Genomic DNA, 52,903 nt, shown 5'->3' on the forward strand with positions numbered 1-52,903 from the left:
CCGGTCCACGCGGTCGAGGCGTCGTTCATGGCCCCGGCGTCCGTCGTTCGCGTCCAGAACGCGTGCGCGCCCGGTCGACCGCCCGCCGCAACGCGTCCCGGGTCGCGTCGTCCCGGACCCCGCCGTCCGAATCCTTCAGCAAGGCGTCGGCCCGGTCCGCCTTCGCCCTGAGCGACGCCGCCGCGTCCGCCAACGTCTTCGCGTCACGCGACGCCAGCACCGCCGACGCGGCATCCTTCAGCTCCTTCGCGTAACGTCCGTACGCCTCGGTCTGGGAGTCCGCGCGCTCACCATGGGCGGCGAGCAGTTCCGCGGCGGCGTCGGCCGGGCACGCGTCCGCGGCCGGCTCCTCCGGCGTCGAATCCAGAAGCCGGGCGAGTTCCGAGACGCTCGAGGCGTCCTGGACCTGCGAGGCGTCGATCCCCTCCGCGTCCCCGGCCGCCGCGACCGCCTCGGACACCGATTCCCACGCAGCCGATTGGGACGAGACGGCCTCAAGACAGGACGACCTCATCTCCCGCGCGCGTGACGTCTCGACGGCGCGCCAGGCGAACAAGCCGCCCGCCACAAGCGGGATCACGGCAAGCGAGCAGACCCCGGCGACGAGCGCCATCCTGCGCGCCCCTCCCCCGGCGACCGCGTCGCGCGGACCGTCGTCGGGCTCCACGTCAGCGACCGCCTCAAGGGATTCCCCGGCGGGAGACGAGCCGTCCACACGACCGCAGTCGACGGCATCGCGGGCCGGAACGTCCGTCCGGCCCCCATCCGACCCGTAACGGGACGGCATGCCGTCCGGCACGGGAACCGACGACGGATCGTCCCCGTCGCCATCCCACCACCGTTGGGTGGGCTGCAGCATCGGACCGGTCATGCCGCCGTCCCTTCGCCACGCACGACGCCACCCCGGATCACCGCGACGGGGACACGCCATCGGGACGCCCGGCCAGCACGCCGGCGGCACCCGCATTCACCGCGCCCAGCCGCTCCCGCTCGTCGAGATCGGCCCGCAGCCACGCCGGATACTCATGCGCCGCGTACGCGTTCCCGAGCTGGACCGCCCACCCGTCCGACGGGTTCGCGGCACGCAGGGAATCCAGATACCCCTTGAACACGGGCATGTCATCGCCCTGAAGCCAGCTCGCGTACGCCGTCACGGCCCGCAGCCCCGACTGCTCCGCCAACGGGGATATCCGCGCCGCGAGACGATCCAGGAGCTTCGGGACGTCCTGACGGTACGCGGTCTGCATCACCCGGCGCACGTCATACCCCGGGTTCTCCCACGCCTTCGTCACCACACCGTCGACCACCGCGACCGCGTCAGCCACCCGACGGTCACGACCCGGCCCCGCCTCGGACCGGGACGCGACCAGACGGAACGCCGCCCGGTCCATGCCCGGATCGACGACCTTCACCAGCACCGCGTCACGCATGTCCGCACGCCGCGACAACCCCACCAACGCGGGCAGCAACGCCGCGTCCGCGGAAGAGTCCACGCCCGGCACCCACGCGCGCGAACGCAACCCATCCAGAAACGAGAACAACTGATCGACCCGATCGACCATAACGACCTCCGAACCCTCGACGACTTGGACACGGCACCATCATCCGATCCCGACACGCCCGCCGCGGAGGACACCCAACCCGGACCACGACGTGCGCATCGAAGAGGAATAAAAAAACCCGCCCCGTTGAAGGGGCGGGCCTTTTCCGCCGTCCGACCGGAAGGCCGGACGGACACCACCGGCCGGTCGGACGGACGCTTCTCACCGGTCAGGCGCGACCGGCCGTCTTCGCGGTGTGCGCGGCATGGGAGCCGGCGCCGCGACGACGCACGACGACCAGACCGCCGCCGAGCGCGAACAGCACCAGGGCGCCTCCCGCGATCCACATGACCGAGCTACCGGTCGTGGCCAGCAACTTAGAGGTCGCGTTCCAATCATCCGTGTTGGATTCCACGACGGTGTCCTCGCACAGGACCGTGCCGTCGATCTCGACGGTGTTCGGACCGTCCTGACCGCCGGAACCGTCACCCGGGTTGGTGCCGAACGGGTCATCGTCCGACACGGGGCAGGTGACGAGCGGGATGCCGGTGACCTGGGCGCGGTCCGTGTGCCTGTCGGCCGTGAAGCCGGTCAGCGTGCCCCTGACATCCACCGAGTCGCCCGGCCTGAGGACCAGCGTGCCCCAATCCACGGGGTAGACGAGATCGGTGACCTCGCCGTCGCCGACGATCGTCTCGTCCTCCAGCTTCAGGTCGCTGGCCTTGAACCACGCGCCGTTGCCCTCGTCGTCGGTCTTGGACGTGTTGGTGATGGTGAACACGATCACGTCGCCGTCCTTCGCGCCCTCAAGCGCCTCCTGCGGGGTGTCGCGGTCGCCGTCCGGCCAGCCGCTCGTCTCGTCCCACTTCTCGATGGACAGCGACGGGGTCATGTCCGGGGTCTTCGTCCACACGACGTTGGATTCGAGGTCCTTGTCGTTGAAGTGCTCGGTGAACCGGTTCTCGTGCCGGTCCACGACCTTGACGCGCCTGCACTGGATGTACGCGCGCCACGCCTGCTCGTGCGCGGTGTCCGCGCCCGCCAGGGACCGGTACAGGTCGGTGGACTCGATGGTCACCTTGCCGGTCGACTGGTCGATGTTCGCGGTGAACATGTCACCACCCAGCTTCGAGCTGTCGAAGCCGCCGCCGGCGATCATCGCGCCCCTGGCCGCGATCACCTGACCGTCACGGTACAGGTCGCGGGCCGCGTACACGGCCCACTGGCCCGTCAACGCGTCGACCTGCGGATCCAGCTGATCGACGATGCCCCATTCGATGACCTCGGGGTAGGCGCGGTCGGCGGGGATCACGCTGGAGTCGAGCTGGTAGAGGAACGTCGAGTTCAGGTACACGCTCTGGCCGTTCGCGCTGTCGCCGCCGACCTCGACGGTCACGTCCTTGACGGGGTTGATCGGCTTCAACGGGTTCGACACCGTGTTGGTCTGCTTGGACAGGTCGTTGACGATCTGCGTCGCCGTGTTCTCGACCACATACCCATCGGCCGCCTTCACGACCGTATAGGGCAGGACCACGCGGTAGGTCTGGCCGAGCAGCGACTGGTCGATGCTCGGATCCTTCAGCGGATCGTAATCCTCATCGGTCAATTCGGAGTAGGCCTTGAGATCCGAGGGCTGCGGGTCGCCCTTGACGGTCTCGCCCGTCGCAGGGATCCCGGTGTCCACGGTCTTGGCGAACACATAGGCGACGCCGTCCCGGATGGCGACGTTGAACCGGTCGGTCACGTCCTGGCCGGCGGCGTCCAGCACCTCGACGTCCTGCGGGTCGATCTTCAGGTACCCGTCGTCGAAGTCGTCCACGATGCCGGCGCGCCACACCTTGTACGCCTGGTCCCTCTGGGTCAGATCAAGCGAGACGACGTAGTTGCCGGTGTCGCCCATCAGCAGGGTCCTCCCGTCGATGCTGACCGTCGGATCGCCCTGCGCCTCGCTCTGGTTGTCCTCCTTGCCCGGGTTGAAGTCCGGCGGCACGTTGAACACCTCGTTCGACGGGGTCAGCGAGTTGTTCAGGGTCAGCATCCACTGGTTGTTCACCTGGTGGTCGACGGGCGCGTCCTCGCTCACGGTGCCCTCAAAACGAACCTGGATGCGCGGGCTCGAACCGGCACGCCACCGGGCGATCAGCTCCTGGTCGGTCACCGTCAATTGGAACAGATGCTGCTCGTCGTCCCACTCGGTCGAATACTTCGACTTCGCGATGACCTTGCCGTCGCTCAGGTCCATCATCTCGACCGTCTGCTTGTCCGGCTCAAGGCGCTGGTCAAAGCTGTCGGTGAACACGACCTTGCTGACGCCGTAGGCGAGATCCGCGGGCAGGTTCGGCGTGGTCAGCAGCTGGTACTCGACCTTCTGGCCCGGGAACACGGCCTTGCCGTCCACCGACTCCTGCTCGCCGCCCTCGGACGCCTCGGAGAGCACGTCCTTCTCCACCGGCGGGATGTAGCCGCAGATGTACGGCGTGTTCGTCGGCACGCTCTGGCCGTTCACGGTCTCGGAGCCGCTGTTCGTCAGGGTCGTGTCCGACGGGTCCCCGGAGGCGTCCGGGGCCGCGCAGAACGTCAGCTCGCTACCGGGCTCCTTGCTGAAGTCCTCGCGCACCTGCTCGGCGCCCCCGCCGTTGGCGAAGTTGATCCTGCCGGGGATCAGGAGCGTGACCTGCTTCGGGTTCTTCATCCCCTTCAATCCCTTGAGGTAGGAGGCCTTGGCGGTGGCGGTGGCCTTGGTGCCCTGGACGGCGATGTCGAACTGGTCGGTCACGTCCCCGCCGTTGTTGACGATGTCCGCGACGCTGGACTCCGAATCGGACGTGGCGTCGGCCGCGAACACGCGGATCTGATCGGCGCCGGTCGGACCGTCCCAGATGTAGTCCGCGGCGGTCCAGTCGTCGGTCAGGGTCAGCGACTCGGGCACATCGATCAGGCCGGCGTCCACGGTGCCGTTGACCACGCTGGCGACCTCGTCGCCGTCCAGGAACTTATGCGCGTCGCCGCCGGTCGCGTTGGTCTCCTGCGGGTCGATCACCGCGGCCCACCCGCCGTCACCGTCCCTGACGATCCACGACTTGTCCGGATTCGGCTTCCAGGTCGGGAACTCGTGCCGGTCGGTGGTCTGCTCGGGCTCGTCGTTCCACCTGACATAGCCCTGGTCGCCGACCTTGCTGATCTCCGGGTCGGAGACCGTCACCTGGAAGGACAGCTCGAACGTGTGGCTGTCGGGCAGGTCGCCGCCGTTCCACGTCGCGGTCAGGTGATCCCCCGCGGGAGTCTGGCCGTTCTGCGTGCTGAACGTGAAGCTGCCGGTGATGTCCTCGCCGGCGGTCTTGTCGGTCACCTTCAGATCGGAGACCGTGTAGGTCTGTCCGTCGGGGGTGAAACGGTCGCCGATCGTCATCTTCGTGCCGCCCTTGCCGGTGCCCGTCGAGATCACGGTCCTGTTGGTCATCGAATCGGCGCTCACGCCCTCCTCGATGCCCTTGGCCGGAGGCTCCGGCGGAACCACGGTCGGCGGCTCGTTCTCACCCAAGACGATCACGATCACGCTCTTGTTGGCCGGATCGTTCGCGGTCTCACGCGCGACCAGAGAATCGATGCTGGTCACGCCATCATTGAACAGGGCTGCGGTGTTGTACGCCACACCGTTGCGGTAATAGGTACCGGGCTGAACGTACTGGGTATAGGGTTGCAACCACTGCGCCTGCGTCGCGCCCATGGCGGCGCCGGTGAAGCTGCTGGACGGCGTGATGCTGTGAACATACCCCACGCCGACCAGACGGCACTCCTGGTTGCCGCGCGCCTGGCACTCGGACACGGCGCTGGTCAGGGCCTGCCGGATAGGAGTATCGGGATTGTTGGCGCCGATGGGGCCGATCCAGATGCCCGGCGTCGCCTCGTTCATCGCGGCCTTGACGTTATCGACCGTGGGGGCGCCGTAGTCTTCCTTATAGGTCCAGGCGAGCTCGGCGTCACCGCCCATACCCACGGAGCCCGAACCGGAACCCGCGCCACCCGACTGGGCCATCGCGGGAGCCGCGAGCATCCCCATGGCGGCCACGGCCACGACGGCCGCACGCACGCACGACTTCAACAATCGCGCCACACCGCCGGACCCGCGTCCGGCGCCATTGTGACGCATGGAAGGATCATCAAAACTCATATGATCTTTCTCCTCATCATCATTCTTGCCATGACCCCGTCCCGATTCACATGGCCGCCGGGACCCCGAAGGGCCCCGGCGTTGCGCTGTCTCGGAGAAAGAGGTCAATCGCCCGGCCGGCCCGGACGACGGAACCATTGAAAAACACGACACGCCGATAACGCGGAGGACAAAAGACAAGGAGAATCACACCGAAAAACCGAAACACCGAAAAGAACGACGGAAAAGCGAGGAGGCCGTCGATTCAAGATCAACGGCCTCCTTAAGCGATCAACGCACCGAATCATCCGATCGGGGCAATACTGGCCAGGAACACAGGAACCAATAGGTTTCTGACCGACGCCAAGTTCCAGATCGCCACCGCTGGAGCTATTGACGGAGCTACCGCCTGAAGACCCGCCTGATGAACCGGAGTAGCTGGGCGTGTAGGACTGCTGCGGGACGTAGGACCCGCCACCTGAATACGACGGCGTGTACGACTGCTGGGCGGCCTGCGCCTCGGCGGCCGCATCCGCGTCCTGCTTCGCCTTGATCGAGTCGTTCACCGCTGTGGTGGCCTGATCGATCGCCTGGCCGGCGGCGCGCAAATCATCCACGGTGACCTCATCGCCGCCCAGAAGCGTGTTCGCCTGGTCGATGGCCTTCCGCAGGGCATCGCGGACCGCATTGTCCTGGACCCTGCCGTCCGAATCCGCCAGCAATGCGTCCGCTTGGTCCGTCTTCGTTTGGAGAGAGGTTTTCGCGTCCGCCAGAATCTTCGCGTCACGCGACCGAAGCACCGCCGACACCGCGGCGTCCAAGGCGGAGGAGCGTGCGCGGACCATGTCCATGGCCGCCTCGATGCCGTCCGAGGCACGGTCGGGATGCAGGTCGAACCAGGAGACCTCGCAGGCCGGGACCCCCACCTCCAGTCGCGCGTCATCAGCCGCGGCGGCGAGGGCGGTCACGGCATCGGGGTCCTCGACCTGATCCGCGGTGACCGACAACGCCTCCCTCACGTCGCCGCCATCCACCGCCGACGCCAGACCGTCGGCCAGTTCCAGCACGCCGGAACGCGAGGCCCCACACGATTCCATCGCACCACGCACACGGACGGCCTGCCAGACGGCAAGGCCCGCCGACACGACGGCGAGCACGCAGACGACCGCCACGACGACCATCCACATGCGCACTCGACGCGGCCTGCGCGATCCCGACCCCTCCGGGCCTGCCGGGACGTCGGTCCGGTCCGCCCATCCCGACACGGCGTTCACGGCCCATCCGGGCGCCTGGATCGGCCGGCCGCGATGGTTGCCGGCGTCGCGGTCCGTGTTGTTCGCGGGATCGAACACCCAAACCCGCTTCCCGTTCTCGTTCCTGCCCATAGTCCACACTCTCCTTGATCCACTACCAAAATACCGATATACCGAAACACCGACACCGCCCGCCAGACGGCATGTTTCCGCCATGGAATACCCCTTCACCGATTTACCGGAATACCGAAACACCGTTTCCGTTTTCTTACCGAAGGCCGTCCACGTACGCCCGGAGTGCCGCGTCCACGACCTCCTGCAGGCTCATGTCATGGTCGAGCGCGTACCGTTTCGCCCGCCGCCTGGTCTCGCGTCGCATGCTCACGCTCGTCTTGACCCACTCCGACGCCGGCTCCCCGCGGAACACGTCATCCAACGACCCGGCCGAGCCCATCCTCGCGGCCGGCTTGTACGCCTGCATGTTCCTCATCGCGCGACCTCCAGGATCTCCCCGGTACGCCCGCGCGTACTCCCACAGCTTCACCGGACGCGCCCCCATGCACCGCTTGATGTCCTGGCGTTTGCGCACCACCGCGTCGAACCGGGGCGTGCCCTCGCCGTCCAGGGCGGCGATCGTCTCCATGCACGCCGTGGTCCTCGGCTCGGCCCTGACGACCAGCACGGCCTTCGGCACGCCCTGCGGGATCGCGGCCATCGTCGCCCACGCCTGCTGCAGGTCCAGGGGACTGTCCGACGCGGGCACGACCACGAAATCAGCGCACCGGACCGCCGCCTCCAACACCGGGCCCTGCGGGGGCGCGTCCACCACGGCCAGCCCATGCAAGCGCGCGGCCGACGAACCACGCAGACGACGCAGCGTGCTCAGGTTCGCCGGACACACGTCGAAGCCCAACGGGTCGCCGTGCTCGTCGGCCATATCCCTCCACAGGCTCGCGCTGGCCTGCACGTCCGCGTCCAGCAGCAGCGCGCCATCCATGTCGTCCACGGCCAGCCCATGCGCCGCGCACAAATACACGGCCGTCGTGGTCTTGGCCACACCGCCCTTCGCGTTCGCCACGGTCACGATCATGATTCACTCCTTTACCTATCTACCTAAATACCGAAAGAACGAAATACCGAAAAGGAACGGGACGGGACCCGCCCCGGACCGCGATCAACGGCCCTCTCCCGTCCGCCGGCGGCGGACGGCGAATAAGCCGGCCGGAGCCAGGGCGAACGCCGCCCACACGGGCAGACGCTTCCGCGACCAGCCACGACAGGCCGCCCGCCACCAGGCACGGCAGAGCGCACACCGCGAGCAGGCACGGCATGAACTCCGAAGCGGGGACGAGACGACGAAGAAGACGACGCATCACACCCTCCCCTCAGATGTCCAGCTCGCCCTGACGGTCCAAGGGAGGCTTCGTCGGACGGAACCCCTCACGCACGCAGCGTTCCATGCCGGCGCGCTCCTTGCGCCGCTGACGACGGCGCTTGGCCTGACGGTCGGCGGTCTCCGCGTCCCTCGCGGCCTCGATCAGCTCCTGATGGGACTTCAGCCAACGAGTCAGCCCATGCAACGCCTTCGTCCCGCCGTCCGACATGTCCACGCCGCCGTCGGACGCCATGCAACGCAGCCGGCGACGGGCCCGCAGCGGCAGACCGCCACGGATCCCGACCTGCTCCCGACGCACGATCGCGTCCGCAAGACACTCCGCACGCACCGGACACTTCTCGCAGATCCTGATGCCCGCGGACACCAGCACCTTCCGATCGCCCGCCGACGCCGACGACCCATTGTCCAGCCCCCACATCAGATCCGCCCACTCCACGGGGAACCGTTCGCACAAGGCACGCTCGTCGATCATCTCGTCACCTCGATCCCGGAATCCATCGCACCGGCGAACATGCGTCCGCCGCGCGAGGCCCTGATCCTTTCCAAGCGTTCCCGATTCCGCCGCCTGTCCTCCGCGGAGTCCTTCAGGATCGAGCACAGGCGTTTCAGCGCCTCGCCCCCGCCCATCCCGTCATTGAGCCACCCGGCGACCGTGTCTCCCGCTTCTCTCCGGTGCACGTAGCTCGGCTCCACGGCCACCGCGTCCGACGAATCCACGATCGCGGCCACATGCGAGCACGACGCCGAATGCGCGTGCGCTTCTGCCGGAAGGCCGGCGGCGGGCCGCACCGGCCCGGTCCCGGCGTCCCGCCGGGCGGAGAGCGTCGCGTCGTCGGCGAGCTTGTCCCAATTCGACTCCACGAGTGCGACCGGTACGGATCAGCCTGGGCCACCAGGAGCCCTCGAACGCCGATCCCAGCACCATGAGGACCGCACCGGACGGGTCCCGGGAACCCCGGTCACGGAGACGCTTCAGCAGACGCGCGACGGCCCTCCCGTCCGTCTTCGACGGTTCCCGGACCGACAGCCCGAGACCGCGGCGGAGACGCACGAGCCCGTCCAGCACCCGACCAGCCTCGCACGCCATCCCGTCGTCCGCCGTCCCCTCGCCGGGGGTCGCCCCGCCGGCGGCGGGGAGATGCCCCGAAGGGGCAGAGGGGTTATTGGTTAATCCTGATGGTTCCTCTGATGGTTGTTCCTTATATGAGGGGTGCATCTCGTGCACCCCTGGACGTGCATTTAATGCACCTCTGGACGTGCATCTCGTGCACCCCTGGCCCTCGTTTTCCAGACGTGCATTTAATGCACCTCTGGATTCCGCGGGATCGGGCACGTCCTCGGAACCGTCCGTTTCGCCGCCCTTGTCGTCCGTTCCGGCGGGCACGTCGGCCTCATCGGCCAGGTCCGTCCGGTCGTCCACCGGATCCGTGTCCCGTTCGCCGACGCGGTCGACATACGACAGCACCTCGGGATCCTCGTCCACGGCCAGATCCCATACGACCTGCGCGTACTGCTCCGGCCGGACCCTGCCGTTCGGCAGCAGACGCGCGAGCCGCTGGTCGCCGCGACGGATGAACCGCGGGATTCGAGCAGCCGCAACGCGTTGATGACCGCGCGCCGCTTGAACTCCACGACCGAGCAGATCGTGTCGATCTTCGGACGCGCGCCCGTCCCGTCCGGCTGCGCCTTGTCCGCCAGATACAGCAGCACCGCCTTCGCGGTCCCGTTGCCCACATGGCACCGCTGCGCCCACGCCGAAGCCTGCCAGCTCATGACGCACCCCCACGGACCATGCGGAAAAGAAACCCGACCAGCCGCGCCACCAGGCCCGCGAGAACGACCAGCAGCCGCAACGCCACGCAGACCAGCGGCCACAGCACGCCAATCACGGCGCACGTCATCAGCAAGGCGACCAACACCACCGCATCACCAGCCATCACACGCCTCCCTCCAACACGGGACGCGACGCGTCCCTCCCGGTCTCACGCAACCCCAACGGGGTCATGTCCGCGTCACGGCGACCATAGTCGCGCGCCGCGTTGCTGACGGTCACCGCACGGAAACGCACCGGCCTGTCGTCCAACGTCAGCGTCGCCTCGAACGCGTCGAGCTGACGGTCGCGCGCCAGGACCAGCTCACGGCCCGCCTCATGCGTCGCCTCCCCGCCGTCCCCGATGGCGTCGAAACGTTCGCCGATACGCCGTTGGAACGACAGGTAGTAGCCGTTCCTCCAGGACGCGGGCGAGGGACGCCAGCCGGACTGGCGCGCGTACTCGTTCAACGCCCTGCGCCAGCCGGAGGCTCGCCGCAACTCCATCGACGTCCACAACGCCTCGCACAAACGAACGTCCGTCTCGACGCCGTAGAACGTGACCGACACGGGCACCGTCACGTTGTTACGCGCCCGATACCCCGACCAATACGTGCGGCAACGGTTCGCCCTGGCGACGATCTCCGCGAGGCCCACACGGAACCGGTTCACCGGCTCACGCCGCTCGAACCGGACGGTCCGTTCGACCACCGGCTCACATCCGCGCGTATCCTCATGCAGCATCCACTCGTTCACCGCGTACCTGTCCATCAGACGCTTCGCACGCTCGAACGCCAGCATCGCCTCGTTCTCCGCCGCCGCCGGATCCTCCGCCAACGCCAACAGCCTACGGACCTGCTCCAGCACGCGTTCCAGATCCTTGTCGGCCATCACAAGCCTCCCCTCCGCGGACCGGTACCGGCCGGACGCCGGTCGGCCCCCATCAGCATCACCCTCACACGCGCCACGAGACGCTGCGGCATCCCGACCATCGCCGACACATACAGGTCCTGAGACCCGTCCATGGGAGCGGACAAGATCAGCCGCCGCTGCGAAACAGTCAACCGAGACAGATTCATTCCGCACCACTTTCCGCCGCAGGAGCGACCGACAGGCCGAGAAGGCTCTCCACGTCACGCATCTCGCTGGACGGCGCTTCCAGCTCCCGCTCGAAAGCGGTGGGTCTGTTCGACAACGCAACCATGATCCTCGAAAACTCATCCGCCGAATCGGCGGAACCATCCGCCGGAACGCCGACGGAGACATGATCCGGATGCGTTCGCATCCACGTGTCGCCGAACCGTTCCAACCGGGAACGCGTCTCGAAAGAGTTCCGCACGCGATACGCGGTACGTTCGATCCGCTTGTAGCCGATCAGGCTGGACGGCAGACCCGCGTACCTGAACACCTTCGCGGGTCCATCGCCCGCATCTAGGCACGCAAGCAGGTGAACAAGGAAATCAGGCTCATAGCAAAGACGGAAATTGCCGCGAGAGCACCGCGTCACCTCGCTGACCGCGGGAGAGGCGGCAATCAGACGCATACGCTCGGTATCAAGCCTCACCATCACGCATCCCCCTGGTTCTGGCATCGTCCCGAAGGATGCATCAGCACAGCCGCAACATCCGGGCGGTGAAGCATCCGGACCGCATCCTCAAGACGGTCGACGCACTCCGCCGCCCCCAGGGCGCGTTCACTCCTGTCCCTCACAAAACGGGCCGCGTCAGTCACCCCACGCTCGTAGGCGGCGGCGACGATCTCGCCGACCGTCAACGACGCCGGTATCAAACACGCGATACCCTCGATACGGGAAACCATAATTCCCGCAAGGGCCTTCGACTCCTTCATCGCATATCACCTTCCATGAAAGACTTCTGACCCACCGACGGAGCCAAAGCGGCATCAGCGGCGGAAGCCCCGCACAAGGAGATCCGCACGCCGACAGCCCGGACCGACTTCTCCAACACGTCAATCGCGCGCAGAGCCGCGGTGTCCACGGCCACCAAAGCGGTCACACACCGGAGGATCCCCGCATACGCTTCACGAAGCCCACTCATCGAACCCCCCATCCGAAAGACTCCACTCCGAAAAATCCATGGCCGCTCGATAATTCATCACGCACCACGCCGTCATGACCACGGAAACCACGACGCAGCAGGAAAAGACGATCACCGTCGCCAGCAAGGGCAGCGGGAACAGGAAAGCAATCATCAAAACCATCAAGGCCGCGACCACGACCACCATCGCCATGTCGAGATACCTCGACGCACGCGAACGCCAATACTCGGACTCGGAATGGCAACCTGTCCTCCGCGCCTCCGGCGTGTCGCGTTTTATGGTTAAATCATGAACCTCACAGGTTCGTCGCGCTAATGCGTTTACACTGGACAATGTGAACCTCCAAACTCTGGACAGTGCACGCGATCCAAGGGGACGGCAATCCCGGACCGCGAACGGTGGTTTGCAAGCCCGGCCCCGACGGCAATCAGGGCCGGGCACTTTTTTCACCCGCCGGCAACCTCCTCTCCCGCGAAACGGACATGTTCGCGATATCGTTCATCGCGACAGGAAGCATAGAATGATTGGCATGGACCTGCCGACGTTGACCATGGTGTCGCGAATGATATGGGAACAACACGATCACGAAACACGGTTTCGATGGAGAACCGTGTGCCGCGGTGTGGAATTCGAAGCGTTCTACGATGGCGAGCCCAATCGTCGGGATGAACGAGGACGATATGGGGAGCTCATCGTCACCCAGGTCAACGTTCTCGTGATTGATCCGGTCACGGGCAAACGCCAAAAGCCTTGGTCGCATACATATCGTGTACGAAAGAACCGCACAACCGGCATGCTGTTCTCCTACTCCAATCTCGGAGACGATTACGAAGACCTGCGGAGCCTGTTGCGAATCGGGTACGACAAGCACGGGACATGGCATGTGGGGGATTTTCTCAGCCTCATCGAACGTGGGGTCCAACGCGTCCCCGGCGAATGGGGAAGATGCCGAATCGCCACGGCGGCAGACATACCCTCCAGCCATCGTGCGGACATCGAAGAGGCCGACAAAATCCGTTTCGTCGGCTTTCGCGACAATCGACGGAGACACGAGATGCAATCGCCGGCCAACAGGGACAAGACCATCCGTCTGTGCGGGAATGTCGTCCAGCGATTCTGCGAACGCAACGGCCTCTCTACGAGATGGACCTCCGGAACGCCAAACAATATTCCGTGTACATGGGAGGAATGCGAAAAGGAAACGGTCACACATTTCTAGTCTCTTTCGATGGAGTATCCGGGCGAAGTCCGTCCGGCCCGCATGCCGTCTCCTCGTTTCTAAGCCTGACGGCGATGGACTCCAGCAAATCCACGACCCGGTCAAAGTCCTCCACCATGATGTAGTAATCATCAACACTTGCCGAGCCGGCCCCGTGGTACCAAGAAGCGGTATCCTTGACCATGCGAATGGCAATTCCAAGACGAGCCGACAGCGGAAAGGCATTGTCCGGCATCGCATGACCGACCTCCATAGCCCGGCGACGCTCATCCTCGCCGATCTCGGGAAAAACGAGACGGGAATCCACCGCTGCCATCACATCACCCCCAACTGCTGGCCCGACTTGGAAGGAAGACCAAGCACGAAATCCGAGGAAAGCCCGTAATGATCGTTCAGCCAACGCAGGTCATCCTCCTGCCACTTCGTCTGACCATTGATCTTCTTGCACAAACCCGAAGGAGACTGACACATGGCCGCAGCGAGCCGACGATACGACAATCCTTGCGACCGCATCCACTCCTTCATCGACATAAGTAACTCCAATCACGTAGCTTTATTAGTTCATTAGTTCATCTGTTGACTGTTAAGATACACTATAGGGTTTCTTTTGCGTTAACGCAAATCGACGTGATAACATTTTGTCTATATCGAATCAACAAATAGATGTCAGGAGAATCGTGACTAGTGCAGACATCGCAATGACTCAATCAGACTTGGATGCTGAATATATGGAGCGAGTTGTGTCCTGGAACGTAAAAATGCTCCTTACCGCTTACGGGAAGTCACAAACAGCTTTGGCCGAGGCATTGGGCATTCAAAGAGCAGCCATGTCCAAGAAAATCAAAGGGGTAAATTCATGGTCACTCTCTGATTTGGTAAAGACCGCTCGTTTTCTGGACACAAAAACAGAGACATTAATGGACGATTCCCTGATGCGCCGGATGGGGGTGGCGGATACGAAGAAGGCCGCCTCCGAAGAGGCGGCCTCCGATGGGCTCCTGCGGCTGGGCTTGAACCAGCGACCGTCCGATTAACAGTCGGATGCTCTGCCAACTGAGCTACGCAGGAATACTGCTGTGCGCCTCACTTTGCTAGGTGCTGTGCACAAGATGAATATAATACACACAAACCACATGGATGCAACTTGCGGCGTGTTGGATGTGTCGAAGTTTTCATTCCGCAGTCGCAAACTCTTTCAAACGCATCTCCAAACGCACGATACGAGGAGTAAAATCGGGGGTATGAGAGAGCAAGCCCAAATGAACTGGGATCAAGAGCAAATCAATCAGCAAGATGGCGCACAGAACGTTGATGTTTCAACGCCAACTCTCCCAGATCACAATTCGCTGGAACATATGATTTCCAAATACCAACAACGAGAATCCGAAAAAGTCACATATGCGGGCCAATCTGATGCGGACTGGCCTATACGAGTTCGTAAATTCGTGCCACAAAAATTCAGACAAGAAACAATCACTGATTCATGGAAGACCACAGGCTGGTCAACCCTTGGACTAGTTGTGATCCCTGCAGTAATCGTATATTTCTTCCCTAATCCAAGCCTGATCTTCTTTTGGGTTTTGCTAATCCTCATGTACATCTGGATATTGTTCCAAAGCTGGTCTACGACACTGCGGGATATTAGAAAACTCTCCCTGGCAAGGGAGGGTTATGTCATAGGCAGAAAGGAAATCTTGAATGCCTATCGCAACCAGGGCTTACGTCAAATAGCACTGCTCCCCTCTACGCTTGCGTTGTCGTCCCGTGATGGCGGCGAGGACGGCTGGTACGAAGAGTCGTATCCTGTGCATTCATTCTGGTTCTATGACGACGGCCAAAAACACTCTTATGTGCTCTTTTGGCGCAATGTTGACTATTACGATCGTGCAGGTGATCCAAAAGATTTTTATCAGGTAGCGAGTGATCTCAACAACAGTGAGGTTATGAACGGGCGCGAATATCGAAAAAGAATGAAAGCTGAACTCGAAAAGCGGAGGAAAAAATCAATAACTGAGAAGACAGATGATTTGCGTAAGAGCTTGGGGAAGTTCGGCTCGCGCATGAATACACTGCCCGCAGAGCAAGTTGCGAGTATGCTGCGAGATTTTGATGGCACTGATATCCGCATGCAGCCCTGCGTACTGGAAATAGAAGGCCTGAAGGCTCGACTGATACTGGATCCCAATGCCCCGAAGCTTTCGCATTCACAAGCGCATGTGGATGCCAATATCCGTCCTGGCGGCAAGTATCCGACTCGCTTAATGGATACGTTTTCTCCTCAGGAACAGCGTGAGGAATGGAAACGAGCTCAACGACATCGGGATGCGCCTTTATATCAATGGTAAGGAACATACCGTGCCATGTTTGGCCCTGTGTCAGCCGCTACAAGAATTGAGTTCTTGTCGCGGCTATTCGGCGTATTTTCATACATCTTGAGTTATGTAACAACTATGCGCTCATTTTGGCTGGAGTGTTCTTGTATATGAAAAATCCATATCTGAGATTCAACCGTGGATCTGCTCAAATCCGTCCTCGTATGACAATTTGTGTATCTGTGGACTTTGTATGATTTACCGGAATTCGATATTCATGCGTCCAGTAATCCTCCGACCACATCTTCATGATTCATCGATAATACGCTTCTCGTAACGCAATGATTGGGGTACACATGTGTAGCCCTTGATCGAACTCAACGAGGAGCTTAGCGATGCGTAATGCTGTCGAAAAGAACATGAAGGCATGGCGACGAAAAGTCTGGCAAATGTTGCGCCGATTGGAAGAACGGCGGGAATCTATCGCCAAATTGATATGCGTTATGCTGCTTATGATCTGCTCTTCGGCGGCAATAACCGTTGCTTCGCCACTGTTTGTGCAACATGCTCAAGCTGTAAATGCACATTTGGGATGCCGTGCGTTGATGGTGTGGCCTGTGCAGAATCCAAAGGTCATTGCACCGTTCGATAAGCCTGAACAACCTTGGTTAGCGGGTCATCGAGGGGTGGATTTGAGCGTCGCAGACAATAAGGACATAAGGGCCCCTGACGATGGGGTTATTCGATTCGTGGGGATTGTGGCAGGCAAAAGCGTGGTTTCGATTCAACATACAGCGGTGATATCAACATTTGAACCTGCGACAACACCGTTATCCGTTGGAGATCCAGTCACACGGGGACAAATCATCGCATATGCAGAAGGAGAATCGGACCATTGCTCCGACCAATGCATCCATTGGGGTGTACGCAATGGGAAGCAGCAATATCTTGATCCGGAATCCTTGACGGCTCGGCGAACAGTCGTGCTCAAACCTGTGCGCTTTTATGCAATAAACGACCATTCCTCTGTGCTTGGAAAGGCTGCATTCAGCAGCATGCTTGCAGAATAAACGATATTGTCAGCAAAAGGATAGCCGTTATTTGCACCGAATCACGGAGTACCTGAGACAAAATCGCGATGGTTCGACCGGAAACTGCAATCGTCATATTCCAAAGATGCCGAGATAAAGCCTCATAAGATCTGATCGAGACACACTCACATGCTGATCTTGGTCAAAGGCATTGCGGAATCGATGGGAAAATCAGGCGCAGACGGCGCAACGCCGGCTTCTACGAGATTCACTCCGAGCATGGCGACCATTGCCCCGTTATCGGTGCACAGTTTGATTTGTGGAATGCGGACTTCAACTCCGCAACGTTCGCCCTCTTCAAGCAACTTCGCACGCAACTGCGAATTAGCAGAGAAACCGCCACCAACGATAAGCGATTTCGAGCCATATTGCTCACAACCAAGCATCGCTTTGCGTGCAAGCACACTGGCAACCGAATCAGCAAGAGATGCGCACACATCATCCACAGGGATCTCAAGACCAACATCCTGGCGCTCTTCAATCCAACGCGCCACTGCTGTTTTCACTCCTGAAAAGCTGAAATCATAAGGATGTTCACGACCTGCACGGCCTTGTGTCAATCCTTGTGGCACCTTGATGGCAGTGGGATCTCCCTGTTGTGCATGCCTATCAATATGAGGGCCACCTGGATACGGGAAGCCAAGCAGACGAGCAACTTTATCGAAGCATTCGCCTGCAGCATCGTCAAGCGTCGTGCCTACCACGTCAATTTGTTTTGCCACGTCACCCACATGCAATAGCGAGGTATGGCCTCCGGAAACGATAAGCGCAAGCGTATCTTTGGGGAAATCGCCGAATTGCAATTGAGTCACGGCAATATGCCCTATGACGTGGTTGATGCCATACAACGGTTTGCCCGCCGCCCACGCCAAGGATTTGGCGCCTGAAACACCCACGGCCAGACAACCGGCGAGGCCTGGCCCTGCCGAAACGGCGATGGCGTCGACGTCCGCAAGTTCCATATGGGCATCGGCAAGCGCCTTGGATACCACGGGAACGAAAGATTGGGCATGCGCCCTGGAAGCAATCTCCGGAATCACTCCACCATAACGAGCATGCTCATCCATCGAGGATGCCACGACATTGGACAGCAATTCGCGGCCGCGTACTATGGCGGCTGCCGTTTCGTCACAGGTTGATTCAATGCCAAGCACTATTGGTTCAGTCATCATTCCTCGTCAATTCTTCGGGTTAGTCCTAAAGTCCGCGTTGGTCTGTCAAGCAATGCGGTCAATTATTTGATTCGTTGTCGTATTTTGGATCCGGGCTATCCGGTGCATTGATATGGTGTTCAGTCTTTTGGTGCGGGGATTCAAATCCCGTAGGCCGCCTATCAATATCCAAAGCCATCGTGTAGGCGTCTACACCTTCAGGTTGGTAATACCTCTTGCGTAGGCCCAGTCTTGAGAAACCGAAACGTTCATACATATTCAACGCGGCTTCGTTATCCACTCGCACCTCGAGCAGTATGCGATGCGCGCCTTGCTGTGAGGCTTTGTCGATAATCCAACGCATCATTCGCGAGGCGATGCCCTGACGTTGCATATCAGCGCGTACTCCGATGGTCATGATTTCCGCGTCATCTCCATCGAACCAGTATCCTGCATATCCTTGGATATCTGCGGGATTGATGATATCCGTTTTGTCGCTTTCATCTGTGGAGACATCCATCACGTAGTTGCGTGCCGGTGCGAGCAATTCTTCACGCACCATCATCTCGCTCCAAGCCCCGTTTGCGAATAGCTCCTGCTCCAAATGCGCTATGCCCCTGACAGCAACTTCCCTATTGTCGTCATTCACTTCAACCAGCATTACGCATCCTTGGTGGCGCCGCCATGGTGCAGCACATGTTTTAACGGATTGGGGACAGATACATCCGGGCGGCGCAGATACAATGGCTCAACTGATGATTGGGGATTCGTGACAGCGCTGCTGTAAGCACACCGAGCGAACAATATGGCTCCTGCAGATCCAGCGTCGAAAATGCCACTCTCAATGATATGTTCTATATTGCGGATGTTTTCCCATGCTGTGCGGTATTTCTCGGCTCCATGACCTATCACGCTCACCGAGACCGGTTGTTGAGCATCATTGGACAGCTCGTCAATGAGCCCATTAATCCGTTCGGCCAAGTGTTCTGGGTAGTCAATATCCATGTCCATCAGCACAGTTCCGGTCTGTGGATCGGTTTCGTCTATCGAAGAGTTCTCCTCAACGACCAGGGCATATACCTGTTTGCGGCGAGCATCGTTTATGGAAACCGTGATATGACGATTGTGATGATCTTCGCTATTCAAAGGCGTGATATGATCTAGCAATTCAGCCTTATCCAATAGTGAGCCATGTCGTTTCACATCGAGCATTACTGCCTGTGCCGAGAGAATGTCCTGGCCAAACAAGTCAGCGCTGGTTGCCATGTGCAACGCTTTTGCAGCGACTATCCCTGCACGTAAGCCAGTGAACGGTGCTGGGCCAACGCCGACGACGATTCGTTGAATATCGTTCGGTTTCAAATGTGCTTCCTGCACGGCACGAGCAATATTGACTTGAAGGCGTTCGACATGAGTGCGCGAGTCGCTCTCGATAATGGGGTCGCAGCCTTCCACAGCTACCGCGGAACCATATGCCGTGTCGATTATCAAAGTTGCGGGCTCATTAGCCGGCTCAAATGCCATCGTTTCCTCCTGACTGCGACGGAATAATACTACCCCAAGGCGTGGTTTCATTCGTCCATGAGCATGGTTCTGCCGCGCATAACAAGAGAATCGCGGCATGGAACCGCAATCGCTGGTACCTGAGTCAGGAGCGAATCACTATGAGGCAATCTATTCCGTCCAGGACCAGTCTCGCCCGGCCCATGACGAACCAACTGGTCGGAGCGTGACTATTCTTTCCCCCTCTTCGCTGAGCTCATTGGAGCCATGATGAGTATTCGGTCTGGCGATCTGCACTTCAAGCCGTTCAGAGGCGAGCGCAGAGGCCATCTGCTCGCCCCATTCCATCAGAATAACCGTATTGGATCCTGGTGATTCCAGTTCTTCGTCCAGCCCCAAGGATTCCAATTCATCGAGCAAACGATCGATATTGTTCTGACCCGGCGCGAAGTCTGTGCCTCCAAGGCGGTATGCATCGACGTGGATGAGATGGGCTGCGTCGCCGTTCTTGAACCTGCCGTCGAGTTCCCTGGCAATGGTGAATGTCGGAGAGACGATAGGTTCATCGATGTCGAGACCGGATCCGAAACCTTGGGCCAAAGTCGTTTTACCCGCACCAAGCGGACCAGATAATAGGATGACATCACCGCCCCGTGTCATTGCGGCAAGCCGCCTGCCCAATTGACGCATGGCTTCATCGGTGGGGATATGCATTTTGATATCGCTCATTCCCAGTCCTTTCCCCAATATTGAAATTCTGAAATCATGGACAATCACATCCCTTTGCCTTTGTGCGTGATGAATTCAATGGATCGCTCAAGGGCGTACACTGGGTCTCCCCCATTGCTTTTGCACTGTTCATCAGCCCAGGCCAAGGTTTGGAAGCACAGGGAAAGGCCTTCAGAAGTCCATCCTCGCAACTGCCTCGTGGCAATTCTCATCATCCACGGCGCCATCTTGGCTTCGTTTTCGGTCAATGCTCCTGATTGCACCGCTGCAGCCTTGGCAACATTGCGCAATTTCATAGCCAATGCTCCTATGAGCGCGATTGGGCTGACCCCTTGTTCGACGGCTGATCTCATTGCGATGATCGCTTGACTGGTATTTCCTGCCAACGCTTTGTCTGCGACAGCAAAACTGGTGACCTGAGGATTGGAAGTGAGATATTGATCCACTCTGTCCAGACTGATGGGGTCATCGTCAAAGTCAAAGCACAGCTGTGAGCACATTGCAGCAAGCTCTCCTGTGCTGTTGCCCAAAACCGCCACTAGCTGTTGCGCGGCATCTGGTGCAACACGTCTGCCGAGTTGTTCAAAACAGCCCAGAGTGAAGTTCAGCTTTGCCTGATCGGTTTTGAGGTCGGGAATCTCTTCTGAAACGGCTCCTGCCTGTTCGAGTGGCTTGAGAATCTCCTTTTTCTTTTTCTGCCCTTCAAACTGAGCTATGACAATACTATTGTCCTGTGGCTCTTTCTTTGCTTCCCGACAAAATCTCACCATGGAGTCCACTAGTCGCTCATCGGATCCTTGAAGATTGCGTATTATTACGATGGCAGTATCGCTGAGCAATGACGGACTCACTGCTTCGTCGAAGGCATACTGATCAATCTCGGAGGCATCCAGTTCCATCACTTCGGTCTCTGGCCTGGCTTTGAGTGCTTGGTCTCGGAGAAGCCGAACCTGAAGATTGCTGAGGTATGCATCTCCTCCGACAAACACGGTGAATGGTTGAAGTGATGTACGCGCCATGATATTCAATCTCGCCGTATCGTTGGACAATTCTCCTGGTATCGATCAGAGGGAATCTTGTCCAACATGGCAATAGTGTCAACAAACCATTGTCGTATCGATTGACCAAGAGATCGGTGAAATACAGCTCCATACCGTATTCCATACCTTCGATGGAATGAAGAACGCATATGACGAGTTCCGAACCAACAAGCGGCAGCGATCAGTAGCTCTATTGCAATAACCAGCGCAAACCCGACAATTCCACTCGGCCATGGCATCACAGAGTTATTACCTCCCAGCAGTGCCGCACACCAATCCATAACCGCGGTTCCGCAACTGGAAATCCATGCGAAAGGGAACGCGAGCGTTGTGCTCATAGGCGCAATGCACATGGCGATCAATCCAGACATGGTGGCGATATCCACTACCGGATTGACCAAGAGATTGGCATACAGGGATAACACAGGAATCTGTGCTTTCATCAATACCTGAAGAGGCAGGGTGAAAAGCATCGCAGAAAGACTCACGGCTAGCGCATTGGACAACGCATCCGGCAGTTGAAGTGCAAACCATCTAGCGAATGACGGCGCACATATGACGATGCCGAATACTGCGGCACAAGACAATGCGAATCCGAAACTTTGAGATTTAGAAGGGTCGCTTATCAAAATGATCGCTATCGTCCATCCCAGCGCATTGAGCGGCTTCGGAGGTCTCCCGAACCACACGGCAGAGGCGTGGAAGACCATCATGATCAGTGCGCGCAATACCGAGTCGGATGGATACATCGCGACCGCCAATCCTGCGCATGCGAGCATGATGAGCACTGCGACCGCCTTGTGGTGCATACGGAATGTGGCGCAAACTTTGCGGACGAGCTGGGCGATGAGGAGGAAATGGCCTCCGGACACTGCCATAAGATGCATGATGCCCGCGCGGATAAATCGAGTGTCCAATGCCTTGGCGTAGGCGGGGTCGACAGGAGCGGTGTCGGAAATATGCTGACTGCCGACGAGCCCCATGGTCAATCCGGGAACCAGCACTCGCCCTTGATCATCCAATCGAACGCATGTTCGAAACAATGATTCGCGCATGGCATGGATCGCCCGGTGCATCATATCTGGCGGCTTGAGCATTTCGATTCCTCGATCCTCGTCGAGAACCAGCCAAACAGGAATCGCGCCATATTTGGCATCTTGTATTGTGCCTGCTCCAGACATGACAGTCCCTTCTACCAATTGAGAACATACTGATTCGTGCGCGAATACCCGCACCTTGATGCTGCTCAATTGATCGATACCTCCATCGGAGATGGTGATGAGCTGCGCATCGGATTGGCATCGTGCTTCACGCATGGTCGAGACTATTGCAGGAGTGATCACGCGCCATTGCGCATATATCGTGGTCGCGTTGTGTGCAAGCAAGCTGGCAGGGTCGTGTGCTTGCCGGTATGCGACATTCCATGTTGCGACAGCAGCAAGGAGCACGGTACATGAACATACGGCTATGGTCGAAGGCAATGATGTCCGAACATGTGCTGCTCTTGCACGAATCGTCATGAAAATCACCGTTGCCACGATGCACAAAAGAGCAAGCCAAACAAAAGAGACAATGCCCACGTCGGTTTCTGGAGAAGTCAAGGAAGCAGTATCGGAGCGTTGAGCGCTTGGACCCACTTGGCCAGATACACGGTGAAACACCCAGAAGGTCGATAAGCATGAAAGCCACATACATATCGCCACAATGACAATGCGCCAATCCGCGTACACGGTGCCCCCATGCTGGTGATGCTTGTCTGACGAGATTTCTTTTTCGACTGGAAGTGCATCAGCACCGCTCATGTGACGCAGAACTTGCACCGAGGAAACCGGACCTGTCATGACACGCGTACCTGAGGGCGTATTTTCTCTAAGGTCTTCGCACCTATGCCCTTGATCTCCAACAGTTGATCCACACTGGAAAACCTGCCGATCCGTGAACGATACGAGATAATATTCGCAGCCGTTACAGGTCCAACTCCATTGAGTGCTTCAAGTTGCTCACTTGAGGCGGTATTCAAATCTAATAGTGAGGAATCGATTGGTTCCTGAAGATTATTCTGGATATCGGCATTACCGTTATCGGACAACTGTTCGTCGGATTGTGCGGATTGCGGATCCTTCGGTTCAGCATCAGAATCGTTGTCGAGTTTGTTATCTGTTTCGTCATTATCTGAAGCGATCGAATCATCTCCAATAACGACCGATTTTCCGCTATCCGTATTTGTTGAATGTCCCCCATTCTGCTTATCGGTTGACACAGTGTAGTGAGATTGCGCAGCGACGTAATTCATCGACTGCTTTATGAGCATGGTCAGGCTCGCACATAACGCGACCGACAATATCAGAACCACTGTCAATGCATGGACCGGAGAATAGTGAAATCTCTTGGATTTCTTCATGGCGTCATATTGGGCGTCCGGATTCATGTCATCCCTACGTACCATGCACAGTTTGGCCAGAGTTCGTGTCGATCGTTTATTGGTTTCAATATCGTTGCATTGTGATGAGTCCTGTTCGTGTTGAAGATTCGATTCAAGACTCGATACATGGGCGATATCCGACTCTGTAGTCAGGTCACTGAGCTGGCTTACAGAGCGCTCGCGATCAAGTGATGCACTTTGAAAATCAATGATTGTTGCCGAAGCACGCCGTCTTGCCTGTGCCAAGTCATAGCGATTAGGTGGACTGTTCGCTGTGCGCATTTCCGAGCCAATGCTTTCAATAGATTGAAGCTGCGTGGGCGGGCTCTCCGTGCCAGATGCTCTGCCCTGCATATCTTTGCCGGATAACAAGCCAAGGCGTTTTGTGGTGCTTAACAACGATTTCTTGGCTGACCGCATATGAAGCGGCTCATAATGAACTTGCATGGTCATGCTTCAACTCTTGCAAAACCGGAAAGCAAACCTAGATGTATTGCATCAATGTGGTCGGAGGATTAGCATGAGGCATCCATGGCGATGCTTGGCTGTTTTGGACGAATTGCTCTGAACAAAGAGCTGCACGATTCGCTTCGATTCCAACGATATGGACACGTCGTTGGAATACGTCAAACACATGGTGCGTATGGCTTGATCACTATGCCACCATACTGTTGAACTGCCGACTGCTTTCAACACCCCTCTCGATTGCATGTGAAGTGCTGCATATTCTACCGACCACTCGCACAATCGTATGTGCCATGCTGCTTATCTGCCCCACCCGCTCGCACAACTTGCTTATGTCCCGCATATCAGCAATGCGAAGCGGCCCGATATGCGTTCAAACATATCGGGCCGCGAAGCAGGTCTCACTATTCAGCAGGAACTATCGAAACAATCTTCGGTGCCTTGACAATCACCTTGCGTGGTGCCTTGCCTCCGAGCCGGTCTGCAACGGCTTCCAGAGCCAAACGTTCCAACTCGTCCGGATCGATTTCGGGATCGACTTCGAGCTTGGCGCGAACCTTTCCCTTGATCTGGACAACGGCGGTCACATTGTCCTGACCCAAGTACCGCTCATCCGCCTTCGGCCAAGCCTCATGAGCCAAGGAATGCTCGTGTCCCAGCTTGCTCCACAGCTCTTCACAGATATGCGGTGCAATCGGGGCCAGCATCAATACCAGTGGTTCGACGGCGGCACGCGGCACGCTCTTCAACGAAGTCAAATGGTTATTGAGCACGATCAGCTTAGCGATAGCGGTGTTGGGACGCATTGCCTCCATCTCCTCGCTGACTTCCGCAATGGTGTTGTTCAGCAGCTTAAGAGTCTTCAGATCCATGTCGCTGTCGACGACCTGAACCTCGCCGGTGTTCTCGTCGACCACATTGCGCCACAGGCGTTGCAGGAATCGCATGCCGCCAACTACGTTGCGAGTGTTCCAAGGACGTGACTCCGCCAATGGGCCCATGCTCATCTCATACAGGCGGAATGTGTCCGCTCCATACTGCTCATACATATCATCTGGTGTGATGATATTCTTCAGGCTCTTGCCCATCTTGCCGAATTCCCTATTCACAGGCTCACCATGCCATGTGAAAGTGGGTTCCGCCGACGAGTCCGAAGCATGTTCCTCCACCTCGGCGGCCGGCACATACTGGCCACGTTCATCGGTGTAGGCATATGCCTGAATCATGCCCTGGTTGAAGAGCTTGTGGAATGGTTCGCTGGAATTCACATATCCCAGATCGAAGAGCACCTTATGCCAGAAGCGGGCATACAACAGATGCAGCACGGCATGCTCAACGCCGCCGACATACAGGTCGACGCCACCGGCATTGCCCGGATAACGATCCGCGCCCATCCAGTAGTTGTATTCTTCGGGTTCAACTAGGCGTTGTGCATCGGTCGGATTCAGATACCGCATGTAATACCAGCAAGAGCCGGCCCAATTAGGCATGGTATTGGTATCGCGACGATACTGCTTGGGGCCATCTCCCAGGTCCAAAGTCGCATTGACCCAATCGGCATTGCGACTCAAAGGAGCCTCGGGCTCGGAATCGGCATCATTCGGATCGTAGGTCTTAGGGCTGTAATCAGGCACTTCGGGCAAATTGATCGGCAACTGGTCGTCCGGCACCAGATGCGCCACATCATGCTCGTCATACACGACAGGGAAAGGTTCTCCCCAGTAGCGCTGGCGAGAGAACAGCCAATCACGCAAACGATAGGAAACCGTACCCTTGCCGATACCGTTCTTTTCCAGCCATTCGGTGGTTGCCGCGATGGCGTCGTCCACATTCATGCCATTGAGATCCAAGGATTCCCCACCGATATGCGCAGCAGTCACCGAAGAATTGATAACGGTGCCGTCATGCGAGACATATGGCGCCTTGCCTTCAAAATCAGCCAATGTTTGGTCGGAGGATGCGTCGGGTTCAACGGTGTAGATGACAGGCAATCCAAAAGCGGTCGCAAAATCGTAATCTCGCTGATCGCCTCCAGGAACTGCCATGATCGCGCCTGTGCCATAATCCATAAGCACATAGTCAGCGGTGAACAACGGCAGTCGAGCGCCGGTAATCGGGTTGATTGCGTAGAGCCCGGTGAACAGACCCGTTTTCGCGCCGGCTTCGTTCACACGGTCTTCGGCTGTTTTTGATTCCGCGGCATGACGGTATTGAGCAATACCTTCAGCAGGATTGGCATAGCCGCCCTTCCACTCCTCAGGAACGTCATCGCCCCAGGATTCAGGAGCATAGCGGAGCAATGGGTGCTCAGGAGAAACCACCGCGAATGTGGTTCCGAACAAGGTGTCAGGACGTGTCGTATACACCTCAAGATCCTGCTCACCTTCACTGGTTTCAACCGCGAAATGCACCGATGCACCGCGGGATTCGCCGATCCAGTTGCGTTGCATCAGCTTGACTTTTTCGGGCCAATCGATGGAATCAAGATCCTCGACCAGGCGTTGGCCATAAGCGGTAATGCGCATGGACCACTGCCTGAGCTCACGCTGGAAAACGGGGAAATTGCCGCGTTCGGATCGACCGTCGGCAGTCACTTCCTCATTGGCCAGCACAGTGCCCAATCCAGGGCTCCAATTCACTGGGGATTTGGAAATGTATGCAAGCCTGAACTCGTTGAGCACATCAGCCTGTGTCACTTCATCGAGTGCGTCCCAGTCCTGTCCTTCATGCCCCGGTATGTCCTTGTTTCCGGAACGAAATGCTTCGATCAGCTCTTCGATGGGGCGAGCGGAACCTTGTCCGCCGTCAGGCCTGACAAACTCAGGGTCGTACCAGGAGTCATAAATGCGAGAGAAAATCCATTGCGTCCAACGCACATATTCCGGGTCGGTGGTTGCGAAAGAACGCCTGTCGTCGAAACTCAAGCCCATGCGATGCAGCTGCCGACGCATATTGGCAATATTCTGCTCAGTGGTAATGCGCGGATGCTGGCCTGTCTGCACGGCATACTGCTCCGCAGGAAGGCCGAAGGCGTCATAGCCCATGGCATGCAGCACATTGTCGCCCTGCATGCGCCGATAACGGCTCACTACGTCGGTTGCAAGATATCCAAGCGGATGCCCCACGTGCAGGCCTTTGCCTGAAGGGAAGGGGAACATGTCCATGGCAAAGAATGAGGGACGTCCCTGTGCGTGGCGTCCCTCGCCGTCTGTCAGTTCTCCGCTGACATTGGCCGCCCAGAAGGTGCCTTCTTTGTCCCATCGTTGCTGCCACTTGTTTTCGATGCCTTGCGCCAATGCCGCGTTATATCGAAATGCCGGCTCTGACGATTCATAGGTGTCGTTATCGCTCATACACAAGGATTATTGCCATGTAACTGGACACAACACCACATAAACGATGGGAAATGTTCGTTACTTGAACAGTCGCGAACGTGTCAGCATCCAGGTCACGACTGCCGCGAGCGCAACCGAGATGAGAATGATGATAAGGAATCCCCACTTACTGCCGGAAAGTGGCATGCCTAGCATGCCGCCCTCTTGGAAATTCATGCCGTACATCGAGAATATCAAGGTCGGAATCGACAGGGTAATGGAGATGATGGTGAAGATACGCATCACATTGTTCAGATTATTGGAAACAATCGAAGCAAAGGCGTCGGTCATATTCGCCAAAACGCCGCTGTAGATGTTAGCCATCTCGATAGCCTGCTTATTCTCGGTGATGACGTCATCCAGCAGATCTTCATCCTCCTGATATCGCTTGATGCGAGGCAGGAAGGTGAGCTTCTCCATGACGATTTCATTCGATTTCAAACTGGTGGTGAAATACACCAAGGTTTTGCTCAATTCCAAGAGCATAAGGATCTCGCGATTTTCCATCGAATGTCGCAGCCGTGCTTCCAATTTATCGGTTTCGCGGTCGATAATGCGCAGGTAACGCAAATACATGGTGGCATTGCGATACAGAATCTGCAGTATGAAACGGGTGCGCATGAAGGTGTTAAAACCGCGAATCGTGCCTTCCATGAACGGGTGCAGCACAGGAGTATCCTGCATGCATACGGTAATGAGCAGATCCTTGGTCAGAATGATCGACAAAGGTATGGTTTCGTACCAGTCCCGGCCATTGCGCTCTTCCACTGTCGGGATGTCCACGATGATCATGGTGTAGTCGTCTTCCACATCCACTCGTGAACGTTCCTCATCATCCAAGGGTGCACGCAAATCAGCCAGATCGATTCCTGTGAGCTGGGAAACGGAAGTCAATTCCACATCAGTCGGGGCGGAAAGACATAACCATGAGCCGTTCTCGGGTTTTTCGATTTGCTCCACACGGCCATTGATGCTATTAAACATTCTCAACATTAGTCTTTCACCTGCCTTCCGCGACATTTCAGAATCCGACAGGCACGCCGAAACAGCGTTCCGGTACGCCACAGATAAGAATAGCCCACAGGTCGAGACTTGCAAGCCAACCAGAGGAAAATTCAACTCAAGTTCATGCTCGGCCGAAGAACCATACGAAATTCGAGGGTTTTCAGCCCTGAGCGCATGGAAAATAGCATGGTGTTTCCGTGTTTTCATAGGCATATGACAACAGAGACAAAGACCGCCTCACCTTTTGGTGCAATCCGTGTGCGCGGTGCGCGAGAAAACAATCTGAAGAACGTGAATGTGGACATTCCCAAGCACGCGCTCACTGTATTCACCGGAGTATCCGGTTCGGGAAAATCATCATTGGTATTCGATACCGTCGCTGCCGAATCGGAACGTTTGCTCAATGAGACGCATTCCGCATTCGTGCAAGGCTTTCTCAAAACCCCTCCCCGACCCGATACCGATGTGCTTGAAGGCGTGACCGCTGCCATCACTGTCGGCCAGGAACCGATGGGCGCCAATCCAAGATCGACAGTGGGAACCGCGACCGATGTCGATGCGATGCTCAGAGCCCTATTCGCCCGATTGGCGCAACCTCATATCGGCGGAGCTCAGGCCTATTCCTTCAACGTGCCCACAGTGAGCGGCGCTGGTGCCATCACGGTCAATAAAGGCGGACGAACACTCGCTTCGAAGAAAACCTTCACTCAGGTGGGTGGAATGTGTCCCCGTTGCGAAGGCCGCGGCGAGGTTTCGGATCTGGATCTCACAGCGGTTGTCGACATGGACAAATCGTTGAATGACGGCGCTATTCTTGTCCCAGGTTACAAAGTCGGCGGCTGGGCTGTGAAGCAGTATGCCGAGTCGGGATTGTATCCCGCCGACAAACTGATATCGTCTTTCAATAAGAGGCAATTGGAAACATTCCTCTATGGCGAAGCCACCAAAGTTAAGGTCAGCGATATCAATATCACCGTAGAAGGGCTCATCAACAAGATTCGCAAATCAATCCTCTCCAAGGATCCGGAATCATTACAACCACACTTGAAGGCTTTTATCGAGAAGGCAGCCACATTCGCGGTATGCGATGTCTGCGGTGGAACAAGACTGTCCGAAGAAGCACGGCATTCGTATATCGAAGGCAAATCAATCGCAGACCTCTCTGGCATGGAAGTGCGTGAGTTAGCTGATTGGATCGACGCCCTTGAAGATCCTGCAGTGGCACCGCTTGTGAAGAATATCAGCAAGACCTTGCGCTCAATGGTTCATGTCGGTTTGGGGTATTTGTCTCTTTCGCGTGCGACGGGAACACTGTCAGGTGGCGAAGCGCAACGTATCCGCATGGTGAGGCATCTGAATTCTGCGCTTTCGGATATCACCTATATTTTTGATGAACCGACCACCGGATTGCATCCCCATGATGTTGCACGCATGAACCAGCTTCTTCTGGATTTACGAGACAAAGGCAATACAGTATTGGTTGTCGAACATGATCCGGAAACCATAGCGCTTGCCGATCACGTTATCGATATGGGTCCCGGGGCCGGAAGTGCCGGTGGAACCGTGATCTATGAGGGAGATGTCGAAGGCCTCAAACAAGCAGACACTCCTACAGGACGCCATCTGGACGACAGCGAAACGGTGAAACAAGGCAATGACATCCGCAAGCCGCAGGGTTACATCGAAATAAGGGATGCGCATATTCACAATTTGCAACATATCGATGTGAATATTCCCAAGGGTGTGCTGTGCGCGATAACCGGTGTTGCTGGATCAGGCAAGTCTTCTCTGATACCAGGTTCGCTGCCCCGTAACCTCGATGCGGTCATAGTGGATCAAAGCGCCATAAAAGGTTCTTCCCGTTCCAACCCCGCCACTTGGACGGGTATGCTTGAGCCTATTCGCAAGGCATTTGCCAAGGAAAACGGCGTCAAGCCGGCACTTTTCAGCGCGAATTCAGAAGGTGCATGCCCCAATTGCAATGGAGCGGGCGTCATCCGCACCGAACTTGGTTTTATGGAAACCGTCACAACCCCTTGTGAAGTATGTGATGGCAGGCGCTTTGACGATTCCGTCCTGCAATACCGATTGGGCGGACTCAATATTGTTGAGACGTTGGATCTCAGCGCCCAGCAAGCGGCAGAACATTTCGCCATGGAAGCCAAAATACCCGCTGCCCGTAAGATTTGCGAAGCACTGACCGCAGTGGGCTTGGGCTACCTGGGTCTCGGTCAGTCTTTGTCCACGTTATCAGGCGGCGAACGGCAACGGTTGAAGCTTGCAGTGCATATGATGGACCAGGATTCATCGATATTGGTTTTGGATGAGCCCACAACCGGTCTGCATATGCAGGATGTCCGGGCATTGCTGGCATTGATGGACAAGCTGGTCGATTCAGGAAAATCGGTTATCGTTGTCGAACACAATCTGGCCGTTATGGCTCATGCTGACTGGATCATCGATATTGGCCCCGGAGCCGGTTCTGATGGCGGCAATGTGGTATTCGAGGGAACTCCCGAAGAGTTGGTGAACAAAACAGAGGCTGGTAAAGGTACCTTAACCGGTAAGCACTTGGCGGCACATGTTCGTAAGTAGGCATTACATAGGAATCAGCAGTAGTTGGTAGGCAATGATGAGACGGTTCCTCGAGTTAAATCTCAAGGGACCGTCTTTGCGTATTCATATGCGATGTAATTGGAATCTCGAGTTACATACACCGAAGTCATGAACCCCTTGATACGGTGCCATATTGCTGTTCTGAGCCAAACTTGCATGACATGATTTCCTGCGTACAATAAACATGAACCGATTAAGTTCATGTGGAGCAAAGGATGCCCGCATGACGCTCAAGATGCGAAGGCATGCGATGAAGCTGATTCTCCCCAATGATCCCGCGATACGTACGATGGGTCGTATCGACGATACAGATCCGGAACATCCTGTATGGGTGTATCCCTACACGCAAGCCGCATTTCAATTCACGGGCACATCGCTGCATATGCGTTTGATAAACAGGCGACATTATGGCGGCAGTCATATCGGTGTCTATCTGGACGGCCAATTGAGCAAAATCCCCATCCCAGAAGACGGCACCGTGGTGACGCTCCGTTTGGCCGATCATCTTCCCGATATCGAACATGAAGTAGTCGTATATAAGCGACAGGACGGTCAGCACTACTGCCAGATCGAAGGATTCCTGGTGGGTGATGATGCGGCAATCAAAGGGATCCCAGATGAACCATACCAACGCCGTATCGAAATTTTCGGAGATTCGGTCTCTTGCGGCGAGCGCAACGAAGCCAGCCTCTATGTCGGCAAGGCCGATCCGGAAGCAGATCTAAGTTCATACAGTGACTCATGGCGCTCATATGGTGCAATCGCCGCACGTGCATTGCATGCCCAATTGCATGACGTGTCACAGGGCGGCATTGCTTTGTTGGATGGTATCGGCTGGTTCTGCGAACCGAACCAAGTCGGCATGGAAACCATGTGGAAATCTATGCAATACAACCCTGAATTGGGCGGAACAACGCCTTGGGATTTCTCCCGGTACACGCCGCATGTGGTGGTTGTCGCCATCGGTCAAAACGATGCACACCCAGCGGATTTCATGGCCGAAGATTATATGGGCGACCTCGCAAATCATTGGCGCTCGCGGTACGTGGACTTCTTGAAAAGTCTCAGATCTGTGTATCCGCATGCCCATATTGTCTGTGCCACAACGGTTCTGCAACATGATCCGGCATGGGATCATGCCATAGAGGAAGCCGTGCAGACCACTGGCGATAACAATATTTCGCATCTGGTGTATTCGAGAAACGGTTCGGCGACACCAGGTCACCCGCGCATTGCCGAACATGAAGAGATGGCGGCGGAATTGGTGAACCATATCGAATCGCTCGGCTCTATGATCTGGCAGACTCGCTAATTCTTCAGAACTGGTTGGAATTCCTTCAATGATTGAGAGGAACAAATGGCAACGACGATAGCAACCGGTCCTGCACCGGGAAGCAATGCAGGCGGTGTCTCTGGTGAGCATATGGAGAGCAAGCCCTTGGGCAATGAACGGTTGCGCGTCGCCGCCGTGTTCTCTCACCATATGGTGTTGCAACGGCGCAAGCCCATTCCCGTATTCGGTGAAGGCAAACCAGGCACGTCATTCACTGTGGAACTCAAACCTCAGATTCCGGCACTGCTTTCTGAGAGCGTGTCCTCCCCCGAGGTGCATACGAGTAGTTCATACCATGCAGTAGTGCACGGCACGGTTGATGAGCATGGCCAATGGTTGGTTGTTTTGCCGGCAATGGATAGCGGTAAAACCTATCGGCTGATTGTTTCAGCACAGGATATTCGATTGGAATATCGTGATGTGCTCATTGGTGAAGTGTGGATCGCGTCAGGTCAGAGCAATATTGAATTCGAATTGCATAATGCTCTCGATGGAGAATCTGAAGTTGCACTAGCGACCGACGGCAATATCAGATTCTTCAATACTCCGAAACGCGGCGCTCTTGGGGATGAATTATTCGAAGATGAGAATGCCAGTTCATGGCAGGTTTGCAGTCCGGCAACAGCTGGGTATATGTCAGCGATAGCATATTTCTTTGCGCGCAAACTGAGAAGCCAATGGCCTGATGTGCCTGTCGGCATAGTCGATTGCTATGTTGGCGGCACTTCCATAAGCTGCTGGATGAGCGAGAAAACCTTGCGTGCCACCCAGTATGGCAATGCATATCTCGAGAGGTACGAACAGCAGATTGCCGGGAAAAGCCTGGAAAGTATGCATGAGGCAATGGCTCAATGGCAAAAGGTATTTGACCAATGGAATGCTGATATCGCCCGCGCACAATTGGTGCAGCCGGATATCGATTGGGATACGCTCAATACGCAGTATGGGGAATGCCCATGGCCGCCGCCTATGACATCCTTCTCGCAATTCCGTCCTACGGGGCCATTCATAGCAATGGTGAGTCGCGTGGCTCCTTATGCAATACGCGGCGCGTTGTGGTATCAAGGCGAAGAAGATGAACAATACGGCTCGAGCTATGCGGCAATGCTGCGCGATATGATTGCTGATTGGCGAACGCTGTGGAATATCGATGCGTTGATGGCATCCGATTCCAATAATCTATTGCAATCGGATGAACACGATGCTATAAGAAGCGCGAGCCCGCTCCCCTTTGTCATTGCGCAATTGCCCCAATGGATTGACAAGAAACAATATGTTGCACATCAGGATCCGATGTTGTGGCCTGTGTTGCGGCAGGCTCAGTCTGATGTGACTCATGATACGAATGACGTGTATCTTACGGTGCTGATGGATTGCGGCGAGTTCAACAACATTCATCCAGTGGACAAGAAAACTCCAGGAGAACGACTGGCACTCACTGCACTGCGCCATGTATACGAGCAGCACAGCATCGTTGCCGATTCCCCACGTTTCCGAGATACCTTGCAATTGAATGACACCCAATCACCGGTGATTGGTGTGATTTTTGATACGGCGGACGGCATGCATTTCATGCATGATGATCGAAGAATCGCTTCGGAAGCGGTGGAATCGAAAGACGAGGCCCTGTCGGACTTTGATGTGTTATGCAAGTCGGTTACGCCCATCGCCCAGATGCTGACGGCAAGGGGTTTGGTGCCAGAACCGGTATCGCTTCAGGAAAGCGAAGAGCAGATCGATGAATGGTTCCGACTACGCACCGCTTCAGGGTTTGAGGTCGCAGGTGAGGATGGCGACTTCCACCAGGCGGCCGCCATGAGCCTTACGTTGAAATCGGATGCAGTCGATGGCGGATTCGCTTGCATTGCGCTCTATTCCCCCAATGTTCCGCAACCACGTTTTGTGCGCTACGGCTATTTCAGCTGGGGTCCCGTTCCTGTGTTCAACAGTGCAGGTCTGCCTGCGGAACCGTTCAACACGTATCGGCGTTAACAGCGTTGCGGTGAAATCGCTGCCGTTGAACTCATGGATTAATGCCCCACAGCGATCATCCACTTCGGAAGCAACCTGAGACACAGTATTGCCAACGCACTTGCGGCAGATACCGCAGGCAAAGCGTACGAAAACACCAAGGACGAAATAAGCAGGGCCGCCAGGGCCTTATTTAACGTAAAACCCGATACATATCCTGATGCAAGCATATATCCGTGCTATGAATCGACGTCGAGAACAAGCAACGTCATATGGAAAACGTGACGACCCTCATATTGTTGGAGGTTTGTCAAAATCAAGACCTTTGATACAGTGAAGTTGTTATATGACTGACGGAAGTGGATTAACCACATGGGAGTATAACCGTAAGAAGCCGACCGTCTGGGCAAAAGAGGCCCAGTCATATGGGTCACTTTTCAATGTCTATTCCAATGAGGTTCCTTGTGAAAAACAAATGGACAGTAGCAGCAATTCCCGCACTTCTTATCCATATCAGCATTGGTACCGTCTATTGCTGGTCCTCGTTCAGTGAAAACCTATCTCAGGAAGTTGGCGTGCCGACTTCCGTTCTGGGATGGGCATTTAGTTTGGCCATATTCTTCCTCGGCATGTCCGCCGCTTTTGCCGGCTCCTTTGTCGAACACAATATCCATAAGGCATCGCTTATAGCCTGCATATGCTTCACTACAGGCATGATCGGAACCGGTCTGACAGCTCAATTCACACAGCAGCTTGGACCGACGGCAAGCCTGATTATGATCTTCCTGTTCTATGGCGTCATCATGGGCATCGGCCTCGGCATCGGATATATCACGCCCGTGAAGACACTGATGTTGTGGTTTGCCGATAACAAAGGCCTGGGCACCGGTATCTCGATTATGGGCTTCGGCCTTGCAAAGGCTATTGCCAGCCCTGTGATGAATGCTCTGGAAGTACAGGTCGGCATTCCTGCCATGTTCTATATTCTGGGTGCCGTCTATTTCGTCATGATGCTTATCGGACATTTCCTTCTGGAAAAGCCAGCAGGTTGGAAGGAAGATGCCACGGCAAGCAAGAAGCCGGACTTCTCAATCTTCAAGAACAAGCAATTCGTCGGCATATGGTTCATGTTCTATTTGAATATCACCTGCGGTCTGGCATTGATCTCCTATGAGAAGTCGCTGCTCAAGGTTCTGGGTGTGGGTATTGCGGCTATCTCAATCGTCCAGATGCTCACTGCGGCAAGCAATGCGCTGGGTCGTTTGGGCTATTCGATGGTGAGCGATTTTATGAAAGATCGCAATACGGTGTACAAAATCATCTTCACATCCAGCCTCGTGGTTACCGCACTGGTATTCGCTTTCCAAGGCATCAATGTGACCACACTCGTCATACTCGTCGTCGCCATGCTGTTGGTGATCAATGCCGGATATGGCGGAGGCTTCAGCACACTGCCTGCATTGCTTTCCAGCCGCTTCGGCATGCAGAAGATCTCAGGAATCCATGGCATCGCGCTCTCTGCTTGGGCCTTCGCCGGCTTGACAGGAAACCAAATCACCGCAACCGTTTTGAATGCTACAGGCTCGTACAACCTAGTATTCATCATTTTGGCTGGTTTGTATGCGGTCGCTTTGATTATTTCCATGACTTTGGTCAAGCGAGCCTGATACTTCACCATCTTTCTTAAACCCGTATGAATGGTGGGTCTCCTGCATTCGGTCAGGAGACCCACCATTGTATTAGTAAGAGGTTAGTGTGATCGCAATCGACACTATTTTCTATCTGCGCTGCGGCTGAGTGCCTCACGAGGTGCGATATCTACCTTGACGGATTCCATCTTTTCCAACAACCCATCATAGGCATAATTACCCAAAGGCAATCGCTGAGGCGGATTCCTTTCATGTGCAACAGAGACAATCACCTGTGCCGCCTTCGCAGGGTCACCAGCCTCTTTGCCCACAGCTGCCCTGAACGAACGTCTTTGATCCCCTGCCGTTTGGTCGTAGTCCGCAATGATATCCTCAGGCTTTACTTCCTTGGCGGATTTACCTGCCCAATCCGTTGCGAAAGCACTTGGCTCGATCAAGATGACACGGATTCCCAGAGGCTGGACTTCCAGCCCAAGAGCCTCGGAAAGACCCTCAACCGCGAATTTTGAAGCGGTATACCGACCCACAGACGGGAAGGAGCGAACGCCTCCCACAGAAGAGACATTCATAATGGTTCCGGTTCTGCGCTCACGCATATGGGGCAGGATAGCCTTGGTGACTGCCGCAAGACCAAAGAGATTGATTTCCATCATTCGGCGGTATTCCGCTTCATCACTTTCTTCGACTGCTGCAAAATATCCGATTCCCGCATTATTGAGCAGAATATCGATATCTCCGAATTTCTGGAGTGCTGTCGAAACTGCTTCATGAATCTGCGATGGTTTGGTGACATCAAATGTGAGGCAAAGCGCTCGCGATTCGCCCGCATCCTTGAGGTAATCCAAGGATTGGATATTTCTGGCGGTAGCAATGACTCTGTCGCCTTTTCTCAATGCCTCGAGAGCCACCTGTCGGCCAAAGCCCTTGGATACACCCGTGATAAACCACGTTGTCATTTTTACTCCTCACTGTTGTTGACGACTGGTGATCGTTGAGCGCTTGGATTTATGACTTGTTAACAAAACAGGCACAGGCGCTCACAGATTTTGTTTTCAGTCGTATTTGTATTGTTCAAGCGATTCTTTGATGCAACAAGGACGAATTTAACCTAGGACAAAATATCCCTGTTTCGCGTGAAAAGTATTGGCGATAATGGATGTATGGCAATACAGAAACGTGCGCTCAGTGATTTTCTGAAAACCAAAAGGGCCAAACTCAAGCCTGTGGATGTCGGCCTGATGGAATACGGTCCGCGTCGCGTTCCAGGATTGCGTCGCGAAGAGGTGGCTGCTTTGGCCGGAGTGAGCATTTACTGGTGTGCACGGTTAGAACAAGGCCGGCAGGTCACGCCTTCTGCCGCCGTATTGGATGCCATCGCTGCTGCCCTGCGCCTCGATGATATAGAGCGAGAATATTTATTCAATTTGGCACGTCCTAGCAGTGAACGTGGAAGCAACACCGATCTGCCAGCAGCAAGACCAGGTATCAGCCGTATGATTCACGGCTTCGTGAACCAGCCTTCGTTTTTGCTTGGTCCTCGTATGGAAGTTCTCGAAGGCAATGATGCGGCATGGGCTTTGCTTGCGGATTTCCCTTCACGACCTGCGCATGATCGTAATATATTGCGATGAATTTTCACGGACACTGCTGCGCGGAGCTTGTATCTGGATTGGGAAATCGTCGCTAGCGAGATGGTCGGTGTTTTGCAGCTCGAAGCAAGCGCTCATCCGCATAACGAACATATTAGGTCACTTGTTCATGAGCTGACTCGCGCTAGTGATGAGTTTGCCAAGTGGTGGGGCCAACCGCATCCGCAAGGACGCACGTCTGGGACAAAGCGATTCGCTCATCCTGTTGCAGGTAGGCTCACGATTAATTGGGAAGCCTTCACTGTGCCGGATGATAAAAGTCAGACGTTATTCGTTTATTCGGCTGCTGATCACAAGAGCGAGGAAGCGCTGAACCTGCTCGGTTTATGGTGGGTTTCAAATCATCCACACAGCACGAATTCCAAGTAATAGTTCATTCAGAAAAAGTCTCAGAACCATGTACACACAGTCAACAGGAGGAACAGGGTCCGACAACATGACAGAACTGGAAAGGCTCAAAGCCGGTCTTCCCTACCGATACGACGATGATGCAATTGCGGCTTTAAAGAACAATGCATCGGTTGTGTGCGCAAAGCTTGAGACCATCCCGACAACCGATGCCGCACGTCGCGAACTGGCGGCGAGGTCCCTTCTTGGAAGCGCTGGTGAGGAATTGGATATTCAGCCGGGATTTCATTGTGATAACGGCAAGAACATACATGTTGGAAATAGATTCACTGCGAATTTCAATGTCACTATTCTTGACGGCGCAGAAGTGCGATTTGGAGACTATTGCATGGTCGGGCCAAACACTTTGATAGCCACTACCGGCCATCCTTTGCAAGGTGCGGAGCGGCGTAATAGATTGGCTATTTCGCATCCAATATCTATCGGCAATGATGTGTGGATAGGTGGAAATTGCACAATTCTGGGTGGTGTTCATATCGGCTCGAATGCTGTTGTTGCAGCCGGTGCAGTGGTTACCAAAGATGTGCCGGATAACTGCGTTGTCGCAGGGATCCCAGCACATGTTATCCGTGCCTTGGATGCTGAATGAATCGTATTCCCTAAGAATCGGTCTTCAGTTCCAATTTGCAATGTTTGATGCTGAAAATGGTCATGCTCACGCTGAAAATTCCATCGATTATCACAGGAGCAAGCGTACCAGTAATGTGACGCGGGTTTGACTACTTAGGGTATCAATGGCCAACTCTTGAAATATGTGTTGTTGTCCTGACAACGCTGAAAAATCAACGGTTTGGAAATGAAAAAGGGTTTCGGAAAACTCCGAAAACCTTGTCTGTTACTTGCACGTTCATTTTGATACAAGGCTTTAGGTGTGTGCACGTAGCGGCTAGGTGGGTGCAGAAGCCGAGAGGGTGGGTGCATTGGGCACGTCTTGGGTGCTTTTGGTTTCAGCATTTTGGAGGAATCGCTAGGTAAAGCGATTCGTCGCATCCAACTTCATCAAGGATGAGATTGTCAGGTAGCGGTTGTTGCCATGCTCCAAGAGCAAGGAATCTCGTCTGAGAAGATGGCGGTACTTCAAAGGGCACCTGCAAGCCCAGTCTGACGAATGCGTCCTTGTTGAGTAGATTCTCGATTCGCAGCGTGGTCGCTTTGGGGTTGACGATGGCGTACTGGCTACCGGTGATCCATTCGATTCGAGGCTGAGGAGGCTCTCCAGTAGTCAGTGAGTTCTGAAGGTCAGTTCCAGATTTCTCGACTGCCGTCACGATTGCGGGCCGGTGTTTTTCTCGAGAACTGTACACCTGTTGCTGCGCCGCTTTCATGTGGTTTTCTGCAGTTACGGCTGCTTGGATTTCTCGCCGTTCGGCACGTTGTGTCCGTTCTCGTTCTTCTACCGCTTCGGCGTTCGCCTTCTTCGCCAGATTCGCCTGATAGTAAGCAAAGGCGCCGCCAAGGATTGAGATGATTGCAACCTATTCCGCCGCCCAATAAGCCTTCAACTCGACGAGCATATGGCGTCTAAGGTGCTCCGCTTTAGGTGCATTACATCTTCAAACGACTGAAGTTATCGACGATCACACGGGTGCTGGCAAGTTGCATCCAAGGCCAGCGCGAATACCGTCCCGCGCATTCCCTCAACCAAAGTTACGCAGCAAGCCTTATAAACAAAGTCGGGACCAGGATGGAAGGCTAGTCAAACTTCCTAGTCCCAAGCTTTCCCCACTAGCACGTCCTCAAAACGAACACTTTCTTCCGGGTTAAACGTCAACGAGTTATAAATATTTCGCTAGTACTGACAATTCACGCCACTGATATTGAGCACAGAAAAAGGCAACCTCCTGAAAGGTCATAATGAAGTTCTTTAGAATCACCTGTTCCGGAGGCCAGCACGTTGACTACGAGAACTTCTGCGAGGAGCTGGTGTTGCAAGACACCTATATTGAGTATCTAACTCATGACTTCGCCAGCATATCGATTCTCGGAGCAGTGACGCATAAGAATGCTCTTACGCCGGACGATCTTGAGCTCATGCTTTCGGAGGCAATTACTGAGAACTTACAAAAGAATCTGCTCAAGACTGATCCGAGATATTTCGGCAGCAATGTACGTTTTGATATCGAGGAGGTCTCGTATGCCAATCTGGTTACAAGCTCGCGCAACAGAGCTAACATGTTGCTCCAGAAAGCCAACCTAACTGAATTTTTGGAACTCCACGAACGTGGCATCTATCAACGTAATCTTCTATCAAGCACGTTGAACGGATGCAATCATGACTGGAAAAAGCTATATGCTGAAGCCTCTTCCAGTTATTACAGCGGGGATCTAACAGCAGAGTTAGACAGAATTTTAGGTTCCCCTGCAAATCATTCAGTAGTCGTAAATTACGTCATAACTGTCGCAGATACCACCAGTGCTTACGATGCCAAAGACGTACTGCTAAAAGTTCTAGAGGGTGCGGGGCGTGCCCCCAGCAGATATATCTACACCTTCGATTTCTTCCAGCTTGGAGTTGAGCATACTCCTTCGCGGAGCTTTCAAGAGGTAAAAGATCTAGTAAACATGAACTTAGGTGTTGCCCTTCGTAATTCAACACTAATTTTAGACTATTCGCGCTTGACGTACGGTTCCAAGCGAGAAAGCGTCGCTTACGAAGTGCTGACTCAGTTATTAGATCGCATCAGTCACCTAGCACGCGAGATACAGATTGTGTTCCTCGTTCCTTCCAACAGCAAGAATCTGATCGAGAATTTGATTAAACGCACCCCACTTCCAGTCGTTCTTATTGAGCCAGATAAAGTGGCTGATTTGTCAAGCATGTCTCCTCAGGAAACCCGGCGGCAATTGGCCGAAAAACTAAGTTCAATGAGCTATTCGCCGCAAGGCTCCTCCCTAGACAGGCTGTTGGAAAAAACTGTTTCTAATTACTCGTTTCATGGCACGATCGACGATCTGGCAAACCAGTGGATCAATGAGCATAACCTTGAGACTGATTACTACAGATACGCAAATGCGGTTCGTCTACCCGACGACATCCTCTCACGAGAAGCCAAAGGCATAGATCGACTGAAAGAGTTAATTGGGCTTAAGGCAGTTAAGGAAGAGATAATCCGTATTGTTCGTAGCAATCGCAGCGAATTTCGGTACCGCCGTCTTGGTTTGCCGCCTTCCGACGCCTCTCTCCACTGTGTCTTCCAGGGGCCACCTGGCACTGGAAAGACGGAGGTCGCCCGGATTTACGCAGAGATCTTGCGTGATGCCGGAATAATCCCTGAGGGCAGAATACTCGAAGTAGATGGTTCAGCTTTGGGCTCTCCTGGCTATTTCGTTAATGACGTTTTTCGACGCGGCAAAGGATCTATTATTTTCATTGATGAGGCCTACGCTATTAGCCCTCCTTTGATCTCTGAATTAATTGCTCAAATGGAGAATAATCGTAGCGACACCGTAGTCATACTGGCTGGCTACCGTGAATCAATGCAACAGTTATTGTCCTTCAACGAAGGATTCCGTTCTCGTATCGGCGCAGTCATAGACTTTCCTAACTACTCCACTGATGAATTGGTTCAAATTTTCGATCTGATGGCAAAACATCAAAACCTTAAACTGACCGATGCTGCGCGTAGCCTCGTCCAAAATCAATTGGCTGCTGCCGGAATGCGCCCCGACCAGGGAAACGCGCGATACGTCCGTCAACTGTTGGCCGATATCCGCCAGAGGCAACAAGAACGAATCGATGTATGGATTTCATCTTTCTCCGCTGGCGATAGTGCCGTGTTAGAGCCCGAGTTAACTCTTGAACAAGCGCAAACGATCATAGCCGACGATGTGCCGACACCAGAGCAAGAAGCTATTCCTGCAGTTGAACAACTTGAACAGTTAGTAGGATTGCACTCTATTAAAGACGAGGTGAAGCGCCAACTAGATTTCGTCGAGATTCAGAAGATTCGACGTGATAGAGGAATTGCAACTCGTTTTACGCCTATGCACATGGTGTTTACCGGTAATCCGGGCACTGGCAAGACTGAGATCGCAAGGATAGTTGGCAAGATAGCCCGCGAGCGTAAGATTCTAGCTGTTGGGAAATTCATTGAGGTATCGGCGGCACAGCTTACTTCTCCTATCCCTGGAGGTACCGCGCATGTAGTGACCCGCGTATTCAATGAAGCGCGAGGCTCGGTACTATTTGTCGATGAAGCTTATTCGCTGGGATCCACAGCGGCAGGCCATGAAGCGGTGGATGCAATGGTGAAGCTCATGGAGGATATGCGAGAGGAACTAATAGTAATCCTCGCTGGATACACGAAAGATATGGAGGCCTTCATGAAGACAAATGATGGCTTCGCTTCACGCGTGCGCACAACAATCAAGTTTCCAGATTATTCAGCAAGTGAGCTCATGGAGATCTTCGAGTTGGCGGCTAAAGGCGATGGCTATTCCATCACCTCTGCTACCCAAGCTAAAGCATTAGAGATCTTCCAAGAATTGGGCTCTAGAACTCGAGACGGTAACGGGCGTTTCGCACGCCAGCTGCTGGAAGAAGCAAAACTCAATCAGGCTGTGCGACTTCAGCGTCGCCACCACGAGCCCCACGAGCTAAGCACGGATAACTTGCAGCTGCTTATTCCAGAAGATCTTACTTTCAAAGATGAATGGAAAGAGACCCAGGCATCCATCGGGTTTATACCAAATTCAGATTTAGCTCGTTAAAGAAATAATCGTAGAGTTTTGGGGCATTTGCAGATTTTGCAATCAAATCTGCACGGTCGTCAAAGTGCTTTCCTGCCTCATCACGACATTTTTCCCAGCTAACTTTTCCCTTATGGACATCTGGAATAAAGCGCCTCGATCAGAAAATGTCTAATAGGAGTGAGGCGAATTATTCTCAATGCAGCTAGCTATTCTTGGCCCAACTCGTTCACGGTTTGGCCTGGTATTTCTCAAGTGTCTTTTCCAAGGTCTTTGCAATCCGATCTCGCAATTCCGGGGGCGAGAGCACTTCAACCGATTCGGCATATTGCAGGGCCCACCATACCATCGCGTCTGGTTGGACCTTAACTCGCACGGTAAATTGACCAGCTGTGCGGTCTGGTCTTGCCTGGGCATTTGGGAACCAGGAGAATGTGCCATCAAGTCCACCGATTACACGATATTCAACCTCTACGGCCTGACCTCCATAGAAATAAGGCCGCTCGTTGACATACCTGGCGAAATCAAAATCAGTTCCAAAATGGCCCACTGCGGAATCATCAAGAATCTCTATGTCACAGATCCTGTCGATGACGAAGTGAAACATTTTTGTCTGTTCCCCCGGCTGCGGGTCTACTCCCGCAATTAGGTAGTAGTCACCTTTTTTGAAAACCATGCTATAGGGGTAAAACTCATACTCTTTCTCGGTCTTCTCTAGGAAGGGTTGGTACCTGCCTATGCCGATACCACCTTTCTGTATAGGTCGCCGAGAATCCTTCTGAGGTCCGACTTGTCTCAACACCACATGGGCATAGTGAAACCTAATTTTCTGCCCGCCGCTAACAGCGCTGTCAAGGATATCAATGGTTGCGGGAACTCCTCGGAACATCGGGCGATCTGACTGCAGCACTTGCCCTCGCTCAAGCCGTTCTGGTTCTAAACCAGCCAACGTCGCGAGCAAGGCTCGCAGATCCGAGACATCATCTGGATGAAAACGTGACATCTGGAGCGCATCGGCCAGCAGTCGCATCTGTGCCGGGCTTATAGCAGGCGACGCATACCAATCAGTCGCCCGCCCGCCCGAAGGTGGTGGCGTATCTTCGCCAAGATCCTTGAACCGCCTAACTTGAATTCCAAAAGGCAAACTGGCACCCAGCCGTTTGAGGTCATGTAGGTACTCGCGAACAGTTCGTTCAGACAGTGGCTTTTGCATATGCCGCGCAGAAGCGGCCGCTAGATCTTTAGTGAGTCTAAGCGCACTGACTCCATGATCTGCGCCTGTATTTTCAACCAGGTATTTGAGGATCATGAGGACGCTAGTGCGTTGCGTGTAGCGTCGGGAATTTTCCTGTGTTGCATCACCCTGTGTGGGATTATCCTCATAGTACCCAATCATATAAAAAACATAATCCTAAGCTCTATAAACGGAAATTTTCTTCCGACTTTTTCTCCTCACAGCTTACGATCAAGAATCGGAGAAAATATGCACGATAGAGCAACATACATGAAGCTTCGCCAGCAGTTCATCGATATACGGCGCGAACAACGAGACGCGATCGCACGCGCGATGTCGTCGCGGCTCGACCCAAGTGGCCAGCCGATTTTTCGCGTCGTGGAAAGCTCTAACCTTGATTTTCTGACGGGTCAAGGCAGCGAAACCTATGCACGATGGTCCCAGCTAGATCCTCCTACAGATCTGCGCTACTGGCAGTGGTAAAAGCCAATGGGCTTGGATGCTTGGAATACGTGAATCTCCAAACTTTGGAGCAAGACCCTTTCACGTTGAACCAGCATGTACTGCTTGATGAAGCCGTCAAAAAATGTCAGCTTGCGGCGCATAACTTACCGCAAACAGAAAGCGAAATCCGATGATATTTGCACTGAGCGATATTCATGGCCACTTCGAAGCGCTCGAAGATGCGCTTTCTCGCATTGGCGATCTAAAGACACATCTGATGCGGGATTCAAACACTCGGCTCATTTTCTTGGGCGACTACGTGGACTACGGATCTGACAGCGCAAAGGTTCTCAGAAAGATATATCACTTACAGCAGGCATACCCAGATGCAGTAATTGTTCTGAAAGGCAATCATGACCAATAGCTGATCGACTTCCTGCAGTCAAAGGATGATATCGAAACCATGCCCTACTATCTGGAAACTCTACTTAGCTTTCTTGACGAAGCACAGCGCGAATATTTCCGAGCAGCTGACGATGATTTTTGTTCTGAAGCCACTTTAAGAATACTCAGGGATCACATACTGAAGACTGAGCCTGAGCTACTCGCATGGTTATCTGACTTACCCTGCTACTACAAAACTGACACTCAAGTATTCGTGCACGCAGGAGTTGATGAAGAAGCCCAAGAACTCTGGGAGTTAGGAACAACCGAGGAGTATATGCTCGGTAAGTACCCGCCTACCACAGGAAAATTCCTAATCACGGTGATCGCTGGCCATGTAGGTTCCTCAGAAGTCTCTGGCGACCCAAGTTTCCATGGCATCTACTTCGATGGTGAATCGCACTAATTCATCGACGGGACCGTATCAAAGTCAGGAAGAATTCCTGTCCTTGTCTACGACCCAGCCGAAGAAAAATACTCCAACATTTAGGAGATCAACTCAACCACCTTGGCTGTCAACTTGTTATCAATTTGTTCAAATGCTTGATCAAGAGCAACGTTTGAATCAGCCATAGCCATTAGTTCGTTCCCGGTGACAGTTGTCACCTTGTCCGCGTGACTGTTGATTTCCTCAAGTGCTTGATCCGCTTTCTTAGATCTGCTTGGGCCCTCAAAAATCATCGGTGTGGTAAGCAATGCTTCGACCTCAGCTCCCTGTTGCTTTGCAATTCTGGCAACCATAGGAGCCACAGTTGACCCCGTCAGACCACCTAGTCCGGCGATTACAATGACCTTTTCCATGCCATCAACAACGTGACGAACCTGATCTTTGTGCGCATTTAACACTTCGTTCCACTTTTCTGAATCGACGTTTCCATCGCCCTCAAGATCAGGAGCGTCAAGAAACATTGCTGTCTCGGCACGTGAAGTATCTAGACTCGCTTGCGGACGGTTCACAGCGATGGTTCGCAGTTTCGACTCTGCTGAATCATCCTTCGCAAGCTGTTCGATTACGAGATCTAGTACTGCGGTTCCCATTCCTCCGACACCGAATATTGCGATTGTGTCACTCATGATTCCTCCCTAAGTTAGCTCTCCCAAGGAGAGTATAGAGACCCCTATCTTATGCGGAAGAAATCTTCCGCAAACTTCACGAACGAGTAGAACAACAGGCAAATAAAGGAGTTTTTACGACTACAGCTAATTCAGCCCCTGATAAGCGCTCAGTTCGACGAATATGGCGCCGCTGAGCGTTTCGGCACCGACTTACCCGCAGAGGTCAGCCCGAAAAAACTATAGGCGCCCGAAGTTATAGAATGACTCTCAGATTCCTCGATTGCATTCCAGTCAATAAAAGATATTCATTGACATCACTTACCCGTTGTGATGTGATTACGGAATGAACCAACAATTCGACCTTGAAGAGTTCCTGATCGTAAAAAAGAACAGCCCATTACGGCACGGAGACATAAGCAATCCTGGCCCTGGGTATGTAAAAGCGTGGCTCGAATATAAGATCGACAATAATAGTAAGGATCCTGATGCATTCGAGAAATCACGCAGTTTTTATGAGCTGATGTGGGGAGAGCTTCTAGGAGTTAAGGTACGACCAGGGGCGGAGAGTTTTAGCGGCAACCCTTCAGAGTATGTGCAAGGTGACTGGATGTGCTCGGTCGCTACTACTTTTAGGAAGGGGCTAGTTCTTTTCGTTAAAGAACATAGCGAATTACGAAGTCTGTTCCCGCCGAGAGTTAAAGACGGTGTTGGTGGATATAAGACTTATGCACCAATTCTTTTGGCGGATATGAAAAAGGCTCCTGGCGAACAACATTTCCAAAAACTTTGGGGTGATGTTGAGCTTCAGAAACTAATCCGTTCCGCTTACACATTTGCAAACCTGATTATCGTACCTGATGGCTTCAATTCTGCCAGGATGCGTTGCACCGAGGACTACTGGGATCGAACCTTGTATTTTTATTTTGCACATTTCAATCCCGAAGACCCGCTATTTTATGAGGATACCTACGATGTCGGAACACCCTTCCATACATTAATCAGTGAAAGTATGAAAAATGACGATGCGTTGTTCCTTGCCGATTGGCTTGACTATGAACATAACCCCATAATGCTGCCAAACAAAAATCCTAAATCACTTAATGAGTGGCGTTGCTTGGCCAGAGAAATGGGGGTTAATGGACAAAATGTGTGTCTGATGGTTGGCGTCGGGGTTTGTGCTTGTTGGTGTGTCGGGGTTGTTTTAACGGTTTTGGTGTTAATGTCCGGGTTCGTTTGCTTTTTCGGTGTATGTGTGCTGTTTGATTGCTGTGCATGGTCAAGAGGAAATCGTCCCGTGCCGCGTTGTGTGAATTGTGCGGCGGGTCCATGCGCAAGAACGGGTTCACTTCCGGCGGCCGGCAGCGGTGGCGCTGCGACGCCTGCCGTTGTTCCAGGCTGCGCAGGCGTCCCGACGCGACGAGGTTGGCGTGGTTCCGTGCGTTCCTCGACTGGCTTCTCGGCGGGGTCAGCATGGGGCGGGCCGCGGCCGGCCTGGGGATGGAGCGCGCGAACGTTCGCTCGTGGCATCGACTGGTGTTGGCGGATTCGTCCGCGAATCGAGTCCGATGGGGTGGCGCACCGGTTCGTGCTCGCGGACGGCACGTACGTGCCCCATGGCTGGTGTCTGCTGGTCGCCGTGGGCGAGGAGGGTCGGCCGGTGGCGTGGCAGTGGTGCGACAGGGAGAACCGGCATGCGTATTCGAGGCTGTTCTCGCGCGTGGCCGCGCCGGACTTGCTGGTGTGCGACGGCAACGCCTCCTGCTTGAATGCGGCCGGCGATGCGTGGCCGGGTTCGGCCGTCCAGAGATGCCTGGTGCATGTGCTGCGCAACACGAGGAGGGACCTGACTTCCAGGCCGCGCACCGATGCGGGGCGCGAACTGCTGGCGTTGGCCCGTCGCCTGCCGAGGGTGTCGGACGGGGCCGCGGCGGCGGGGTGGCTTTCCGATCTCAACGGCTGGCACCTTCGTCACGGCGCCTTCATCAAGGAGCGCACCACGGCGGGTGCGGATCCGGGCAATCCGAAGGCCAGGGCGGGCAGGAAGTGGTGGTACACGCACGAACGGCTGCGCAGGGCCTATTTCCGTCTGGCAAGGCTGAACAGGCAGGGGACCCTGTTCGCGTATGTGGAGCACGGGGGTGCGCCGGCCACGACGAACATGCTCGAAGGAGGCGTCAACGCCGACATCAAGCGGATCCTGCATGCGCACCGCGGCCTTGGCGAGGAGCGCATGCGACGCTGCTGCGAGTGGGTGCTTTACATGAAGACCGCGGATCCGAGGCCGGAACGATTCGTCACCCCGGAGCTATGGGGGCGGGCGACTGCCGAACTGGCACGGCATCCCGTCGCCCGCACGGACCACTACCGAAGTGCAACGGCCGGCACCCGGAATCGATGCATGGGAAGGAGGTTTCGGCATCAGAAAGGGAGTGGCAGGACGACCACTCGTGACACGCCGTATTAGACACACATTTTGTCCATTAACCCATGGAGGGGAGGAAAACGAAAAACCCTCGGAATCGACCGAGGGCTGTGATGGTGGCTCCGAGCGGGATCGATCCGCTGACCTAACGATTTTCAGTCGTTCGCTCTACCAACTGAGCTACAGAGCCATGAACAGTTAAAAAAACCCGGCAGAACCGGGCAAATCAAACCATTCGAGCGACCCCGACCGGACTTGAACCGGCGACCTCCGCCGTGACAGGGCGGCGCTCTAACCAACTGAGCTACGGGGCCAATCTGCTTGCTTCTCAACAGCAGCCGAATATGTATATTACTCAGATCTCGAATCTGTGCAACTCGGGTGGTGGATTCGGCGTGTCGTTAGAGCGATATGCGGTCAAAACCAATCGTTTGACCGCATATTCATTGGGTTTGGGAAGCGCTGATTACAGGCTCGCAACAGCTGCATTCCAATCGTCGGTTGAAGCAGTGTTGATCAGGGCTGAATTCGTGATAGATGGGTCGTCATTGTTCATGAGATACGTGACATCGTCCCCGAGTTCGAAATCCAAATCGGGATCGTTGAAAGAGTATCTGCAAGTGCCGTCCTCGGTGCATGTGCGATAGGAGGAGTAGTTGTCTTCAAAATATTCAGGATGCTCTGCGACATATGAGACGAGGCCGATAAATGCGACTATTGCCAGAATAGTAAGAATCGTTGCAATGGCGCTAATAATGATTCCGGCGATCGAGAGGCCCTTGCTTTTTTCGCCGCTTTTATTGATCTGCACCAAAGCGATTATCGAAACCACCAATCCTGCTGGAGGAATCAGAAATGCCAATATGAATCCGACAATGCTCATGGCATTCCATGTTTGGTTCATCGGCGCAGGTGGATATGGGTATCCCTGAGGCAATGGCATGCTAGGCGCGGGGGCAAATGCGCCATAGTTTTGCGGAGGAATCTGGGTATTCGGGGAGTAGGCATAGTTTTGCTGTGGAGCGTTTATGCCGGCACCATATTGCTGTGTTGGGGCATATTGACCGTATTCGGGTTGAGGCCTGTGATACTGAGCATAACCCGGCTCGCCGCCCGATGGCTGGCTGTTGAAGCTTTGAGGTGCGGAAGAGTTAGTTGCAAACGACTGAATTGGCTGCTGGGATTGGTTCTCGTTAGGTGATGCAGATGATGTTTCCGGCGCTATAGGAGACGTGTTCGTGGATTCAAAAGACCCGTTCGTGGCCGGTGAGTCATCGTTAGCGACGGGTTGAAGGGGATTGCTTGTTTGAGGGGCGTCGGTCGAGGCTTGCTGTGGAGCATTGGGTTGAAATTCATTGTTATCCATGCTCCTATTGTAATTGCCTTTTGCCTATGAAGCAGTGAATTGTGCGCATGTGGTCGAGTGATCATTGCCGGCTGGGGGCATGTCGGTTTTCGTTTTCGCTGCAAGCTTTCTGCAGGTGATCCGAGGCATTGCGATTCAGGGCATAGTGAAGGGGCATCCACGTCAATGCGTGAATGCCCCAAGATGCTCATTTTGGATGGAGTCCCGCTCAGTCCTCTTGCTTCCAATTCTCGACATCGATATGGTGCTCTGGATTGGCTTGCCATGCAGCCCATGCCGATTTCACAATGTCTTCCACATTGTATTTGGCGTGCCAGTTCATGGCTTCATTGATGCGCTTGGGGGAGCCGATTAGGTGTGGCGGATCGCCTGCGCGACGTGGCATTATGGCTTCGGTGAATGGCAGTCTGGTAACTTTCTTCACCTCGTCGACTATCTGCCTCACAGACGTGCCTTCGCCGGTGCCTACGTTGAATGCGTCGTATTCGCGTTCGTCCTTGTCAAGGTAGCGAAGTGCGGCAATGTGGGCATCGGCTAGGTCTGACACATGGATGTAATCGCGTACGCAGGTGCCGTCCGGCGTTGGGTAGTCATCTCCGAAAATCGCCGGAGCCTTGCCCTTGCGCAGACGGTCGAAGAGCATGGGGATAAGGTTTAAAATGGCAGGGTCCTCAAGTTCCACAGGGCCGCATCCTGCGACATTGAAGTAGCGCAGACCGCAGAATCGAATTCCGTACGGCTCCTCGCAAGCGCGAGCCATCCATTCGCCGAACAGCTTGGTCTGTCCATAAGGATTGATGGGCAGCATGGGGACCACGTCTTCAGGAACCACGTCAACCGGTGGAACGCCATAGGTTGCGGCGGACGAAGAGAATACCAGCTTCTTGGCATCTGACTTCGTCATGCCTGTCAATACGTTGAGCATGCCATTGATATTCTGCTGGTAATACCACAGCGGCTTTTCCACTGATTCGCCGACCTGCTTGCGCGCGGCAAAATGGATGACGGCGTCGACGTTTTCCGCATTCATAATCTCTGCGAGGCGTTCTCCAGCGCCGGGAGCGGAGATATCCATGCCGTAGAGGCGTGCGCCTTCAATGCGGGTGGGTTTGCCGTAGCTCAGGTCGTCAACCACGACTACCTGTTCTCCGGCCTGATGAAGAGCGTGAACAACGTGGGCGCCAATGTAGCCGCACCCACCAGTGACGAGAACTGTCATGACTGGCCTTTCGACTCAAGAGCGGTGTGAACGATACGGGTTGCGCATTCTCGAGGAATGAAACAGAGAATGTTCACTTTTGCTCTAATATGTTATTTTCTTTGCCGATACCATGGTATCACATGTACATTATTGAACATTCAGCGTGTATTGCACAGGGTGCATGTTCAGTTTAGGCATACTGCAATGTGTGCATATAGTCTAGCTGTGAGTTTCGATGGCCTGATTTGAGCTTGCGTGACATTGTTGCTCTTGGGGCTCGATAACATCGCTGATGCACTCTGCGAGGTGTCGGATGCGGCGTAGTTCCAGCTAGTAGGGATTTCGGCGATATCTACCAGCATTGCCGAAAGGCGACAGATCATCGGCTTATTAATCGGTTGGCTTAGCAATATTTCAGTGTCCACTTCCGCTCATGGTGGGCAGCCGGTTACGGGCGACCGGTATAAATATGGATATGCAGGAACAAGAACAGGGTAATGAAGATTTGCGTTATCGTCCGGTGCTCTCATTTGTGAGGCGCTCAGGAAGGCTCGATGCCCGATTGCAACGCGCATGGGATGCTTATGGCGAGAAGTATTTGCTTGATGCCAATGCGGGCCCCGGCTCGTTGGATGTCCGTGAGAATGTCACTATTGATGATGATTTTGTACAAAGGGTTTGGGGTAACCAAAATCCGCTTATCGTGGAGATAGGCAGCGGACAGGGGGAGAATATCGTCGCGGCCGCCGAAGAGCATCCTGAATTCAATTATCTTGCATTGGAGGTGTATGACCCGGGGGTGGCGCATACCATGTTGCTTGCGGGCAAACGGGGGCTTGATAACATCCGGATCGCACAGGTGAATGCTCCTCGACTATTTGACCATATGTCTCAGGGCGTCGTGTCCGAAGTGTGGACGTTCTTTCCTGATCCATGGCCAAAGATGAAGCACCATAAGCGCAGGATTGTGCAGGATGAGCTGGCTGGTCAGATCTGGAACTCCTTGCGTGACGGCGGCTTGTGGCGTATTGCCACCGATATCGAAGATTATGCCTTGCATGTGCATGAAGTCATGGATGGGCGGCAGGATTTCGAGAATACCGGGACGGTTACCGTAAGTTTGCCTACAGAGCATGTAGGCAAGGGTAACGCCGATGGTGCTGCTTTGTTGCCGCATGCGGATTTCTCGGAATCGGAACGCTTTGATGGGCGAGTGCTCACTAACTTCGAGAAGAAGGGAATTGCCGCTGGTCGTGTAATTCATGATTTGACCTATCGGAAGAGGTAGGGGATTGTTGAGGAGATACTTCACGGGCTGGATTTGAATCGCCTGCATGTCGTTGTCTGAACGCTGAAGAAACGGGTGTCCTGCTGGATGTCGCAGTGATCGGGGAGTGGGATCCGTGGGCTATTCTTGGGCGAGTAACTCGACCGATTTGAGCGTGGTGAAGATCATTGCGACACGCCGATTTGCATGAGATGCTCAGTTATCTTAAGATAAACGAGTTTGGTTCGCCCCCTTCGTCTAACGGTTAGGACACCAGACTTTCAATCTGACAACGAGAGTTCGACTCTCTCAGGGGGTACGCAAGTAAAATCAAGGGCTCCGAGGACTTCCCCGGGGCCCTTGATTTTATTACGTGTGACTACTGTGTGACTAAAAGTACGTCTTTTTGGGTTAATGGACAAAATGTGTGTCTAATACGGCGTGTCAGAGTGGTCGTCCTGCCCATCCCTTTCTGATGCCGAAACCTCCTTCCCATGCATCGATTCCGGGTGCCGGCCGTTGCACTTCGGTATGGTCCGTGCGGGCGACGGGATGCCGTGCCAGTTCGGCAGTCCGCCCGCCCCCATAGCCTCCGGGGTGACGAATCGTTCCGGCCTCGGATCCGCGGTCTTCCA

The 52,903-nt window shown here is 55.1% G+C and carries 46 protein-coding genes, 4 tRNA genes, 1 pseudogene and 1 riboswitch; of the genes and pseudogenes, 18 read left to right on the forward strand and 33 right to left on the reverse strand.

Translation table 11 applies throughout. The features are described 5' to 3' along the window. Nucleotides 1-25: 25 nt before the first annotated feature. From BITS_RS08770 to BITS_RS07450, 13 genes are all read right to left on the reverse strand, one after another. A complete protein-coding gene (locus BITS_RS08770) occupies nt 26-871 on the reverse strand; it encodes a hypothetical protein (protein ID WP_052366681.1) in 846 nt (281 codons plus the stop codon). Between the two features lie 37 nt (nt 872-908). Then, complete coding sequence (locus BITS_RS07400; RefSeq protein WP_026642196.1) at nt 909-1,562, reverse strand: hypothetical protein; 654 nt, start codon at nt 1,560-1,562, stop codon at nt 909-911. Nucleotides 1,563-1,770: 208 nt separating this feature from the next. Beyond that, nucleotides 1,771-5,712, reverse strand: a complete 3,942-nt coding sequence (locus tag BITS_RS07405) for an LPXTG cell wall anchor domain-containing protein (RefSeq protein ID WP_238556573.1) — start codon at nt 5,710-5,712, stop codon at nt 1,771-1,773. Nucleotides 5,713-5,816: 104 nt separating this feature from the next. Beyond that, entirely contained in the window at nt 5,817-7,076 is a 1,260-nt protein-coding gene (locus BITS_RS09120; protein ID WP_044259727.1) for an FIVAR domain-containing protein, read from the reverse strand. Between the two features lie 136 nt (nt 7,077-7,212). Next, complete coding sequence (locus BITS_RS07415) at nt 7,213-8,034, reverse strand: ParA family protein (protein WP_156097487.1); 822 nt, start codon at nt 8,032-8,034, stop codon at nt 7,213-7,215. A 295-nt stretch (nt 8,035-8,329) separates the two neighbouring features. After that, complete coding sequence (locus tag BITS_RS07420) at nt 8,330-8,812, reverse strand: WhiB family transcriptional regulator (protein ID WP_051264346.1); 483 nt, start codon at nt 8,810-8,812, stop codon at nt 8,330-8,332. Then, the gene (locus BITS_RS09125; protein ID WP_156097488.1) at nt 8,809-9,201 is read right to left on the reverse strand and encodes a hypothetical protein; all 393 of its coding nucleotides are present in this window, start codon (nt 9,199-9,201) and stop codon (nt 8,809-8,811) included. Before BITS_RS09125 ends, BITS_RS07420 begins: the two co-directional genes overlap by 4 nt. A gap of 438 nt (nt 9,202-9,639) precedes the next feature. After that, nucleotides 9,640-10,113 (reverse strand): helix-turn-helix domain-containing protein, encoded by a 474-nt coding sequence (locus tag BITS_RS09770; RefSeq protein WP_156097489.1) that lies wholly within the window; start codon nt 10,111-10,113, stop codon nt 9,640-9,642. After that, entirely contained in the window at nt 10,110-10,277 is a 168-nt protein-coding gene (locus BITS_RS09135; RefSeq protein ID WP_155804630.1) for a hypothetical protein, read from the reverse strand. Before BITS_RS09135 ends, BITS_RS09770 begins: the two co-directional genes overlap by 4 nt. Continuing rightward, the gene (locus BITS_RS07430; protein ID WP_051264344.1) at nt 10,277-11,041 is read right to left on the reverse strand and encodes a DUF2786 domain-containing protein; all 765 of its coding nucleotides are present in this window, start codon (nt 11,039-11,041) and stop codon (nt 10,277-10,279) included. The genes BITS_RS09135 and BITS_RS07430 overlap by 1 nt, the downstream gene beginning before the upstream one ends. 184 nt (nt 11,042-11,225) lie before the next feature. Then, a complete protein-coding gene (locus BITS_RS09265; protein ID WP_026642189.1) occupies nt 11,226-11,717 on the reverse strand; it encodes a hypothetical protein in 492 nt (163 codons plus the stop codon). Next, nucleotides 11,717-11,998, reverse strand: a complete 282-nt coding sequence (locus tag BITS_RS07445; protein ID WP_026642188.1) for a hypothetical protein — start codon at nt 11,996-11,998, stop codon at nt 11,717-11,719. The genes BITS_RS09265 and BITS_RS07445 overlap by 1 nt, the downstream gene beginning before the upstream one ends. Then, nucleotides 11,995-12,207, reverse strand: a complete 213-nt coding sequence (locus tag BITS_RS07450; protein ID WP_152571202.1) for a hypothetical protein — start codon at nt 12,205-12,207, stop codon at nt 11,995-11,997. Before BITS_RS07450 ends, BITS_RS07445 begins: the two co-directional genes overlap by 4 nt. Nucleotides 12,208-12,281: 74 nt before the next feature. On the opposite strand from BITS_RS07450, the gene BITS_RS09270 reads away from it, so the two are divergent. Together BITS_RS09270 and BITS_RS08775 are read left to right on the forward strand one after the other, a co-directional pair. Next, nucleotides 12,282-12,500: a hypothetical protein gene (locus tag BITS_RS09270; RefSeq protein ID WP_026642186.1), complete on the forward strand. Its 219-nt coding sequence runs from the start codon at nt 12,282-12,284 to the stop codon at nt 12,498-12,500. A 237-nt stretch (nt 12,501-12,737) separates the two neighbouring features. Beyond that, nucleotides 12,738-13,427, forward strand: a complete 690-nt coding sequence (locus tag BITS_RS08775) for a DUF6037 family protein (RefSeq protein ID WP_152571200.1) — start codon at nt 12,738-12,740, stop codon at nt 13,425-13,427. Here BITS_RS08775 and BITS_RS07465 read toward each other — a convergent pair. Both BITS_RS07465 and BITS_RS07470 read right to left on the reverse strand, forming a co-directional pair. Beyond that, on the reverse strand, nt 13,414-13,743 hold the full coding sequence (locus BITS_RS07465) for a hypothetical protein (RefSeq protein WP_026642184.1): 330 nt from the start codon (nt 13,741-13,743) through the stop codon (nt 13,414-13,416). The two genes, BITS_RS08775 and BITS_RS07465, sit on opposite strands and share 14 nt — an antisense overlap. Continuing rightward, entirely contained in the window at nt 13,743-13,940 is a 198-nt protein-coding gene (locus tag BITS_RS07470) for an XRE family transcriptional regulator (RefSeq protein ID WP_238556574.1), read from the reverse strand. Before BITS_RS07470 ends, BITS_RS07465 begins: the two co-directional genes overlap by 1 nt. Before the next feature lie 215 nt (nt 13,941-14,155). Between BITS_RS07470 and BITS_RS09005 the strand changes: the two genes are divergently transcribed. Continuing rightward, the gene (locus BITS_RS09005; RefSeq protein WP_274518368.1) at nt 14,156-14,461 is read left to right on the forward strand and encodes a helix-turn-helix transcriptional regulator; all 306 of its coding nucleotides are present in this window, start codon (nt 14,156-14,158) and stop codon (nt 14,459-14,461) included. Here BITS_RS09005 and BITS_RS07475 read toward each other — a convergent pair. Then, a tRNA-Asn gene (locus BITS_RS07475) sits at nt 14,423-14,495 on the reverse strand. The two genes, BITS_RS09005 and BITS_RS07475, sit on opposite strands and share 39 nt — an antisense overlap. A 173-nt stretch (nt 14,496-14,668) precedes the next feature. On the opposite strand from BITS_RS07475, the gene BITS_RS07480 reads away from it, so the two are divergent. Together BITS_RS07480 and BITS_RS09010 are read left to right on the forward strand one after the other, a co-directional pair. After that, complete coding sequence (locus BITS_RS07480) at nt 14,669-15,772, forward strand: hypothetical protein (protein ID WP_152571199.1); 1,104 nt, start codon at nt 14,669-14,671, stop codon at nt 15,770-15,772. 362 nt (nt 15,773-16,134) lie between these two features. Continuing rightward, nucleotides 16,135-16,809, forward strand: coding sequence for a M23 family metallopeptidase (locus BITS_RS09010; RefSeq protein ID WP_081693527.1), 675 nt, complete (start codon nt 16,135-16,137; stop codon nt 16,807-16,809). Nucleotides 16,810-16,955: 146 nt separating this feature from the next. On the opposite strand, the gene tsaD is transcribed toward BITS_RS09010, so the two are convergent. From tsaD to BITS_RS07530, 9 genes are all read right to left on the reverse strand, one after another. Then, complete coding sequence (gene tsaD, locus BITS_RS07490; protein ID WP_026642181.1) at nt 16,956-17,999, reverse strand: tRNA (adenosine(37)-N6)-threonylcarbamoyltransferase complex transferase subunit TsaD; 1,044 nt, start codon at nt 17,997-17,999, stop codon at nt 16,956-16,958. Nucleotides 18,000-18,060: 61 nt separating this feature from the next. Further along, complete coding sequence (gene rimI / locus BITS_RS07495; RefSeq protein ID WP_034533895.1) at nt 18,061-18,642, reverse strand: ribosomal protein S18-alanine N-acetyltransferase; 582 nt, start codon at nt 18,640-18,642, stop codon at nt 18,061-18,063. Then, nucleotides 18,642-19,505 (reverse strand): tRNA (adenosine(37)-N6)-threonylcarbamoyltransferase complex dimerization subunit type 1 TsaB, encoded by an 864-nt coding sequence (gene tsaB / locus BITS_RS07500; protein WP_026642180.1) that lies wholly within the window; start codon nt 19,503-19,505, stop codon nt 18,642-18,644. The genes rimI and tsaB overlap by 1 nt, the downstream gene beginning before the upstream one ends. Before the next feature lie 150 nt (nt 19,506-19,655). Then, nucleotides 19,656-20,213 (reverse strand): tRNA (adenosine(37)-N6)-threonylcarbamoyltransferase complex ATPase subunit type 1 TsaE, encoded by a 558-nt coding sequence (gene tsaE, locus BITS_RS07505; RefSeq protein WP_026642179.1) that lies wholly within the window; start codon nt 20,211-20,213, stop codon nt 19,656-19,658. 44 nt (nt 20,214-20,257) lie between these two features. Further along, a complete protein-coding gene (gene holA / locus BITS_RS07510; protein ID WP_026642178.1) occupies nt 20,258-21,232 on the reverse strand; it encodes a DNA polymerase III subunit delta in 975 nt (324 codons plus the stop codon). Between the two features lie 5 nt (nt 21,233-21,237). Continuing rightward, nucleotides 21,238-23,094 carry a ComEC/Rec2 family competence protein gene (locus BITS_RS07515; RefSeq protein ID WP_051264343.1) on the reverse strand — a complete coding sequence of 619 codons (1,857 nt, stop codon included), beginning with the start codon at nt 23,092-23,094 and terminating at the stop codon, nt 21,238-21,240. Next, nucleotides 23,091-23,957 carry a ComEA family DNA-binding protein gene (locus tag BITS_RS08780; RefSeq protein WP_162141989.1) on the reverse strand — a complete coding sequence of 289 codons (867 nt, stop codon included), beginning with the start codon at nt 23,955-23,957 and terminating at the stop codon, nt 23,091-23,093. Before BITS_RS08780 ends, BITS_RS07515 begins: the two co-directional genes overlap by 4 nt. Nucleotides 23,958-24,544: 587 nt before the next feature. Continuing rightward, nucleotides 24,545-27,493: a leucine--tRNA ligase gene (leuS, locus tag BITS_RS07525; protein ID WP_026642177.1), complete on the reverse strand. Its 2,949-nt coding sequence runs from the start codon at nt 27,491-27,493 to the stop codon at nt 24,545-24,547. A gap of 60 nt (nt 27,494-27,553) precedes the next feature. Next, a complete protein-coding gene (locus BITS_RS07530) occupies nt 27,554-28,507 on the reverse strand; it encodes a magnesium transporter CorA family protein (RefSeq protein WP_026642176.1) in 954 nt (317 codons plus the stop codon). Nucleotides 28,508-28,732: 225 nt separating this feature from the next. Between BITS_RS07530 and BITS_RS07535 the strand changes: the two genes are divergently transcribed. The 4 genes from BITS_RS07535 (at nt 28,733) to BITS_RS07550 (ending at nt 36,106) form a co-directional block, all read left to right on the forward strand. Further along, nucleotides 28,733-31,114, forward strand: a complete 2,382-nt coding sequence (locus BITS_RS07535; RefSeq protein ID WP_034533893.1) for an ATP-binding cassette domain-containing protein — start codon at nt 28,733-28,735, stop codon at nt 31,112-31,114. Between the two features lie 244 nt (nt 31,115-31,358). Next, the gene (locus BITS_RS07540; protein WP_229774809.1) at nt 31,359-32,447 is read left to right on the forward strand and encodes an SGNH/GDSL hydrolase family protein; all 1,089 of its coding nucleotides are present in this window, start codon (nt 31,359-31,361) and stop codon (nt 32,445-32,447) included. 45 nt (nt 32,448-32,492) lie between these two features. Next, nucleotides 32,493-34,460, forward strand: coding sequence for a sialate O-acetylesterase (locus BITS_RS07545; RefSeq protein ID WP_026642174.1), 1,968 nt, complete (start codon nt 32,493-32,495; stop codon nt 34,458-34,460). A gap of 315 nt (nt 34,461-34,775) precedes the next feature. Beyond that, a riboswitch (ZMP/ZTP riboswitch) is annotated at nt 34,776-34,854 on the forward strand. Nucleotides 34,855-34,903: 49 nt separating this feature from the next. Beyond that, nucleotides 34,904-36,106: an OFA family MFS transporter gene (locus BITS_RS07550; protein ID WP_051264341.1), complete on the forward strand. Its 1,203-nt coding sequence runs from the start codon at nt 34,904-34,906 to the stop codon at nt 36,104-36,106. Nucleotides 36,107-36,210: 104 nt separating this feature from the next. Here the strand turns inward: BITS_RS07550 and BITS_RS07555 are convergent, their stop codons facing one another. Continuing rightward, entirely contained in the window at nt 36,211-37,044 is an 834-nt protein-coding gene (locus BITS_RS07555) for an oxidoreductase (protein ID WP_026642172.1), read from the reverse strand. A gap of 204 nt (nt 37,045-37,248) precedes the next feature. Between BITS_RS07555 and BITS_RS09545 the strand changes: the two are divergent. Then, nucleotides 37,249-38,106 (forward strand): annotated as a pseudogene (locus BITS_RS09545) (helix-turn-helix transcriptional regulator). Nucleotides 38,107-38,173: 67 nt separating this feature from the next. Then, nucleotides 38,174-38,734, forward strand: a complete 561-nt coding sequence (locus tag BITS_RS09620; protein WP_026642171.1) for a sugar O-acetyltransferase — start codon at nt 38,174-38,176, stop codon at nt 38,732-38,734. A 358-nt stretch (nt 38,735-39,092) separates the two neighbouring features. Here BITS_RS09620 and BITS_RS07570 read toward each other — a convergent pair whose 3' ends face one another. After that, nucleotides 39,093-39,470: a hypothetical protein gene (locus BITS_RS07570; protein ID WP_044259731.1), complete on the reverse strand. Its 378-nt coding sequence runs from the start codon at nt 39,468-39,470 to the stop codon at nt 39,093-39,095. Nucleotides 39,471-39,999: 529 nt separating this feature from the next. Here BITS_RS07570 and BITS_RS07575 point away from each other — a divergent pair. Further along, nucleotides 40,000-42,855 (forward strand): AAA family ATPase, encoded by a 2,856-nt coding sequence (locus BITS_RS07575; protein ID WP_026642169.1) that lies wholly within the window; start codon nt 40,000-40,002, stop codon nt 42,853-42,855. A 208-nt stretch (nt 42,856-43,063) separates the two neighbouring features. On the opposite strand, the gene BITS_RS07580 is transcribed toward BITS_RS07575, so the two are convergent. Beyond that, nucleotides 43,064-44,143: a helix-turn-helix transcriptional regulator gene (locus BITS_RS07580; RefSeq protein WP_160249604.1), complete on the reverse strand. Its 1,080-nt coding sequence runs from the start codon at nt 44,141-44,143 to the stop codon at nt 43,064-43,066. A 195-nt stretch (nt 44,144-44,338) separates the two neighbouring features. On the opposite strand from BITS_RS07580, the gene BITS_RS09145 reads away from it, so the two are divergent. The 3 genes from BITS_RS09145 to BITS_RS09385 all read left to right on the forward strand — a co-directional run bounded on the left by BITS_RS09145 (nt 44,339) and on the right by BITS_RS09385 (nt 45,362). Further along, nucleotides 44,339-44,551, forward strand: a complete 213-nt coding sequence (locus BITS_RS09145) for a hypothetical protein (protein WP_152571197.1) — start codon at nt 44,339-44,341, stop codon at nt 44,549-44,551. Nucleotides 44,552-44,702: 151 nt separating this feature from the next. Then, a complete protein-coding gene (locus BITS_RS09775) occupies nt 44,703-44,936 on the forward strand; it encodes a metallophosphoesterase (RefSeq protein ID WP_202961136.1) in 234 nt (77 codons plus the stop codon). 39 nt (nt 44,937-44,975) lie between these two features. Further along, complete coding sequence (locus BITS_RS09385) at nt 44,976-45,362, forward strand: hypothetical protein (RefSeq protein WP_202961137.1); 387 nt, start codon at nt 44,976-44,978, stop codon at nt 45,360-45,362. Between the two features lie 80 nt (nt 45,363-45,442). Here the strand turns inward: BITS_RS09385 and BITS_RS07595 are convergent, their stop codons facing one another. After that, nucleotides 45,443-46,030, reverse strand: a complete 588-nt coding sequence (locus BITS_RS07595) for an FtsZ/tubulin family protein (protein WP_026642166.1) — start codon at nt 46,028-46,030, stop codon at nt 45,443-45,445. A 1,417-nt stretch (nt 46,031-47,447) separates the two neighbouring features. Here BITS_RS07595 and BITS_RS09780 point away from each other — a divergent pair. Beyond that, nucleotides 47,448-48,476: an IS1249 family transposase gene (locus tag BITS_RS09780; RefSeq protein WP_420795467.1), complete on the forward strand. Its 1,029-nt coding sequence runs from the start codon at nt 47,448-47,450 to the stop codon at nt 48,474-48,476. Nucleotides 48,477-48,548: 72 nt separating this feature from the next. On the opposite strand, the gene BITS_RS07605 is transcribed toward BITS_RS09780, so the two are convergent. From BITS_RS07605 to galE, 4 genes are all read right to left on the reverse strand, one after another. Continuing rightward, nucleotides 48,549-48,624, reverse strand: a tRNA-Phe gene (locus BITS_RS07605). A gap of 50 nt (nt 48,625-48,674) precedes the next feature. Next, nucleotides 48,675-48,748 (reverse strand) — tRNA-Asp (locus tag BITS_RS07610). Nucleotides 48,749-48,900: 152 nt separating this feature from the next. Then, entirely contained in the window at nt 48,901-49,800 is a 900-nt protein-coding gene (locus BITS_RS09555) for a DUF4190 domain-containing protein (protein WP_051264391.1), read from the reverse strand. A gap of 208 nt (nt 49,801-50,008) precedes the next feature. After that, nucleotides 50,009-51,019: a UDP-glucose 4-epimerase GalE gene (galE, locus tag BITS_RS07620; RefSeq protein WP_026642733.1), complete on the reverse strand. Its 1,011-nt coding sequence runs from the start codon at nt 51,017-51,019 to the stop codon at nt 50,009-50,011. 457 nt (nt 51,020-51,476) lie between these two features. Here galE and trmB point away from each other — a divergent pair, with 457 nt between their 5' ends. Continuing rightward, a complete protein-coding gene (gene trmB / locus BITS_RS07625) occupies nt 51,477-52,289 on the forward strand; it encodes a tRNA (guanosine(46)-N7)-methyltransferase TrmB (RefSeq protein ID WP_026642734.1) in 813 nt (270 codons plus the stop codon). A 226-nt stretch (nt 52,290-52,515) separates the two neighbouring features. Next, a tRNA-Glu gene (locus BITS_RS07630) sits at nt 52,516-52,587 on the forward strand. Nucleotides 52,588-52,903: the final 316 nt, after the last annotated feature.

The organism is Bifidobacterium tsurumiense, from assembly GCF_000741765.1.
Classification (GTDB): Bacteria; Actinomycetota; Actinomycetes; order Actinomycetales; family Bifidobacteriaceae; genus Bifidobacterium; species Bifidobacterium tsurumiense.

What these genes read in the sequence shown, in the direction of transcription:
- BITS_RS08770 (WP_052366681.1), bottom strand. Translation starts at nt 871, where the DNA reads ATGACCGGTCCGATGCTGCAGCCCACCCAACGGTGGTGGGATGGCGAC.
- BITS_RS07400 (WP_026642196.1), bottom strand. Translation starts at nt 1,562, where the DNA reads ATGGTCGATCGGGTCGATCAGTTGTTCTCGTTTCTGGATGGGTTGCGT.
- BITS_RS07405 (WP_238556573.1), bottom strand. Translation starts at nt 5,712, where the DNA reads ATGAGTTTTGATGATCCTTCCATGCGTCACAATGGCGCCGGACGCGGG.
- BITS_RS09120 (WP_044259727.1), bottom strand. Translation starts at nt 7,076, where the DNA reads ATGGGCAGGAACGAGAACGGGAAGCGGGTTTGGGTGTTCGATCCCGCG.
- BITS_RS07415 (WP_156097487.1), bottom strand. Translation starts at nt 8,034, where the DNA reads ATGATCGTGACCGTGGCGAACGCGAAGGGCGGTGTGGCCAAGACCACG.
- BITS_RS07420 (WP_051264346.1), bottom strand. Translation starts at nt 8,812, where the DNA reads ATGATCGACGAGCGTGCCTTGTGCGAACGGTTCCCCGTGGAGTGGGCG.
- BITS_RS09770 (WP_156097489.1), bottom strand. Translation starts at nt 10,113, where the DNA reads ATGAGCTGGCAGGCTTCGGCGTGGGCGCAGCGGTGCCATGTGGGCAAC.
- BITS_RS09135 (WP_155804630.1), bottom strand. Translation starts at nt 10,277, where the DNA reads ATGGCTGGTGATGCGGTGGTGTTGGTCGCCTTGCTGATGACGTGCGCC.
- BITS_RS07430 (WP_051264344.1), bottom strand. Translation starts at nt 11,041, where the DNA reads ATGGCCGACAAGGATCTGGAACGCGTGCTGGAGCAGGTCCGTAGGCTG.
- BITS_RS09265 (WP_026642189.1), bottom strand. Translation starts at nt 11,717, where the DNA reads ATGGTGAGGCTTGATACCGAGCGTATGCGTCTGATTGCCGCCTCTCCC.
- BITS_RS07445 (WP_026642188.1), bottom strand. Translation starts at nt 11,998, where the DNA reads ATGAAGGAGTCGAAGGCCCTTGCGGGAATTATGGTTTCCCGTATCGAG.
- BITS_RS07450 (WP_152571202.1), bottom strand. Translation starts at nt 12,207, where the DNA reads ATGAGTGGGCTTCGTGAAGCGTATGCGGGGATCCTCCGGTGTGTGACC.
- BITS_RS09270 (WP_026642186.1), top strand. Translation starts at nt 12,282, where the DNA reads ATGACCACGGAAACCACGACGCAGCAGGAAAAGACGATCACCGTCGCC.
- BITS_RS08775 (WP_152571200.1), top strand. Translation starts at nt 12,738, where the DNA reads ATGGACCTGCCGACGTTGACCATGGTGTCGCGAATGATATGGGAACAA.
- BITS_RS07465 (WP_026642184.1), bottom strand. Translation starts at nt 13,743, where the DNA reads ATGGCAGCGGTGGATTCCCGTCTCGTTTTTCCCGAGATCGGCGAGGAT.
- BITS_RS07470 (WP_238556574.1), bottom strand. Translation starts at nt 13,940, where the DNA reads ATGCGGTCGCAAGGATTGTCGTATCGTCGGCTCGCTGCGGCCATGTGT.
- BITS_RS09005 (WP_274518368.1), top strand. Translation starts at nt 14,156, where the DNA reads ATGGAGCGAGTTGTGTCCTGGAACGTAAAAATGCTCCTTACCGCTTAC.
- BITS_RS07480 (WP_152571199.1), top strand. Translation starts at nt 14,669, where the DNA reads ATGAGAGAGCAAGCCCAAATGAACTGGGATCAAGAGCAAATCAATCAG.
- BITS_RS09010 (WP_081693527.1), top strand. Translation starts at nt 16,135, where the DNA reads ATGCGTAATGCTGTCGAAAAGAACATGAAGGCATGGCGACGAAAAGTC.
- tsaD (WP_026642181.1), bottom strand. Translation starts at nt 17,999, where the DNA reads ATGACTGAACCAATAGTGCTTGGCATTGAATCAACCTGTGACGAAACG.
- rimI (WP_034533895.1), bottom strand. Translation starts at nt 18,642, where the DNA reads ATGCTGGTTGAAGTGAATGACGACAATAGGGAAGTTGCTGTCAGGGGC.
- tsaB (WP_026642180.1), bottom strand. Translation starts at nt 19,505, where the DNA reads ATGGCATTTGAGCCGGCTAATGAGCCCGCAACTTTGATAATCGACACG.
- tsaE (WP_026642179.1), bottom strand. Translation starts at nt 20,213, where the DNA reads ATGAGCGATATCAAAATGCATATCCCCACCGATGAAGCCATGCGTCAA.
- holA (WP_026642178.1), bottom strand. Translation starts at nt 21,232, where the DNA reads ATGGCGCGTACATCACTTCAACCATTCACCGTGTTTGTCGGAGGAGAT.
- BITS_RS07515 (WP_051264343.1), bottom strand. Translation starts at nt 23,094, where the DNA reads ATGACAGGTCCGGTTTCCTCGGTGCAAGTTCTGCGTCACATGAGCGGT.
- BITS_RS08780 (WP_162141989.1), bottom strand. Translation starts at nt 23,957, where the DNA reads ATGCGCACAGCGAACAGTCCACCTAATCGCTATGACTTGGCACAGGCA.
- leuS (WP_026642177.1), bottom strand. Translation starts at nt 27,493, where the DNA reads ATGAGCGATAACGACACCTATGAATCGTCAGAGCCGGCATTTCGATAT.
- BITS_RS07530 (WP_026642176.1), bottom strand. Translation starts at nt 28,507, where the DNA reads ATGTTGAGAATGTTTAATAGCATCAATGGCCGTGTGGAGCAAATCGAA.
- BITS_RS07535 (WP_034533893.1), top strand. Translation starts at nt 28,733, where the DNA reads ATGACAACAGAGACAAAGACCGCCTCACCTTTTGGTGCAATCCGTGTG.
- BITS_RS07540 (WP_229774809.1), top strand. Translation starts at nt 31,359, where the DNA reads ATGACGCTCAAGATGCGAAGGCATGCGATGAAGCTGATTCTCCCCAAT.
- BITS_RS07545 (WP_026642174.1), top strand. Translation starts at nt 32,493, where the DNA reads ATGGCAACGACGATAGCAACCGGTCCTGCACCGGGAAGCAATGCAGGC.
- BITS_RS07555 (WP_026642172.1), bottom strand. Translation starts at nt 37,044, where the DNA reads ATGACAACGTGGTTTATCACGGGTGTATCCAAGGGCTTTGGCCGACAG.
- BITS_RS09620 (WP_026642171.1), top strand. Translation starts at nt 38,174, where the DNA reads ATGACAGAACTGGAAAGGCTCAAAGCCGGTCTTCCCTACCGATACGAC.
- BITS_RS07570 (WP_044259731.1), bottom strand. Translation starts at nt 39,470, where the DNA reads ATGAAAGCGGCGCAGCAACAGGTGTACAGTTCTCGAGAAAAACACCGG.
- BITS_RS07575 (WP_026642169.1), top strand. Translation starts at nt 40,000, where the DNA reads ATGAAGTTCTTTAGAATCACCTGTTCCGGAGGCCAGCACGTTGACTAC.
- BITS_RS07580 (WP_160249604.1), bottom strand. Translation starts at nt 44,143, where the DNA reads ATGATCCTCAAATACCTGGTTGAAAATACAGGCGCAGATCATGGAGTC.
- BITS_RS09145 (WP_152571197.1), top strand. Translation starts at nt 44,339, where the DNA reads ATGAAGCTTCGCCAGCAGTTCATCGATATACGGCGCGAACAACGAGAC.
- BITS_RS09775 (WP_202961136.1), top strand. Translation starts at nt 44,703, where the DNA reads ATGATATTTGCACTGAGCGATATTCATGGCCACTTCGAAGCGCTCGAA.
- BITS_RS09385 (WP_202961137.1), top strand. Translation starts at nt 44,976, where the DNA reads ATGCCCTACTATCTGGAAACTCTACTTAGCTTTCTTGACGAAGCACAG.
- BITS_RS07595 (WP_026642166.1), bottom strand. Translation starts at nt 46,030, where the DNA reads ATGAGTGACACAATCGCAATATTCGGTGTCGGAGGAATGGGAACCGCA.
- BITS_RS09555 (WP_051264391.1), bottom strand. Translation starts at nt 49,800, where the DNA reads ATGGATAACAATGAATTTCAACCCAATGCTCCACAGCAAGCCTCGACC.
- galE (WP_026642733.1), bottom strand. Translation starts at nt 51,019, where the DNA reads ATGACAGTTCTCGTCACTGGTGGGTGCGGCTACATTGGCGCCCACGTT.
- trmB (WP_026642734.1), top strand. Translation starts at nt 51,477, where the DNA reads ATGCAGGAACAAGAACAGGGTAATGAAGATTTGCGTTATCGTCCGGTG.